This is a genomic window from Fulvimarina endophytica, assembly GCF_003403015.1.
In the GTDB taxonomy this organism is placed as follows: Bacteria; Pseudomonadota; Alphaproteobacteria; order Rhizobiales; family Rhizobiaceae; genus Fulvimarina; species Fulvimarina endophytica.
The window spans coordinates 168,882-225,289 of record NZ_QURL01000003.1 but is presented as its reverse complement, the minus strand read 5'-3'; the positions used below and the strand labels follow the sequence as shown (position 1 = coordinate 225,289).

General features: G+C 68.1%; 51 protein-coding genes (1 of these 51 only partly in view). 23 read left to right on the top strand and 28 right to left on the bottom strand.

All coding sequences use genetic code 11. The annotated features are described in order from the left end of the window. Positions 1-622, top strand: partial view of an ATP-binding protein gene (locus tag DYI37_RS07560; RefSeq protein WP_116682612.1) — the end only. The gene continues 752 nt to the left of window position 1, outside the view; the window shows 622 of its 1,374 coding nt (coding positions 753-1,374); its start codon lies beyond the left edge, outside the window; the stop codon is at positions 620-622. On the opposite strand, the gene DYI37_RS07555 is transcribed toward DYI37_RS07560, so the two are convergent. The 13 genes from DYI37_RS07555 to DYI37_RS07500 all read right to left on the bottom strand — a co-directional run bounded on the left by DYI37_RS07555 (position 592) and on the right by DYI37_RS07500 (position 12,674). Then, entirely contained in the window at positions 592-753 is a 162-nt protein-coding gene (locus DYI37_RS07555) for a DUF2474 domain-containing protein (protein WP_245413825.1), read from the bottom strand. The genes DYI37_RS07560 and DYI37_RS07555 overlap by 31 nt on opposite strands. After that, positions 753-1,766: a cytochrome d ubiquinol oxidase subunit II gene (gene cydB, locus DYI37_RS07550; protein ID WP_116682958.1), complete on the bottom strand. Its 1,014-nt coding sequence runs from the start codon at positions 1,764-1,766 to the stop codon at positions 753-755. Before cydB ends, DYI37_RS07555 begins: the two co-directional genes overlap by 1 nt. Positions 1,767-1,771: 5 nt before the next feature. After that, positions 1,772-3,190, bottom strand: coding sequence for a cytochrome ubiquinol oxidase subunit I (locus tag DYI37_RS07545; protein WP_116682611.1), 1,419 nt, complete (start codon positions 3,188-3,190; stop codon positions 1,772-1,774). A 220-nt stretch (positions 3,191-3,410) separates the two neighbouring features. Further along, the gene (locus DYI37_RS07540) at positions 3,411-3,980 is read right to left on the bottom strand and encodes a GbsR/MarR family transcriptional regulator (RefSeq protein ID WP_116682610.1); all 570 of its coding nucleotides are present in this window, start codon (positions 3,978-3,980) and stop codon (positions 3,411-3,413) included. 150 nt (positions 3,981-4,130) lie between these two features. Beyond that, complete coding sequence (locus tag DYI37_RS07535) at positions 4,131-5,132, bottom strand: NAD-dependent epimerase/dehydratase family protein (protein ID WP_116682609.1); 1,002 nt, start codon at positions 5,130-5,132, stop codon at positions 4,131-4,133. A gap of 19 nt (positions 5,133-5,151) precedes the next feature. Continuing rightward, positions 5,152-6,480 carry a UDP-glucose dehydrogenase family protein gene (locus tag DYI37_RS07530; protein ID WP_116682608.1) on the bottom strand — a complete coding sequence of 443 codons (1,329 nt, stop codon included), beginning with the start codon at positions 6,478-6,480 and terminating at the stop codon, positions 5,152-5,154. Positions 6,481-6,716: 236 nt separating this feature from the next. Continuing rightward, a complete protein-coding gene (locus tag DYI37_RS19945; RefSeq protein WP_158555111.1) occupies positions 6,717-7,121 on the bottom strand; it encodes a hypothetical protein in 405 nt (134 codons plus the stop codon). A gap of 158 nt (positions 7,122-7,279) precedes the next feature. Continuing rightward, on the bottom strand, positions 7,280-8,182 hold the full coding sequence (locus DYI37_RS07520; protein WP_116682607.1) for a (2Fe-2S)-binding protein: 903 nt from the start codon (positions 8,180-8,182) through the stop codon (positions 7,280-7,282). Beyond that, positions 8,175-8,327: a hypothetical protein gene (locus tag DYI37_RS19940; RefSeq protein WP_158555110.1), complete on the bottom strand. Its 153-nt coding sequence runs from the start codon at positions 8,325-8,327 to the stop codon at positions 8,175-8,177. Before DYI37_RS19940 ends, DYI37_RS07520 begins: the two co-directional genes overlap by 8 nt. Before the next feature lie 374 nt (positions 8,328-8,701). Continuing rightward, positions 8,702-10,153: an aldehyde dehydrogenase family protein gene (locus DYI37_RS07515; RefSeq protein WP_116682606.1), complete on the bottom strand. Its 1,452-nt coding sequence runs from the start codon at positions 10,151-10,153 to the stop codon at positions 8,702-8,704. A gap of 46 nt (positions 10,154-10,199) precedes the next feature. Then, positions 10,200-10,805, bottom strand: coding sequence for a glutathione S-transferase family protein (locus tag DYI37_RS07510; protein WP_158555109.1), 606 nt, complete (start codon positions 10,803-10,805; stop codon positions 10,200-10,202). Between the two features lie 14 nt (positions 10,806-10,819). Beyond that, complete coding sequence (locus tag DYI37_RS07505) at positions 10,820-11,617, bottom strand: SDR family NAD(P)-dependent oxidoreductase (protein WP_116682604.1); 798 nt, start codon at positions 11,615-11,617, stop codon at positions 10,820-10,822. A 100-nt stretch (positions 11,618-11,717) separates the two neighbouring features. Continuing rightward, positions 11,718-12,674, bottom strand: a complete 957-nt coding sequence (locus DYI37_RS07500; protein WP_116682957.1) for a LysR family transcriptional regulator — start codon at positions 12,672-12,674, stop codon at positions 11,718-11,720. A gap of 361 nt (positions 12,675-13,035) precedes the next feature. Here DYI37_RS07500 and DYI37_RS07495 point away from each other — a divergent pair, with 361 nt between their 5' ends. From DYI37_RS07495 to DYI37_RS07465, 7 genes are all read left to right on the top strand, one after another. Continuing rightward, positions 13,036-13,971, top strand: coding sequence for a glutathione S-transferase family protein (locus DYI37_RS07495; RefSeq protein WP_116682603.1), 936 nt, complete (start codon positions 13,036-13,038; stop codon positions 13,969-13,971). A 27-nt stretch (positions 13,972-13,998) separates the two neighbouring features. Beyond that, positions 13,999-14,415, top strand: a complete 417-nt coding sequence (locus DYI37_RS07490) for an ester cyclase (protein ID WP_245413824.1) — start codon at positions 13,999-14,001, stop codon at positions 14,413-14,415. Positions 14,416-14,427: 12 nt separating this feature from the next. Next, positions 14,428-15,177 carry a glucose 1-dehydrogenase gene (locus DYI37_RS07485; RefSeq protein ID WP_116682601.1) on the top strand — a complete coding sequence of 250 codons (750 nt, stop codon included), beginning with the start codon at positions 14,428-14,430 and terminating at the stop codon, positions 15,175-15,177. A gap of 27 nt (positions 15,178-15,204) precedes the next feature. After that, the gene (locus DYI37_RS07480; RefSeq protein WP_245413823.1) at positions 15,205-16,071 is read left to right on the top strand and encodes an HpcH/HpaI aldolase/citrate lyase family protein; all 867 of its coding nucleotides are present in this window, start codon (positions 15,205-15,207) and stop codon (positions 16,069-16,071) included. Beyond that, entirely contained in the window at positions 16,046-17,533 is a 1,488-nt protein-coding gene (gene citF, locus DYI37_RS07475) for a citrate lyase subunit alpha (RefSeq protein WP_116682600.1), read from the top strand. The genes DYI37_RS07480 and citF overlap by 26 nt, the downstream gene beginning before the upstream one ends. Next, entirely contained in the window at positions 17,530-19,056 is a 1,527-nt protein-coding gene (locus DYI37_RS07470) for a fumarate hydratase (RefSeq protein ID WP_245413822.1), read from the top strand. The genes citF and DYI37_RS07470 overlap by 4 nt, the downstream gene beginning before the upstream one ends. 166 nt (positions 19,057-19,222) lie before the next feature. After that, entirely contained in the window at positions 19,223-19,474 is a 252-nt protein-coding gene (locus DYI37_RS07465) for an excalibur calcium-binding domain-containing protein (RefSeq protein ID WP_116682598.1), read from the top strand. Positions 19,475-19,580: 106 nt separating this feature from the next. Here the strand turns inward: DYI37_RS07465 and DYI37_RS07460 are convergent, their stop codons facing one another. From DYI37_RS07460 to DYI37_RS07430, 7 genes are all read right to left on the bottom strand, one after another. After that, positions 19,581-20,531, bottom strand: coding sequence for a ParB/RepB/Spo0J family partition protein (locus DYI37_RS07460; protein ID WP_116682955.1), 951 nt, complete (start codon positions 20,529-20,531; stop codon positions 19,581-19,583). 73 nt (positions 20,532-20,604) lie between these two features. After that, positions 20,605-21,390 carry a ParA family protein gene (locus DYI37_RS07455; protein ID WP_116682597.1) on the bottom strand — a complete coding sequence of 262 codons (786 nt, stop codon included), beginning with the start codon at positions 21,388-21,390 and terminating at the stop codon, positions 20,605-20,607. 220 nt (positions 21,391-21,610) lie between these two features. Next, complete coding sequence (rsmG, locus tag DYI37_RS07450; RefSeq protein WP_116682954.1) at positions 21,611-22,273, bottom strand: 16S rRNA (guanine(527)-N(7))-methyltransferase RsmG; 663 nt, start codon at positions 22,271-22,273, stop codon at positions 21,611-21,613. Positions 22,274-22,430: 157 nt separating this feature from the next. Further along, complete coding sequence (gene mnmG / locus DYI37_RS07445) at positions 22,431-24,338, bottom strand: tRNA uridine-5-carboxymethylaminomethyl(34) synthesis enzyme MnmG (RefSeq protein ID WP_245413821.1); 1,908 nt, start codon at positions 24,336-24,338, stop codon at positions 22,431-22,433. 401 nt (positions 24,339-24,739) lie between these two features. Further along, positions 24,740-25,912 carry an ABC transporter substrate-binding protein gene (locus tag DYI37_RS07440; protein WP_116682596.1) on the bottom strand — a complete coding sequence of 391 codons (1,173 nt, stop codon included), beginning with the start codon at positions 25,910-25,912 and terminating at the stop codon, positions 24,740-24,742. Further along, entirely contained in the window at positions 25,909-27,387 is a 1,479-nt protein-coding gene (locus tag DYI37_RS07435; protein ID WP_116682595.1) for a sensor histidine kinase, read from the bottom strand. Before DYI37_RS07435 ends, DYI37_RS07440 begins: the two co-directional genes overlap by 4 nt. Beyond that, entirely contained in the window at positions 27,380-28,051 is a 672-nt protein-coding gene (locus tag DYI37_RS07430) for a response regulator transcription factor (protein WP_116682594.1), read from the bottom strand. The genes DYI37_RS07435 and DYI37_RS07430 overlap by 8 nt, the downstream gene beginning before the upstream one ends. Positions 28,052-28,303: 252 nt before the next feature. Between DYI37_RS07430 and DYI37_RS07425 the strand changes: the two genes are divergently transcribed. From DYI37_RS07425 to DYI37_RS19935, 4 genes are all read left to right on the top strand, one after another. Then, a complete protein-coding gene (locus DYI37_RS07425) occupies positions 28,304-29,287 on the top strand; it encodes a Bug family tripartite tricarboxylate transporter substrate binding protein (RefSeq protein ID WP_116682593.1) in 984 nt (327 codons plus the stop codon). Positions 29,288-29,706: 419 nt separating this feature from the next. Beyond that, entirely contained in the window at positions 29,707-30,150 is a 444-nt protein-coding gene (locus DYI37_RS07420; protein ID WP_116682592.1) for a tripartite tricarboxylate transporter TctB family protein, read from the top strand. Between the two features lie 11 nt (positions 30,151-30,161). Beyond that, the gene (locus DYI37_RS07415) at positions 30,162-31,700 is read left to right on the top strand and encodes a tripartite tricarboxylate transporter permease (RefSeq protein ID WP_116682591.1); all 1,539 of its coding nucleotides are present in this window, start codon (positions 30,162-30,164) and stop codon (positions 31,698-31,700) included. Between the two features lie 2 nt (positions 31,701-31,702). Beyond that, entirely contained in the window at positions 31,703-32,767 is a 1,065-nt protein-coding gene (locus DYI37_RS19935) for an AbrB family transcriptional regulator (RefSeq protein WP_158555108.1), read from the top strand. Between the two features lie 277 nt (positions 32,768-33,044). On the opposite strand, the gene typA is transcribed toward DYI37_RS19935, so the two are convergent. From typA to DYI37_RS07390, 3 genes are all read right to left on the bottom strand, one after another. Further along, complete coding sequence (gene typA / locus DYI37_RS07405) at positions 33,045-34,871, bottom strand: translational GTPase TypA (RefSeq protein WP_116682590.1); 1,827 nt, start codon at positions 34,869-34,871, stop codon at positions 33,045-33,047. Between the two features lie 329 nt (positions 34,872-35,200). Further along, positions 35,201-35,854 (bottom strand): hypothetical protein, encoded by a 654-nt coding sequence (locus tag DYI37_RS19930; RefSeq protein ID WP_158555107.1) that lies wholly within the window; start codon positions 35,852-35,854, stop codon positions 35,201-35,203. A 154-nt stretch (positions 35,855-36,008) separates the two neighbouring features. Then, positions 36,009-36,563 (bottom strand): hypothetical protein, encoded by a 555-nt coding sequence (locus DYI37_RS07390; RefSeq protein ID WP_116682588.1) that lies wholly within the window; start codon positions 36,561-36,563, stop codon positions 36,009-36,011. A 484-nt stretch (positions 36,564-37,047) separates the two neighbouring features. Between DYI37_RS07390 and DYI37_RS07385 the strand changes: the two genes are divergently transcribed. Further along, on the top strand, positions 37,048-37,455 hold the full coding sequence (locus DYI37_RS07385; protein ID WP_116682587.1) for an MliC family protein: 408 nt from the start codon (positions 37,048-37,050) through the stop codon (positions 37,453-37,455). 71 nt (positions 37,456-37,526) lie between these two features. Here the strand turns inward: DYI37_RS07385 and DYI37_RS07380 are convergent, their stop codons facing one another. Next, positions 37,527-37,928 carry a rhodanese-like domain-containing protein gene (locus tag DYI37_RS07380; RefSeq protein ID WP_116682951.1) on the bottom strand — a complete coding sequence of 134 codons (402 nt, stop codon included), beginning with the start codon at positions 37,926-37,928 and terminating at the stop codon, positions 37,527-37,529. Positions 37,929-38,208: 280 nt separating this feature from the next. On the opposite strand from DYI37_RS07380, the gene DYI37_RS07375 reads away from it, so the two are divergent. Then, positions 38,209-40,296, top strand: coding sequence for a putative bifunctional diguanylate cyclase/phosphodiesterase (locus DYI37_RS07375; RefSeq protein WP_158555106.1), 2,088 nt, complete (start codon positions 38,209-38,211; stop codon positions 40,294-40,296). A 44-nt stretch (positions 40,297-40,340) separates the two neighbouring features. Here the strand turns inward: DYI37_RS07375 and DYI37_RS07370 are convergent, their stop codons facing one another. Continuing rightward, positions 40,341-41,243: a LysR family transcriptional regulator gene (locus DYI37_RS07370; protein WP_116682585.1), complete on the bottom strand. Its 903-nt coding sequence runs from the start codon at positions 41,241-41,243 to the stop codon at positions 40,341-40,343. Positions 41,244-41,312: 69 nt separating this feature from the next. On the opposite strand from DYI37_RS07370, the gene DYI37_RS07365 reads away from it, so the two are divergent. Further along, on the top strand, positions 41,313-42,242 hold the full coding sequence (locus DYI37_RS07365; RefSeq protein ID WP_116682584.1) for a DMT family transporter: 930 nt from the start codon (positions 41,313-41,315) through the stop codon (positions 42,240-42,242). A gap of 56 nt (positions 42,243-42,298) precedes the next feature. On the opposite strand, the gene DYI37_RS07360 is transcribed toward DYI37_RS07365, so the two are convergent. Together DYI37_RS07360 and DYI37_RS07355 are read right to left on the bottom strand one after the other, a co-directional pair. Continuing rightward, positions 42,299-43,852 carry a gamma-glutamyltransferase gene (locus DYI37_RS07360; RefSeq protein WP_116682583.1) on the bottom strand — a complete coding sequence of 518 codons (1,554 nt, stop codon included), beginning with the start codon at positions 43,850-43,852 and terminating at the stop codon, positions 42,299-42,301. A gap of 65 nt (positions 43,853-43,917) precedes the next feature. Then, complete coding sequence (locus DYI37_RS07355; RefSeq protein ID WP_116682582.1) at positions 43,918-44,682, bottom strand: IclR family transcriptional regulator; 765 nt, start codon at positions 44,680-44,682, stop codon at positions 43,918-43,920. Between the two features lie 153 nt (positions 44,683-44,835). On the opposite strand from DYI37_RS07355, the gene DYI37_RS07350 reads away from it, so the two are divergent. The 8 genes from DYI37_RS07350 (at position 44,836) to DYI37_RS07315 (ending at position 55,647) form a co-directional block, all read left to right on the top strand. Further along, a complete protein-coding gene (locus tag DYI37_RS07350; RefSeq protein WP_116682581.1) occupies positions 44,836-46,449 on the top strand; it encodes an ABC transporter substrate-binding protein in 1,614 nt (537 codons plus the stop codon). A 187-nt stretch (positions 46,450-46,636) separates the two neighbouring features. Continuing rightward, positions 46,637-47,578, top strand: a complete 942-nt coding sequence (locus DYI37_RS07345) for an ABC transporter permease (RefSeq protein WP_116682580.1) — start codon at positions 46,637-46,639, stop codon at positions 47,576-47,578. Next, positions 47,578-48,480: an ABC transporter permease gene (locus DYI37_RS07340; RefSeq protein ID WP_116682579.1), complete on the top strand. Its 903-nt coding sequence runs from the start codon at positions 47,578-47,580 to the stop codon at positions 48,478-48,480. Before DYI37_RS07345 ends, DYI37_RS07340 begins: the two co-directional genes overlap by 1 nt. Further along, positions 48,480-50,201, top strand: coding sequence for an ABC transporter ATP-binding protein (locus DYI37_RS07335; RefSeq protein ID WP_116682578.1), 1,722 nt, complete (start codon positions 48,480-48,482; stop codon positions 50,199-50,201). The genes DYI37_RS07340 and DYI37_RS07335 overlap by 1 nt, the downstream gene beginning before the upstream one ends. Continuing rightward, on the top strand, positions 50,198-51,766 hold the full coding sequence (locus tag DYI37_RS07330) for a M81 family metallopeptidase (RefSeq protein WP_245413820.1): 1,569 nt from the start codon (positions 50,198-50,200) through the stop codon (positions 51,764-51,766). The genes DYI37_RS07335 and DYI37_RS07330 overlap by 4 nt, the downstream gene beginning before the upstream one ends. Before the next feature lie 55 nt (positions 51,767-51,821). Then, positions 51,822-53,012 carry a M20 aminoacylase family protein gene (locus DYI37_RS07325; protein ID WP_116682577.1) on the top strand — a complete coding sequence of 397 codons (1,191 nt, stop codon included), beginning with the start codon at positions 51,822-51,824 and terminating at the stop codon, positions 53,010-53,012. 11 nt (positions 53,013-53,023) lie between these two features. Beyond that, positions 53,024-54,160, top strand: coding sequence for a M20/M25/M40 family metallo-hydrolase (locus DYI37_RS07320; RefSeq protein WP_116682576.1), 1,137 nt, complete (start codon positions 53,024-53,026; stop codon positions 54,158-54,160). Next, positions 54,157-55,647, top strand: coding sequence for an amidase (locus DYI37_RS07315; RefSeq protein ID WP_245413819.1), 1,491 nt, complete (start codon positions 54,157-54,159; stop codon positions 55,645-55,647). The genes DYI37_RS07320 and DYI37_RS07315 overlap by 4 nt, the downstream gene beginning before the upstream one ends. Positions 55,648-55,722: 75 nt before the next feature. Here DYI37_RS07315 and DYI37_RS07310 read toward each other — a convergent pair whose 3' ends face one another. Next, positions 55,723-56,373 (bottom strand): LysE family translocator, encoded by a 651-nt coding sequence (locus tag DYI37_RS07310; protein WP_116682575.1) that lies wholly within the window; start codon positions 56,371-56,373, stop codon positions 55,723-55,725. Positions 56,374-56,408: the final 35 nt, after the last annotated feature.

The window sequence follows — 56,408 nt, the reverse complement described above, 5'->3', positions numbered from 1 at the left end:
GAAAACCCAGGCCGAGATCGCCGAACGGGCACCAGATCCCGCCATGCGCGCGGCGGCCCTTGCCCGCATGAAGACGGCCGTCGACCGGTCCTCGCGCCTCGTCACCCAGCTTCTCGCAATGGCCGAGGCCGAGGCCAGCGAGCCGCGCCTTGCGCCCATCGAGGAGCCCGAACGCTTCCTGCGCGAGCTTCTCGCCGACCAGCGGGACGCGATCGAGCGGCGCGGCGGCAGGCTTCTCGTCGCGGTCGAGGACGGGGCGCGCCCGCGCGCGGACGCAGCGCTTCTCGCGCTTGCCCTGCGCAATCTCGTCGAGAACGCCGTCGCCCATTCGCCCCAGGGCGGCACGGTGCGGGTTCTGGCTTCGAATGAGGGCTTCGACGTCGAGGACGAGGGGGCCGGTCTATCGGAAGAAGAAATCGGCCGGGCGACCGACCGTTTCTTCCGGGGCCGCAACAAAGTCGGGATCGGCAGCGGGCTCGGCCTTGCCATCGCCGATCTCGCCGCCTCGCGAATGGGCGCGACCCTCGCTTTGTCGCGGCGCGACCCGAACGGGCTGAGGGCCGAGATCCGCCTCGCCCCCTCGCCCGAGCCTCAAGGCACGATCATCCAGCGGATGGCATAGGCGACGACGGCGATCACCGCGACGCTGGCCAGCCAGTAGAGGGCGAACCATCCGAGCCGCCGGCCGAGGCCCGTGGCCGGCACCTCGTCTCGCGGCGCCATCCGGCCGCCCTGTCCATCACGCCCGCCCATCAGTGATATCCCTCTTCCGGATCGATCTTCCCCCGGAAGACCCAGTAGGCATAGGCCGTGTAGCCGACGATCAGCGGCAGGAGGACGGCGGCGCCGAACAGCATGAAGATCTGGCTCGCCTCGGGCGCGGCCGCGTCCCAGATCGTCACCGAAGGCGGCACGACATAGGGGTAGAGCGAGACGCCGAGCCCCACGAAGGAGAGGACGAAGAGGCCGAGGGAGAGGAAGAACGGCCGGTAGTCGTGGTGGTTCACATGCAGCGAACGGAAGAGGAGCACCACGGTCGCGGCCACCGCGAGCGGCACGATCCCTGCGAAGAGGATCGAGGGGAAGGTGAACCAGCGCGCGAAATAGGCAGGCTCCAGATAGGGCGTGAACAGGCTGACCACGAGGATGGAGGCGACGGTGCCGACCGCCATCACCCAGGACCAGAACCGGGCCCGCGCCTGAAGATCGCCCTCGGTCTTCATGACGAGCCATGTCGCCCCGAGCAGCATGTAGCCGATCATCACCGAAAGCCCGGTCAGCACCGAAAAGGGCGTCAGGAAATCGAAGGCGCCGCCGGCATAGCTGCGGGTGGCGAGATCGACCTCGATCCCCTGGATGAGACCGCCGAGGGTCACCCCTTGCGCGAAGGCCGCGAGCGCCGATCCGCCGATGAAGGAGAGGTCCCAGACCCCGCGCCAGCGCTCGGTCTTCCAGCGGAACTCGAAGGCGACGCCCCGGAAGACGAGGGCGAGCAGCATCGCGATGATCGGAATGTAGAGCGCCGGCAGGATCAGCGCGTAGGCGAAGGGGAAGGCGGCGAAGAGGCCGCCGCCGCCCATCACCAGCCATGTCTCGTTGCCGTCCCAGACCGGGGCGACGGAGTTCATCATCACGTCCCGGTCGCGCCGCTTGGGAAAGACGGCAAACAGCATTCCGAGCCCGAGATCGAAGCCGTCGAGGACGACATAGCCGATGATCGCGAGCGAGATGATGCCCGCCCAGACGAGGGTGAGATCCATGGCGATGCCTCCTATTCGGCCGGGATGAACTTGTCGTCGATCGAGGGAGCCGGCGTGATGCCGGCCGTGCGGATCGGCCCGTCGGGACGATCGTCCTCGATCGGTTTCGGCCCGGTCTTCATCAGCCGCAGGATGTAGAACGTGCCCGCGCCGAAGACGGCGAAGTAGATGACGATGAAGGCGAGGAGCGTCGCCCCGACCGTCGCAGCCGAAAGGGGCGAGACGCTCTCGGCCGTGCGCATCAGGCCATAGACCGTATAGGGCTGGCGGCCGACCTCGGTGGTGATCCAGCCGGCGATCACCGCGACGAGGCCCGAGGGCGCGGCGAGGAAGGCCGTCCAGTGCAGCTTGCGATCGGAGAACAGCGTGCCGCGCCACCTCGCATAGAGGCTCCAGAAGCCGATGCCGACCATCAGGAAGCCGAGGGCGACCATCACGCGGAACGACCAGAAGACGATGCCCACCGGCGGCTGCTCGTCCTCGGGAATCGTGTCGAGCCCGGCGAGCGGGGCATCGAGATCGTGCTTTAGGATCAGCGAGGAGAGCTTCGGGATCTCCACCGCATAGTCGATGCGCTTCTCGGCCGAGTTCGGAATGCCGAACAGGATCAGCGGCGCGCCGTCCGGATGGCTGTCGAAATGACCCTCCATCGCCATCACCTTCTGGGGCTGGTGCTCCAGCGTGTTGAGGCCGTGGGCATCGCCCAGAAACACCTGGATCGGAGCGACGATGGCGGCCATCCACATGGCCATGGAGAACATGGTCCGGGCGCCCGGCCGGTCCTCGCGCCGCTTCTTGCGCAGGAGCTGATAGGCCCCGACGCCGCCGACAATGAAGGCGGTGGTGAGGTAAGCGGCGGTCACCGTATGGGCGAGCCTGTAGGGGAAGGAGGGATTGAAGATCACCTGCCAGAAATCGGTCGGCACGAACTGGCCGTTCGGGGCGATCTCGAAGCCCGCCGGCGTCTGCATCCAGCTGTTCACCGACAGGATCCAGAAGGCCGACAGGAAGGTGCCGAAGGCGACGACGCCGGTCGCGACGAGATGAAGGCGCGGGCCGACGCGCGAGCGCCCGAACAGCATGATGCCGAGGAAGCCGGCTTCGAGGAAGAAGGCCGACAAGACCTCATAGGCCATGGGCGCGCCGATCACCGGGCCGGCCCGGTCGGAGAAGACCGACCAGTTGGTGCCGAACTGGTAGCTCATGGTGATGCCCGAGACGACGCCCATGGCGAAGGCGAGGGCGAAGATCTTCTTCCAGAACTGGAACAGCGTCAGATAGACCGGCTTGCCGGTCGAATAATGCAGCGCGTTGAGGACGAAGAGATAGCTGGCGAGGCCGATCGAGAAGGCCGGGAAGAGAAAGTGGAAGCTGACGGTGAAGGCGAACTGGATTCGCGCCAGCATCAGCGCGTCGAAGGCTTCGAACATGCCGTCTGTCCTGTTTCGAGGTTGACTGTCGCCACCCGGCGGCAGGGATCATGCGCGAGGACGCAAGTCCTCGTTTCCGCGTGATCTCTTCGATCGCGCGCGAAAGGGTCGTCGCAGGCGCTCGCCCCGCCTCCGCAGGGTCGATCGCGTCTGTCGGGTCATGGTCTCGAAGACCGTCCGCGCGGCCTCAAGACCTCGCGAAGGCGGCCTTAAACGGTCTTCAGCCGCCGGCCTCCTCGGCCTCGTCGCTTCTCTGCCGGCCGAAGGGGATGATCTGGCCGGTCTTGCCGACGAGCCGGCCGATCCGGTTGCCGGCCTTCATGAGCGCCACGAGACGCTTGGTCTCGATGCGGTTCATCTCCTCGTAGAACTCGGTCATCGTCTCGATCATCTCGCGCAGCTCGGTGAGCCGGCGGGCCGAATAGCTCTCGGACCGGGTGCTGAGTTCGAGCTCGCGCAGCTTCGACAGGGTCGGGTCGATCTCCCGCTTCTTGCGCTCGGCGATCAGCGTGCGCACGATCTTCCACATGTCCTCGGGCGTTGCGAAATAGTCGCGCCGGTCGCCCTCGATGCGGCGGATCGAGACGAGATTCCAGCCCTGCAGCTCCTTCAGCCCCATGGAGACATTGGAGCGCGAGAAGCCGGTCACCGTCACCAGATCGTCGGCGCAGAGCGGCGCCTCGGAGAGGAACAGGACGGCGTAGATCTGCCCGACGGTGCGGTTGATCCCCCATCGCGAGCCCATCTCGCCGAAATGCAGCATGAATTCGCGGATGAGATGGTCCTGCATGGCGCTTTCGCAGTTTTCAGTAATTTCTGAAATTCATGTAACGCCTGAAAGACAGGAAAGCAATCGGTTTTTCTTGTCGCAGGGGGAAGGCGCACCACGCCTGGCGAAGACGTTGAGTGGGCCGGGGAGACGCCCCTCGCCTCGCAGCCTCTACCCCGCCCGGCCCGCTCTCCACTCGCGATACCATGCGACGAAGCGCGCCATTCCGTCCTCGATGGAGGTCTTCGGCGCAAAGCCGGTCAGGGCGCCGAGCTTTGCGATATCGGCATAGGTCTCGGTCACGTCGCCCGGCTGCATCGCCTCGAAGCGCCGCTCGGCGCGGCATCCCGTCGCCGTCTCGATCGCGGTGACGAAGCGGGCGAGTTCCACCGGCTCGTTGTTGCCGATATTGTAGATCTGGTGCGGCGCCCCGCCCGCGTCGACGTCGTGGCTGCCCGGCGGCCGGTCGATCAGCCCGCAGATCCCGTCCAGCACATCGCCGACATAGGTGAAGTCGCGGCGCATCCGTCCCCCGTTGAAGAGGGTGATCGGGCGCCCTTCGAGGATCGCCTCGGTGAAACCGTAATAGGCCATGTCCGGCCGTCCCCAGGGTCCGTAGACCGTGAAGAAGCGTAAGCCCGAGCAGGGAATCGCGTAGAGATGGGCATAGGAGCGCGCCATCACCTCGTTCGCCCGCTTGGTCGCCGCATAGAAGGAGACCGGCAGGTCCACCGGATCGCTCTCGGCGAACGGCACCTTGGTGTTGGCGCCGTAGACCGAACTCGAGGAGGCATAGAGGAGATGGGACGGCGGATGGCGCCGGCAGGCCTCCAGCACCGAGAGGAAACCGTCGAGATTGGAGGCAGCATAGGCACGCGGCGCCTCGATCGAATGGCGCACCCCGGCCTGGGCGGCCAGATGCACCACCACGTCCGGACGGTGGCGCGCCACCGCGTCCATCACGCCCTCGTGGTCGGCAAGGTCCAGCCTTTCGAAGCGGAAAGCCGGGATCTCCTCCAAAAGACGCAGCCGGGCCGATTTGAGCGCCGGATCGTAATAGGCGTTGAGATTGTCGATCCCGACCACCCTCGCGCCGCCCTCCGTCAGGTGGCGGACGAGATGGAAGCCGACGAAGCCGGCGGCTCCCGTGACGAGGATGGTGCGCTGTGCCATGCCCCTGCCCTTACCGCCCTCAGGCGAACGGGTCCACGCGCCCGATGGGCGTATAGGCGAAGCCGCGCTCGCGCATCACCTCCGGCTCGTAGACATTGCGCAGGTCGACCAGCACGGGCCGGGCCAGCGCCGCCTTCAGCCGGTCGAGATCGAGCGCGCGCAACACGTCCCATTCGGTCACGATCACCGCCGCATCGGCGCCTCTGGCGCATTCATAGGGGTCGCGCGCGAAGCGGACGTTCTCCATCACGTCGCGGGCGTTCGCCTCGCCCTCCGGGTCGAAGGCGACGATCCTCGCGCCCGCGTCCTGAAGGCCCCGCACGATGGCGATCGAGGGGGCGTCGCGCATGTCGTCGGTGTTCGGCTTGAAGGTGAGGCCGAGGATCGCGACCGTGCGCTCGCGCACCTCGCCGCCCATGGCGCGCACCACCTTGCGGGCCATGGCCCGCTTGCGCTGCTCGTTGACGCTCGCCACCGTCTCCACGATCCGCGTCGGCGTGCCGTGGTCCTGGGCGGTCTTGATGAGCGCGACCGTGTCCTTGGGAAAGCAGGAGCCGCCATAGCCGGGCCCGGCATTCAGGAATTTCGGGCCGATCCGCCGGTCGAGGCCGATGCCGCGGGCGACATCCTGCACGTTCGCCCCGGTCGCCTCGCACAGGTCCGCCATCTCGTTGATGAAGGTGATCTTGGTGGCGAGAAAGGCGTTGGCGGCGTATTTCGTCAGCTCCGCAGAGCGCCGGTCGGTGTAGAAGACCGGCGCCTGGTTGAGCGAGAGCGGCCGGTAGACCCGCGCCATGGTCTGGCGCGTGCGCTCGTCCTCGGTGCCGACCACCACCCGGTCCGGCCGCTTGAAGTCCTCGATCGCCGCGCCCTCGCGCAGGAATTCTGGATTGGAGGCGACGCCGAAGCGCTCGCGCGAGAGGGTCCGCGACAGGATGCGCTCCACCTCGTCACCGGTGCCGACGGGAACCGTCGACTTCACCACCACCGTCCTGTGGCCCTCGCTGGAAGCGCCGATCGCCCGGCCGATCTCCTCGGCCGCGCTGTAGACATAGGTGAGATCGGCATAGCCGTCGCCGCGCCGCGAGGGGGTTCCGACGGCGATGAAGATCACCTCGGCCCCGGCCACCGCCCCGGCGAGGTCGGACGTGAAGCGGATGAGCCCGCGCCGGACGGAGCGATCGAGAAGCTCGGCAAGCCCCGGCTCGTAGATCGGCACCTTGCCGGCCTCCAGCGCGGCGATCTTGTCCGGATTGGCATCGACGCAGGTCACCTCGAAGCCGAAATCGGCGAAACAGGCCCCCGAGACGAGCCCGACATAGCCGGCGCCGACGATCGCGATCTTCATGAGTCAGGCCCCGCCTTCCAGTCGTCCCATCCCGTCATCTTTACCCCGATAGTCGATCCCGATGACAGATTGGCGACGATGTCGCAGGCGCGGCCTTTGCCCGAAGACCTGCCTTGCGAGCCGGGTCTCCGACGAAAAAGCCGCAGGCGGAGCGTGGCCCGCCTGCGGCTCGAGCCGGCAGCCTGTCACCGCCGGCCACTCGTCGGGATCGGTCTTCGCCCGGGCTCCTGCCCGCCTCAGCGCGGCGCGCCGCGACGCGGCGGCGGCGGGGCGGCCGGCTCCATTTCGAGAACCCTGTCGATATAGGGGCGCAGCGGCTCCACGCATTCGGCCATCGGCTGGTCGCCGCAGTCGACGCGCATGCCCATGTCCTTGCCCATGCGGATGTCGAAGCCCGCGCGCGGCGGCGGCGGCGGCATCCGGCCGGGACGCGGCCCCATCTGGCCGTGATGGGGCCCGGGTCCTCCCATCTGATGGGGCGGCGGCGGCGGGGGAGCTTCACCCTCTCCGGGCGGCGGCGGCGGCGTCTGGCTCGCGCCCGGGGGCGGCGTCGGGCCATCGACGGGGGGCGGAGGCTGCTGGGCGGAAACCGCGAGCGTCGAGGTCATCAGAACGGCGAGGGTCAGGAGCGTCCTGCGCATGATGAAGTGTCTCCGGGCATGATTGCCTTGCATGACAATGCATGCCGCCGCCTTTGGTTCGCGCACTTCCCCAAGATCCGGCCGAAACATCGCCGCCGGTCGTCGCGCCATCCGGGCGTGTGCGAAGAGCCCCGGGGCCAGAGGCCGGTTGGGCGGCGTCAGATCAGGCTGCGCAGGTCGCGGTCCCGGTCGGCGGGCCGCTTCAGAACGCAGGGCGCGCAATAGGAGCCGCCGGTCACGGTGTAGTAGCGGCAGCATCCGCCGCGCACGCGAAAGCGGCGGGGACAGGCCATCGCGCCCGCCTCCCCCTCGGGCAGAAGATCGACGAAGCCGGTCTGGCGGTTCGAAAGCGGCGAGCCCGCCTGCTTCACGACCGCAAGCGCGCATTCCGTCGCATAATCGATGCGCCCCACCCTCTCACCCGCATCGAGGAAGGCGAAGGCGACAGCATCGGCGACGAGGCGCCAGAAGGCCGAGCGCGCGAGACGAGACCGGCCGGACAACGTCTCGACGAGCGGGGCGACATGCGCTTCCACCGCCCGGCGATAGTGGTCGCAGAGCGATGGGGAGACGACCGGAACCGCCGGCTCAGCGAATGCCGCCTCGCTTGCGAACCGCAATTCGGCCCCGGGGTTCGCATCGCTCTCGACACCTCTTTCTCCACTTTCGCCTCCAAGGCCCGCATAACGCAGATGGACATTGCCGGGGATGAGATCGGGAACGAGGCCGAAGCCGACGAAGAGCGGCGCGGTGACCATGGTCAGGAGATAGGCGTAATCGGCGAGCACGAAGGCGGCGGCCGCCTTCAGGTCGGTGCCGGGATAGGAGCGGGCGCGAAAGGCGAGCCAGGCGGTGATCGCGTCCTCGTCCTCGAAGAGCGCCGCCACGTCCCGCCAGCCCTCGCCCGGCGCCCCGAGCGAGACCGGCAGAGCCGGCCAGTCGAGCCGTGCGGCCGCCAGCGCCTCCCCGAGCGTCCACGGAGCCTCGCGCGCCTCAGGCCCCGCAACGGGCGTCTCGCCTCGTCCATATCCGCCAGCGTGTGCGGCCCACGTCTCAGCCATGGACGAGCCCTTCGCCCGGCGCCCGGTTCATGCGCCCGAAGAGGAGAAACGCACCCCCGGTCGCCGGCCCAACGCCGATCGCGACGGTGTGCCCCGTGCCCGTTGCGGTCGGGGCCTCGTCGTCTTGCAGATGAGGATCGCGCATGTCGGGGTTCCGGTCATCGGCCCACGATTCAGCCAAAGGACCGTGGGACCCGATCCTGCCTTCGCGGCCGATCCTACAACCTCGCCGCGACGATCGTCAATAAAACAGGATATTGAACATCATATTATATTCGACGACGAGCCACTGATCCGCGCGCAGGGTTCAGATCCGGTCGGGGCTCGAAGCGAAGCGCCGACATCCGGCCGCACGAAGAGGCTGCACGTCCAGCGTGCCCGGATGCAGAGAGCCCGGCGACGGGCGCCGGGCTGCGGGATGTCGCCACGTCTAGGTCTCCCGTCGCCCAGGCACCCGCCGGAGCAACGGGAATTCCGGCGCCGCCACGGAGCGCTTCGCGCCCGCACCGGCGGCTCGTGTCAGAACTTCATCGTCACGGTCTTCAGCTGCGAATAGTGGTGGATCGCCTCGATCCCCTTCTCGCGGCCATAGCCGGAGTTCTTGTAGCCGCCGAACGGGGTCTGGACGCTCATCGTATTGCCGACATTGACGAAGATCTGCCCCGCCTCGATCAGGTCCGAGACGCGCATCGCGCGGCCGATATCCTTCGTCCAGAGCGTGCCGATCAGGCCGTATTCGGAATCGTTGGCGATCCTGATCGCCTCCTCCTCGGTCTCGAACGGGATCACCGTCAGCACCGGGCCGAAGATCTCCTCGCGGGCGATCCGCATCTCGTTGGTGACGTCGGCATAGATGGTGGGCTTCACCCAGAAGCCGCCCTGCCGGTCCGCGACCTCCGCCGTCTCGCCTCCGGTCAGGGTGCGCGCACCGTCTTCCTTGGCCACGTCGAAATAGCTCTTCACCCGCTCGTACTGGCCGGGCGTGATGATCGGGCCGAGATTGTCGCCCGGCGTCATCGTCTCGGCCTCGGCCCGGATCTTCTCCAGGAAGGCGTCGTAGACGGGCTTCTGGACGAGAAGCCGGGTCAGCGCCGAGCAGACCTGGCCCGCATTCAGCGTGAAGGCCTTCACCGAATCCTTGGCGGCGGCGTCCAGATCGGCATCCTCGAAGACGATGTTCGCCGACTTGCCGCCGAGTTCCAGCGTCAGCGGGATGATCCGCTCGGCCGCGATCTTTCCGATCGCCCGGCCGACCGGGACCGATCCCGTGAACGCAACCTTGCGCACCGCCTCGTTCTTCACGATCGCAGAGCCTACGGTCTCGCCATCGCCCAGGACCACGTTGAGGACGCCGTCCGGGAAGCCGACCTCGCTTGCGAGCTTCGCCATCTCCACCGTCGTCTGGGAGGTGATCTCGGAGGGCTTGCAGACCACCGTGTTGCCGGCGACGAGCGCGGGCGCGGCAGCCCTTGCCGCCTGGTTGATCGGCAGGTTCCACGGCGTGATGATGCCGATTACGCCGAAGGGCTCGCGCCGGGTGAACACGTGCTGGTCCGGCGCGACGTCGAGAACCTCGCCCACCGGCAGATAGACGAGGCTGCCATAGAAGGTGAAATAGTTGATCGCCCCCTCGATCTCCGTCTCGGCGAGGGCCTTCGGCTTGCCCGAATCCTGCATTTCCATCTCGGCGAGCCGCGCCTTGTTCTCGCGCAGCTTGGCGGCGAGCGCGAGAAGCAGCTTGCCGCGCTCGGCCGCAACGAAGAAGCGCCAGTCCTTCGCCGCGCCCTTGGCCGCATCCACCGCCTTCTGGACGTCCGAGGCGTCGCCCAGCGCGACCTTCAGCGCTTTCGTCCCCGTGCGCGGATCGACCGTCTCGAAGTAACCGCCGCCCGCAGGCGTCACGGATCGCCCGCCGATCCAGTGATCGAGCTTGGCGAGATCGGATGATGAGATCGACTGATGGGTGTTCATGGCGTCTGGCGTCCTCTTCGTGCCGGCTGTGTCCGGCCTTCGCGGTTCAACCCGCAATATAGGGCATGGTCTCGTCGATCGAGGCGCGACCCTTCTGGCGCTCGCGCCATTCGGCAAGGGTCGGCAGTTCGGCCAGCCAGTCCCGGTCCGTGTAGCGGAAGAGAATATAGTCGAGAGCCGTCACGGCGACGATATTGCCGATATCGACCCGGGTGGCGAAGTCGCATGGCGGGTTCGCGTCGAGCCGCTTCAGGCCCTCCGCCATGCTGCGCCAGCGCTTCTGGCCCACCATGCCGGTGTCGAAGTCCTCGGCCGACTTGCGCCCGATGATGATCGCGGTCGCCGCATCCATCGCGCCATAGGCGGGCGCTGCGGTCGCAAGGGCCTCGGCGAGCCCCTTCGCCGGATAGATCGCCGGCTCCGGCGCGATCTCGTCGAGATAGCGCAGGATGAAGTGGGATTCGGCGAGCGCCGTGCCGTTCTCGAGCGCGAGCGTCGGCACGCGCCCGGCCGGGTTGGCGGAAAGGAAATCCGCCGGATCGGCCCAGGGATCGACGATTTCGGTCCCGATGCGATCGCGGAGACCCTTCTCCGCGATCGCGATGCGCACGATCCGCACGAAGGGCGAGGTGGTGTTGACGAAGAGATGCATGGCGCCGGGCCCTCTCATTTCACCTTCAGCGTGATGCCGCCATCGACGACCAGTTCGATGCCGGTGATGTGCTTGGCTTCGTCGGAGGCGAGGAACACGCTCGCCCAGGCGACGTCCCAGCCGTCGCCCATCTTGCCGATCGGCACCAGCGCATCGCGCTGGCGAACCATCTCCTCGGTCGAACCATAGACCGAGGTCACGTTGCCGGCATGGATCAGCGGCGTGTTCATGAGCCCCGGCAGGATCGTGTTGCAGCGGATTCCCTTCGGTCCGTAATTCAGCGCGATGTCGCGGGTAAAGGCGTTCACCGCACCCTTGGAGGCCGAATAGCTGATGCAGGAATAGCCGAGCGAATGGGTGGATGCGATCGAGGAGACGTTGACGATCGCGCCGCCGCCCTGCTTCGTCATGATCGGCAGGATGTTGCGGCAGGTCAGATAGATCGACTTGACGTTGATCGCCATCAGCCGGTCCCACTGGGCCTCGGTGAGATCCTCGGGCCCGCCCGGATCGATGACGCCCACATTGTTGTCGAGGACGTCGATCCGGCCGAACGCCTCCATGCAGGCCTTGACGGCGGCCTCCACCTGATCGCCCTTCGAGACGTCGCAGACGAAGGTCTCGACCCTGTTGCCTTCCTCGCGGATGATCGAGGCGGTCTCCTCCACGGCGTCGGCGTTCACGTCGAGGGCGAAGATCCTCGCCCCCTCGCGCGCCATGGCGACGGCCGCCGCCTTGCCGTTGCCCCAGCCGGGCCCGATCGACCCCGCACCCGAAAAGAAGACGACCTTGTCTTTCAGCCTCTCGCCCATGGCGGACCAGCCTCCCTGCCCAGATTCATGGGGCTCCATGTGTGCCGGCGGCAGGCAGAGCGCCAATAGAGTTGTGCTCTGGGCGCCATTCGCTTTTCGTCTAGCTCGCGTGAAGGGCGGTTCGGGACGTATCCAGCGCCTGCCAGATCCCGCGCGCGACGAGATCGTGGATCACGTCGAGGGTCAGCCGCTCCATCTCGCGGCTTGCCCGCGTCTCGGGCTTGGCAGGATTGCGCACGAGATAGACCGGCCGCACCATCGCCGGCTCGACGATCGGCGCCATGATCAGCTCGCCCCGCTCCACGAAGTCGATCGCGGCCGCCGGCGCGAGAACCGTGTAGCCGCTGCCGCGCGCGACCATGGTCTTGATCTGGCCGAGCCCATCCATTTCGGTCGTAACGTGGAGGGCGACGCCCTGGCCCCTGGCGATGCGGTCGATCATGCTGCGCAGGCCGTGATGGGGCGAGGGCAGCACCAGCTCCACCCCTTCCAGCGCCTTCAGGGGAACCGGCGAGCCCGGCGCGGTCTTAAACGGCCAGGCATCGGGGGCGGAGAAGAAGTGCAGTTCCTCCGTCATCAGCTCGCGATGGCTGAGATGGCGCACCGATCCCAGATCGTAGAGGATGCCGAGATCGATCGACTGGTCTTCCAGCCAGGTCTTGATGAAGCCGCTCATGGCGTCGATCGCCCGGAACTTCACCTTCGGAAGCTCGAGCCGCACGGTCTCGGCAAGCGGCACAGACAGCACCATGGCGATCGAACTCGGCAGGCCGAAGGCCACCTCGCCCCGGGGCGCCTCGTCCGACTGGCGAACCGCCTCGCGCGCCCGCTCGAGGGCCGCGATCACCTCGCGGGCATGGGTCAGCAGCACCTCGCCCGGCTGGGTCAGCGAGACCCCGCGCGGCGAGCGTTCGAGAAGCTTCACGTCGAGTTCCTGTTCGAGCGCGATCACGTGCTGGGAAAGGGAGGGCTGGGCGACGTTCACCCTCTGGGCGGCGGCCGTGAGCGAGCCCTCCTCGGCGATCGCCACGAAATATCTCAGCTGACGAATATCCACGCCGCGCGACCCTCCCCGTCCTGATCTAACGCGCATGCGCGCGATGAGAATGCTTAAGGCGCCGCAGTTCGGAACGGCCCTGCCCCGATCGCAGACGGCATCCGGCATCCCGTTCCGGCCGGTGCCAGAGGGCTTTCCTATGGCCCCGCCATGAAATGGGTCTTACGCGAGCGCCCGCTCCGGCTGATAGGGTGCGCTCCGGGAGGGCGCTGAGGGAAAACGGCGCGGGCCCGGCAAGGCATCGGCCCCCGAGGGTGAGGATCTGTTTGCGGGCGATCCGATGCGAAGACAGGACAGCGGACCATGAGGCCCCGATCGTCGGATCGGGTCTCATGGTCCTTCGCGGAGGAGCGCGAGACCCATGACCGACATCATCCTTCATCACTACGACCTGTCGCCCTTTTCCGAGAAGATCCGGCTGGCGCTCGGCCTCAAGCGGCTCGACTGGTCCTCGGTCAAGGTCGAGGCCGTGCCGCCCCGTCCGCTTCTCGACGCGCTGACCGGCGGCTATCGCCGCCTTCCGGTGCTGCAGGTCGGCGCCGACATCTATTGCGACACCGAGATGATCCTGCGCGCTCTCGAGCGCATCGCACCCGAGCCGAGCCTCTATCCCGATGGCGAGGGCCTCGCCAAGGCGCTGTCCCTGTGGTGGGACCGCTCCACCTGGCGCCCGGCCGTCGGCCTCCTCGTCGGCCATATCGGCGAGCATCTGCCCGAGGCCTTCCTCAAGGACCGCAAGGACAACTATCTCGGCTACGACATCTCCAAGCCCGCCATGGACCCGCTGCAGCCGATCTTCGTGCAGCAGCTCGCAGCCTTCGGCGAATGGCTGACCTCGATGCTCGGCACCCGCAATGCCTGCCTGACCGGCGATGCCGTCAGCGCCGCCGATCTCACCTGCTACCATTCGCTCTGGCTGCTGCGCGCCAATGCCGGGGCCGAGGTGATCGACCGGCAGCTGAACCTGTCCCCCGCCGTCACCGCCTGGATGGACCGGATCGCCGCCCTGAAGCGCGAGCCCACCCGCGAGATCGATCCGCAGGCGGCGGTGGATGCGGCCCGCGATGGCGAGCCGGGCGACGGCTTTTCCGCCGATGCCGATCCCTCGGGCCTTGCGCTCGGAACGCGGGTCTCGGTCACCCCCGACGACAATGCGAAGGTGCCGGTCTTCGGCGAGATCGTCGCCGCCGACGCCCAGGAGATCGTGATCGCGCGCGAGACGCCCGAGACGGGCCGCGTCCACGTCCACTTCCCGCGCGCCGGCTTCGAAACGCTCGCCGCCGGCGATGCGGCCTGACCGACAGACCTTATGGGAGACCCGATGATGAGCGAGACGATCGAAGCCAACCGCCAGCGGGCGAAGGACTATTTCAAGGCTTTCGCCTCCAAGGACCGGGACTGGCTGGAAGCCAATGTCCGGCCCGACTATGTGCGGCACGACGAAACCCTGCCCTTCGACGTGGTCGGGCCGGAGGGCGTCCTGAAGCTCGGCGACCTGCTTCTCGGCGCGTTCTCCGACATCGAGCTCGACGTTCAGGATACGGTCGCCGAGAACGACAAGGTGCTGATCCGGCTTCGGTTCCGGGGCGTCCATTCCGGTCCCTTCGGCGATCTCGATCCCACCGGCAGGCGTTTCGACGTCGCCGTCCTCGACCTCTTCCGCATGGAGGACGGCATGATCGCCGAGCAGTGGCCGGCCATCGACAATGCCACACTTCAGAAGCAGCTCGGCGCGCAATAGGGAGACTTCGCGATGAGACTTCAGGACAAGACGGCCCTCGTCACCGGCGCGGGATCGGGTTTCGGGGCCGAGATCGCGACGGTCTTCGCGCGCGAAGGCGCCAAGGTGGTCCTCATGGACATCAACCGCGAGGGCGCCGAACGGGTCGCAGCCGGGATCGGCGAGGCGGCGAAAGTGGTCGCCGGCGACGTGACCTCCAAGGAGGCTGTCGAGGGCGCCGTCGAGACCACGCGCGCCTTCGGCGGCGGGCTCGACATCGTCGTCAACAATGCCGGATGGACCCATCGCAACAAGCCCATGCTCGACGTCGGCGAAGACGAGTTCGACAAGATCTACGCGATCAACGTCAAGGCGATCTTCCACATGGCCAATGCCTGCGTGCCCGTCATGCGGCAGGCCGGCGGCGGCGTCATCGTCAATATCGGCTCCACCGCCGGCATCAGGCCGCGTCCGGGCCTTACCTGGTACAATTCGAGCAAGGGCGCGGTGAACCTCCTGTCGCGCTCCATGGCGGTCGAGCTCGCCCCCGACAGGATTCGCGTGAACTGCGTCGCCCCGGTCGTCGGCGCGACCGCCATGCTGGAAAGCTTCATGGGCGCCCCGGACACGCCGGAGAACCGGGAGAAGTTCATCGGCACCATCCCGCTCGGCCGCATGTCGGAGCCGCGCGACGTCGCGAACGCCTGTCTCTATCTCGTCTCCGACGAGGCCGAATTCATCACCGGTGTCGTCCTCGAGGTCGATGGCGGGCGCACGATCTGAGGCGTTCCCCACACGCAGAGCATGGGCATGAGCATGAGCATGACCGATCCCGTCACCTTCCTCTTCGTGCCGGCCGACCGGCCCGACCGCTTCGCCAAGGCGATCGCCTCGGGGGCGGACCGGGTGATCCTCGATCTGGAAGACGCGGTGCGCCCGGCGGCCAAGGCCGCGGCGCGGGAGGCGGTGCGCGGGGCCGATATCGACTGGCACCGGATCGTGATCCGGGTCAATCCGGCCGTCGATGGGCCCGATTCGAGCGAGGCCTTCGCGGCCGATTGCGCGCTTCTTGCAGAGGTTCCGGTCCGGGCGGTTCTCCTGCCCAAGGCCGAGCGGGCCGAGGACGTCGCGGCGCTGCGATCGGCGGCGGGCCGCGATCTCGACGTTCTCGTCCAGATCGAGACCGCGCTCGGCCTCGATCGGATCGACCATCTTCTCGCCGCACCCGGCGCCGTGCGGGCCGTCTTCGGCCATCTCGACTACGCGCTCGATATCGGCGCCGAGCCTAGCTTCGAGGCCCTGTCGCTTGCCCGCCAGCACCTCGTCTGGCGCTCGCGGCTCGCCGGCAAGCCCGCCCCCGTCGACAGCGTCACCCCGGATCTCGACGCGGAAAAGACGCGGGAAGAGGCCGCGAAGGCCCGCGCCTTCGGCTTCGGGGGCAAGCTCCTGATTCACCCCGCGCAGGTCGAGCCGTGCCGCGCCGGTTTCGCGCCGAGCGAGGAAGACCTCGAATGGGCCCGCCGCGTTCTCGCGGCAAGCGCGGGCGCGGGCGCGGGTGCCGTCGCCCTCGACGGACGGATGATCGACAAGCCGGTCGAGGACGCCGCACGGCGCATCCTCTCGCGCGCACGAGACAAGCAAGGAGGCGGTGATGCTTCACCAGACCGAGACCACTGACCGCGCCGCCCGGCAAGGGGCCGGCTCCATCCGCAAGGGCGCTGCCCGCCGCACCAAGCTCCTGCCGAGCCTCGATGCGGCGATTGCGGCCTGCGAGCTTCGGGACGGGGCGACGGTCTCCTTCCACCATCACCTGCGCAATGGCGACGCGGTCCTCAACATGGTCCTCGACGCGCTGGCGGCGCGGGGCCTTAAGAACCTTCACGTCGCCGCGACCTCGATCTTCCCGGTCCATGCGCCGCTCGTCGATCACATCCGCGCAGGCGTCGTCTCGACGCTTTCGGCAAGCTTCATCTCGGGCCCCGTCGGCGAGGCGGTGAGCCGGGGGCTCGTCCCCGAACCCGTCGTCATGCGCACCCATGGCGGCCGGGCACGGGCGCTCGATATGGGCGAGCTCGTCGTCGACGCCGCCTTCGTCGCGGCCCCCGCCGCCGACGATCTCGGCAATATCTCGGGCCGGGCCGGCAAGACCGCCTGCGGAACCCTCGGCTATCCCCAGACCGATGTGGAGGTCGCCCGTCACGTGGTCGCGGTCACCGACAGCCTCGTGCCCTTCCCGGTCCAGCCCATCGACATCTCGCAAGGCAAGGTCGATTTCGTCGTCGCGGTGGAGAGCATCGGCGATCCCTCCGGCATCGCCTCGGGCACCACGCGGCCTGCGACGGAACCCGTCAGCCTCGGCATCGGCGAACAGGCCGCCGCCGTCATCGCCGCGAGCGGGCTCCTCGTCGACGGCTTCTCCTTTCAGACCGGAGCCGGCGGCATTTCGCTCGCCACCGCCGCCGCCGTCGGGCGCGAGATGACCCGGCGCGGCGTGACGGGGAGCTTCGCCTCGGGCGGCATCACCGGCTTTCACGTGGAGATGCTGAAGGCCGGTCTCTTCCGCACCCTCATGGACGTCCAGTGCTTCGATCTCGACGCCGTCCGCTCCTATCAGAGCGATCCGCGCCATCAGGCGATGTCGGCCGCGACCTATGCCGCGCCCCATCTCGGCGGCGCCGTGGTCGACCGGGTGGACGCGGTGGTCCTCGGCGCCGCCGAGATCGATCTCGCCTTCAACGTCAACGTCACCACCAAGGCCGGCGGCATCCTCATCGGCGGCTCGGGCGGCCACGCGGACACGGCGGCGGGGGCGCAGCTTTCGATCATCACCACGCGGCTGACGGCGGCCGGTTTCGCCAAACTGGTTCCCGAGGTCACGACGCTGACGACGCCCGGCACCACCATCGACGTTCTCGTCACCGATCAGGGCATCGCGGTCAATCCGGCGCGCGCCGACCTTGCCGAACGGCTGCGCGCGGCCGATCTGAACGTCAGGTCCATCGAGGATCTCGCGGCCGAGGCGACGAAGGCAGCGAGCCAGCCGACCCCGCCGCGCGCCACCGGGCGCGTCGTCGCGACCTGCGAATATCGCGACGGCTCGATCACCGATACCGTTCGCCAGATGGAAGACGCCCCATGAGCCCGCAGACCCCCATGACCATGATCGCAGAGACGGACCTGATCGACTCGATCGCCGAGGCCTTCCAGTATATCAGCTACTATCATCCACCCGATTTCGTACGGGCGATGGCGGCGGCATGGGAGCGTGAGGAAAGCCAGGGCGCCAGGGACGCCATGGCCCAGATCCTCGTCAATTCGCGCATGGCCGCCATGGGCCGCCGGCCGATCTGCCAGGATACCGGAACCGCCAATGTCTTCCTCGCCATCGGCCAGGACGTGCGCCTCGATCTGTCGCGCCCGCTCCAGGAGGTGGTGGACGAGGCCGTCGCCCGCGCCTACCGCTTCGACGCCAATCCGCTTCGCGCCTCGATCGTTCTCGATCCGCTGGGTGCGCGGAAGAACTCCGGCGACAACACGCCCGCAATGCTCTCGGTCGAGATCGTTCCCGGCGACCGGCTGGACGTCCACGTCTCGGCCAAGGGCGGCGGCTCGGAGAACAAGGCGAAATTCGCCGTCCTCAATCCCTCCGCCAGTATCGCCGACTGGGTGGTGGAGACGGTGGAAAGCCTCGGCGCCGGCTGGTGCCCGCCCGGCATCCTCGGCATCGGCGTCGGCGGTTCGGCCGACAAGGCGATGGCCCTCGCCAAGAAGGCGATGAACGATCCCATCGACATGGCCGATCTTCGCCGCCGAGGGCCCGCCAACCGCACCGAGGAGCTGCGCCTCGAAATCTACGAGCGGGTCAACGCCCTCGGCATCGGCGCCCAGGGGCTCGGCGGCGTCACCACCGTGCTGGACGTGAAGATCAGGTCCTTCCCCACCCATGCCGCCTCGCTTCCCGTCGGCCTCATCCCCAATTGCGCAGCGACGCGCCATCTGCACTTCACCCTCGACGGGTCCGGCCCCGCCCGGTTCACCCCGCCGGATATGGGCGACTGGCCGGAGATCCTTCTGGAACGGGCCAATGCCAACGCTCGCCATCTCGATCTCGACGCGCTGGACGACGAGGTGATCGCATCGCTCACCCCCGGCGAGACGCTGCTCCTGTCGGGCACGCTCTATACCGGCCGGGACGCCGCCCATAAGCGCATGGTCGAGATGCTGGATGCCGGCACTCCCCTCCCCGTCGATCTGAAGGGCCGCGCCATCTACTATGTCGGCCCCGTGGATGCCGTCGGCGACGAAGTGATCGGCCCGGCCGGTCCCACCACGGCCACGCGCATGGACAAGTTCACGGACCGGGTGCTCGCCGCGACAGGGCTCAAGCTCATGATCGGCAAGGCGGAGCGGGGACCTGCCGCCATCGAGGCGATCCGCCACCACCGCGCCGCTTATCTCATCGCGGTCGGGGGCGCGGCCTATCTCGTCTCCAAGGCGATCGAGGCGGCAAAGCCCGTCGCCTTCGAGGATCTCGGAATGGAGGCGATCTACGAGCTTCGCGTCAAGGACATGCCGGTGACGGTGGCGGTGGATGTGGAGGGGAATTCGGTCCACGCGATCGGCCCGAAGCGCTGGCGCCGCGCGGTCACGGAACCGGCCTGACGGAACCCGCCCGACGGCCGGTCTTCGGATCGGCCGCAGGTCCGGCGGAAACCCACGAGCCGCGCGGCAATCGGTCCGGCCGTCAGCCGGACACGGACAATAAGCTTGGCTTGCCAAATAACTCGTCTAGGTTGTAACGAAAATCGCAACAACCTATGAGTTTCACGTGTCCCGTTCGTCCCTGCCCCGCACCGGCGCCCGCACCGCCGTCCTCGCCGTGGTGATTCTCGCCAATGCCGCGCCGGCCTTCGCCGCGCGATGCACCGACTACGCCAATTGCCGCCAGGCGGTCACCGCCTGGTGCGCCGGCCAGCACAACCGTGCCGATGGCGACAATGACGGTATTCCGTGCGAGAATGTCTGCTCCTCGCGCCAGCAGGTGGTCGAGATCATGCAGGAGATCGGCTGCGACCGCTGATCGCGATACCGGCCGCCCTTCCGGTCCCGCCGCGTCTTCCCCGGCGCCGAGCTTGCGTGGGTGCCCGGTTACCCAGGTACGCAAGTGCCCGGGTGCATCCCGCGCCTCAGGACAGGCCGAGGCGGGAGAGGATGTCGTCGAGTTCTTCGGGCGAGCGGTAATCGATCTTCAGGCTTCCCTTGGACCGCTTGCCCTTGAGGCTCACCCGCATGGCGAGATGGGCGGCGAGCCGCTCCTCGATCGCGCCGATCTCGGCATCGCCCGTCCGGCTCGCCGATGCGCCAGCCGGGGACCCCGCCTCCGCCGCGCCACTCGCAAACTCGTCCGCCGCCTCGTTCTGGTTCGCCGCGCTGCGGGCGATCTCCTCGGCCTCGCGCACGCTGAGCCCATCCTTGACGATGAGCCGCGCCACCGTTTCCGGGTCGTCCGAGCCGATCAGCGTGCGGGCGGCGCTCGGCGACAGGGTGCCGGCGACGATCATCTCGCGCACGCTCGTCGGCAGCTTCAGGAGCCGCAGCATGTTCGCCACATGGCTGCGGCTCTTGGCCAGCGTCTCGGCGAGATCGGCCTGGGTATAGCCGTGCTCCTCGATCAGGAGCTCATAGGCCTGCGCCTCTTCCACCGCATTGAGATCGGTGCGCTGGACGTTCTCGATCAGCGCGATCTCGATGGACTGGCGATTGCCGATATCGCGCACCACCACGGGCACCGTCTCGAGGCCCGCCGCCCGGGCGGCCCGGAAGCGGCGCTCGCCGGCGACGATCTCGTAGCCGCCTTCGAGATCCGGATTGGGCCGGACCAGAAGCGGCTGCACGATGCCGTGCTTCTTCACCGACTGGGCGAGATCGGCGATATCCTCCTCGCCGAAGGTGCGGCGCGGATTGTTCGGATTGGCGGTGATGCGGTCGAGGGCGACCACGTGGTCGGGCCGCACCGTCTCCTCGGGCTTCGGCTCCTTCGCCGCCTGGCCCGCAGGCGCGAATCCCGAATGGTTCTGCGCACCGATGAGGGCCGCGAGCCCCCGTCCCAGTCTCTGGCGTGATCGATCGTCGCTCATCGCACCCATCCCGTCTTCGCAGCCCTCGGCGCCCGGTTCTCGCCGTCCCGTGAAACCCATATCGCCGCGCGCCTCATGCCGCCACCAGCCGCTTCTCGCGCTGGATCACCTCGGAGGCGAGCGCGATATAGGCCTGGCTGCCGGGGCATTTCATGTCGTAGAGGATCGCCGGCTTGCCGAAGGACGGCGCCTCGGAGACGCGCACATTGCGCGGAATCACCGTCTCGTAGACGCTGTCGCCCATGAAGGAGCGCACATCGCGCACAACCTGCGCGGCGAGATTGTTGCGTCCGTCGAACATGGTCAAGACGATGCCGTGGAGATCGAGGCTCGGATTGAGGCTGTTGCGCACCTCTTCCACCGTCTGGAGCAGCTGGCTGAGGCCTTCGAGGGCGAAGAACTCGCACTGGAGCGGCACCAGAACCGAATCGGCCGCCGCCATGGCGTTGATCGTCAACAGGTTGAGCGAAGGCGGGCAGTCCATCAGCACGAAATCGAAGGCGTTCTCCGTCTCGGCATGACGCAACAGGGCGTCCCGCAAGCGATAGGCGCGCCTCTCGGCGCCCGAAATCTCCATTTCGAGCCCGAGAAGATCGAGCGTCGAAGGCACCAGATAAAGCTCCGGCACCACCGTCGCGATCGCGGCCTCGGCGACGTTCGCGCGCTCGGTCAACACGTCGTAGGACGAGACGTCGCGCTCGTCCTTCTCGACGCCGAGACCCGTGGAGGCATTGCCCTGGGGATCGAGATCCACGAGCAGCACGCGCTTGCCGATGGCGGCGAGCGCTGTTGCGAGATTGATGGCGGTCGTGGTCTTGCCGACGCCGCCTTTCTGATTGGCTATGGTGATGACGCGCATGGCGTTTCCATCATCCTCATTGATCGAGGGTCCGGCGCACCGTCCGTTCGAGGCGCAGGTCTCAGCCGAGACGCCGGGAGGGGCCGGATCGATTAACGGTTTCGAAATCGGTCTACAGCATCGCTCGCGCCGATGCCATGGCGCAGACACCATGGCGGAAAAAACATCGGCAAGGCGCCGCGCACCGGCCTTTCTGCCGGCGCGGACCGATCGTTTTCCTTCAGCGCAGCCCCTGTTTCCTGCGCGGGCGGATGCCCGAAAGCTCGAGAATCACCGATCCCTCCTTAAGGCGGGAGGGGTGATGTTTCACGTGAAACACGAAGTTCGCCTTCGCCTCCTCGATCTCCTCGCCATGCCGCGCCCCCTTGGCGAAGAAGCAGCGCGCATCGGGTTTCAGATGGGGCTCGACGAGGCTGCAGAGCTTGTCGAGGGAGGCGAGCGCCCGCGCCGTGACGAGATCGGAGCGCGCGAGAACCTGGCCGCAGGCCTCGATCCGGCGGGCATGGACATGGGTGGAGAGGCCAAGATCCTCGGCCACCGCCCTCAGGAAGCCCGCCTTCTTGCCGACGCTTTCCACCAGATGAACCCGCGCTTCGGGCCGCATGATGGCGATGACGATCCCCGGAAAGCCGCCGCCCGAGCCGAGATCGGTCAGGGTCTCGAAGGCCGGAAGCAAGTCGGTCACCTGGAGGCTGTCGGCCACATGCCGTTCCCAGACCTCGGCAAGGCTTGCCGGCGCAACGAGGTTCATCCGCGTCTGCCATTCCGTCAGAAGCGCGACATAACGATCGAGCCGCTCCCATGTTTCACGTGAAACATCGATCGTGCCGGCGACGCGCTCCCGGCTTTCGCTCTGCGCCTTCGCCAGGGCCTCCGGCGACATGCCGAGATCCTTCGGCGCACGGTGGCCCGTATCGGCACCCGGCCGAAGCCCGGCCGGTCTCTCGTTTCCGGCGACGCGCGCTTCGATGCCCCCCTCGGCAGAGCCCGTGCGCCGGGGCTTTGCGGGTCGCTTCGTGCCCTGCGGGGTCTTCGATCCCTCAGGCGGCACGGGCGATCTCCCCGCGGCGGATCGCCAGGAGAATGATCGCGAGCGCCGCCGGCGTCATGCCGTCGATGCGCTCGGCCTCGGCAAGGCTTGCGGGCCGCCGCGCGGCGAGCTTCTGGCGCAGTTCGTTGGAAAGCCCCGGCATCGCATCGAAATCGAGACCTTCGGGGATCGCCCGGTTCTCGTCCCGCCGCAGCCGGTCCTGATCCTTGCGCTGGCGGTCGAGATAGACGTCGTAGGCCGCCTCGATCTCGGTGCGCTCGGCGCAGGGCCCGGTGATTTCGGCAAGCTCCGGCCAGATCGCGGCAAGGCGCGCAAGATCGACCTCGGGCTGGGAGAGAAGCTGCCAGCCGGTGCGCCGCCGCCCGTCCCTGTTCAGCGACAATCCATGACGCGCCGCTTCGTTCGGCGTCAGCGTCCGCTCCTCCAGCATGGCACGTGCGCGGGCAAGTTCCTCCTCGCTCTTGAGGAACGCATCCGTGCGGGCCTTGCCGGCGATGCCGAGCCGGATGGCGAGCGGCGTCAGGCGGCGATCGGCATTGTCGGCGCGCAAGGAGAGCCGGAATTCGGCCCGCGAGGTGAACATGCGATAGGGCTCGCTGACGCCCGTCCGGGTCAGGTCGTCCACCATGACACCCAGATAGGCATCCGCGCGGCCGATGGCGACGGGTTCGGCTTTGCCGGCAAACAAGGCAGCGTTCAAGCCGGCTAACAAGCCTTGCGCCGCCGCCTCCTCGTAGCCAGTCGTCCCGTTGATCTGGCCTGCCAGATAAAGCCCTGCGGCCCGGCGCACCGAGAGATGGCGGTCGAGTTCGCGCGGGTCGACATGGTCGTATTCGATCGCATAGCCCGCCTTCAGGATCTCCACCCGCTCGAGCCCCGGAATGGAGCGCAGGAAGGCGAGCTGCACATCCTCGGGCAGAGAGGTTGAAAGACCGTTCGGATAGACCGTGTCGTCGTCGAGGCCTTCCGGCTCCAGGAAGACCTGATGCCCGTCGCGATCGCCGAACTTGACGATCTTGTCCTCGATCGACGGGCAGTAGCGCGGGCCCACCCCCTCGATCTGCCCGGAATAGAGCGCCGAGCGGCCGATATTGTCGCGGATGATGCGATGGGTCTCGGGCGTCGTGCGCGTCACGCCGCATTCGATCTGGCGCACGGTGATGCGGTCGGTGAGATAGGAGAAGGGAACCGGCACCTCGTCGGCGGCCTGGGCGTCGATCGAGGCCCAGTCGATCGTGCGCCCGTCGAGCCGTGCGGGTGTGCCGGTCTTGAGGCGCCCCAGGGCAAGACCCAGGCGGCGCAGCGTGCCAGAGAGGCCGAGCGAGGCATCCTCGCCCATGCGCCCCGCCGGAATGCGCCGGTCGCCGATATGGATGAGGCCGGAGAGGAAGGTGCCGGTGGTCAGCACGACGGCGCCGCAGGCGATGCGCCGGCCGTCGCCGAGAACCACCCCGGTCACCCGGTTCGCCTCGCCCAGATCGAGATCGAAGACGTCGCCCTCGACGACGCTCAGGCCCTCGCATGTACCGATGCGCGCCTGCATGGCGGCCGCATAGAGCTTGCGGTCGGCCTGGGTGCGCGGGCCGCGTACGGCTGGGCCCTTGCTGCGGTTGAGAAGGCGGAACTGGATGCCGCTCGCATCGGCCACCTCGCCCATCAGCCCGCCGAGCGCATCGATCTCGCGCACGAGATGGCCCTTGCCGATGCCGCCGATCGCCGGATTGCAGCTCATCGCGCCGATCGTGTCGAAGCGGTGGGTTACGAGAACGGTGCGCGCGCCGCAGCGCGCCGCCGCATGGGCCGCCTCGCAGCCCGCATGGCCGCCGCCGATGACGATCACGTCGGCGCTCGAGGGAGCGGTGCCGTCTGCGCCCAAAAGGGTCCGGGAATGGGTCAAGGGGTCGTCCTCAGGTCTTTCAATTCGTGCTCACGCCCGGCGGTGAACCTGCCCCCGCCACGCAGCCGTCGTGCCGCAGGGCCGCAGCACAGTGCCACGGTGCCACGCGCTGGTCGCCAGCCCGGCACCGGGCCCGCCGCCGCCGCATGTCCCCGCCCCGCAGGTCCGCCGGATGGGGGAAGGGCGCGGAGCCGGACGCGGCCAGGACGCGCCGCAGGCCCTGCCGGCAGAGGCCGCCGACGCGGGGCCCGGCTAGGCGTCATCCTGCAAATCTCCCCCGTCTATAGGCGTTTCGCGCCCTCGCGACAATGTTCAACGGTTCCCCCGCGAGCCCCCGCCGCCGGCCCGTCACGCCGGCACCTGCCTCCGGCCCATTCTGCCCGCCTTGAGCCCCGGCCGCCTCAGCGCGGGTCCCGCGAGCCCCCGACGCCGGCCTCCTCGGGCGCGCCTGTCGGGAGAGCGCGGATTGCCCCCGAACCCTCCTCCCCGTCATCGGCCGCCGGCTCCATCGAGGATTGCCAGTCGTTGAGGAAGGCGCGCTGCTTGCTCCGGTCGAGCCATGTCAGGAGGCCGGGCCGCAGGCGGATCGGCAGCAGCGCCGTGCTTCCCTCGAAACGGTCCTGCGCAAAGCCGGCATCGGCAGGCCCGGTGAGGGGGAACAGGGAGGAGCTCTCCGCCATCTCCGCCTGGCCCGCCGGCGACAGGAGAAAGCGCACGAAGCGGGCGGCCTCCTCTCGGTTGTCCGAGGCCTGCGTCACGAAGATCGAGCGGGTGAAGACGAGGGCATAGTCGCTGAGAAGAAGCAGCCCGAGATCCGGGTTCGCCGCCACCATCCCGGCGGCATAGGAGGCGATGACGTTGTAGGCGAGAACGAGCCGCCCGGCCGAAACGTCGGCGATCATGTCGAAGGTGCAGCAATAGGTGCGCACATGGGCGCGCCCGAGGGATTCCACCAGCCGCGTCGCCTGATAGCCGCGCTGGGCATCCTGGGTCGCGAACATGTAGCCGACGCCCGACAGGGCGATATCGTAGGTGCCGACCCGCCCGTCGAAGAAGGCCGGATCGTCGCGCAGCATGGTCGCGAGCTCCGAACGGGTGCGCGGCAGGGCGCGGCCTTCGAAGGCCCGCCGGTCGTAGACGAGCGCCACGGGCTCGCGGGTGAAGCCGAACAGCTCGTCGCGCCAGCGCGACCATTCGGGCGTCTCGGGCACGGCGTCGATGGGCGCCGCAAAGCCGTCGTTGACGAGGGCGACCTGCAGGTCCATCGCCGAGGACATCACGAGATCGGGCAGCCGCCCGCCCGTGCTTCCGGCCACCGCCCGGAAAAGTTCGGCGGTGTTGAACTCCGTATAGGCGATCTCGACCCCCGGCTCCTCGGCCTCGAACCGCGCGATCAGGGGGGCAATCGCCTCCCCGTCCGTCGCGCCCCACAGGTCGAGCACCGTCTTCGTGCCGGCAGCGGAAGGCCCGTCCTCGCGACCGCCGGACGACAATAGAACCCAGAGACCGGCGGCAAAAGCGAGAGCTGCGAGGAGACCGCCGCCTGCAAGCATGATCGGGTTTCGCATCGTCATGCCCCCTCCCCCGCGCTTCGGCCCCGGCCTTCGCCGCCGTCCCTGCTCTGGACGACGGGCAGGCGCATGACGCAGACGAGGCCGTGCGGCTCGGCGTCGCGAAGCTCGAACCGTCCGCCATGGCTTGCCGCCACCGCCGCGACGATGGCGAGCCCGACGCCCGATCCGCCCTTCTCGCCGCTCGAATAGAAGCGTTCGACGACCCGCGCCTTCTCGCCCTCCGGCACGCCCGGCCCGCGATCCTCCACCCTGAGATCATAGGCCGCGGGCCTGTCGCCCGAGCCGGCCCCGGCTCCCACCGGCGACAGGCCGATGGTGATCTCGTTGTCGGCGGGCCCGTGGCGCAAGGCGTTGTCGACGAGATTGCGCAGGGCCTCCCGGATCGCGATCGCATCGCCCTCGACCACCGGAACGGGCCCGCCCGCCGGCAGGTCGACGCCGAATTCAATCCGTTCCGCCCGGTCGTTGCGCACGATCTCCTCCAGAAGCCGCAGGATCAGCGGCTTCAGCTCCACCTTCTCGAACATCTCCCGGTCGCCGCGATGGATGACCATGGCATGGCTGAGAAGCTGGTTGGTCATGCGCACCGTTCGCCCCACCTGCTCGCGCGCCTTTGCGAGATTCTCGGCGTCGAGCTGGCCGCCTCGGTCGGCGGCCTCCAGATGGGCCTGCAGCATGGAGAGCGAGGTCCGCGTCTGGTGGGCGACGTCGGCGATGAAGGTCTCGGCCTGCTTGCGCGACTGGACGAGCCGTCGCATGAAGCCGTTGATCGCGGCGATCAGCGCCTCGATCTCGCGCGGCGGCTCGGCCTTCAGGGGTTCGAGGTCGAGGGGCTGGCGCTCGCGGATATCGCGCTCGATACCGGCGAGCGGGCGCATGGCGAGCGAGATGCCGGCGCGCCCGAGCGCGATGCCGGCGAGCGAAAGCGCGGCGAGCGGCACGATCCCCTTCAGCATCAGGTCCGCCTGCATGGTCTGGCGCGCCTCGCGCGTATGGCCGATCTCGACGCCCACCCAACGCGGCTCGGCCTCGCCCGGCAAAAGGCGGCCGTTGACGACGAACCGCACCGGCTCGCCGCTATAGTCGGCATCGAAGAAGAACGGCTCCTGCACCGGCCGCAAGCCCTCCTTTAGCCACCCGCCCGGCAAGGTCTCGCGCCCGGTCAGCGTGCGGCCCTCCTCGTCGATCACCCGGTAGAACACCCGGTCCCGGTCGTCGAGGGCGAGGATCTCGAAGGCGGAAGTCGGCAGGTCGACGGCGATCCCCTCGGGCGTCATCGTCACCCGTTCCAGCATGGTGATCGCAGCCCCGCGCAACAGGAGGTCGTAGGTCTCGTTGGCGGCGGTGCGCGCATAGGTCCAGATGCCGATCGCAAGCAGCGCGATCAGCACGAGAAAGGCGCCGAGCGAGACGGCGAGGAGCCGCCGGCGCAGGGAATAGCGGCGCTCGAACAGGCGACCGACGAGATCAGGCATCGCGCACGCTCGCGATATAGCCGAGGCCCCTTATGGTGCGGATGTGGAAGGGCGCGCCCTCCAGCTTGCGGCGCAGGCGCGTCAGGATCTGTTCCACCGCGTTGAGGCTCGGCGCCTCGGAAAAGCTGTAGATGCCGTCGGCCACCTGTTCCTTGGTCAGCACCCGGTCGAGATTGGCGAGGAAGAGCTCCAGCACCTGCACCTCGCGCGAGCGCAGTTCGAGGTCGAGCCCGGCAAGGCTCGCGCGCCGCGCCGCCCGGTCGAAGACGAACTCGCCTTGGGTGAAGATGTTTGAGGCCTCCCCGCTCTTCCTGCGGATCAGCGCCCGGCAGCGGGCCGAGAGTTCGCGGAAGTCGAAGGGCTTGACCATGAAGTCGTCGGCGCCCTGGTCGAGGCCGATCACCCGGTCCTCGATCTCCGAACGGGCGGTGAGGACGAGAACCGGCGTGCGGTCGCCGCGCCGGCGCATCGCGCCGAGGATCTCGTAGCCGCTGCGGTTCGGCAGGTTGATGTCGAGGATCAGGAGGTCGAAGGAGGCATGGGCGAGGAGCCCGTCCGCCTCCGCGCCGTCGCCCTCCCGGTCCACGGCATAGCCTTCCCCCTCCAGCCGCTCGACCATGGCGGCGGCCAGATCGTCATTGTCCTCGACGACCAGAATACGCATGAGACCATCCTTCCGATCGGCTTCTCGCAGACGGGGACCATAGACCCGCGTCAGCTTCGAGTCAGTCTCGCGTCAGATCGTCGTCAGTCAGCCTTGCTAACGATCGCGGCGGGAGTGAGGAATTTGCGGAGCCCCGCGAAGAGCGCCGAAGACGCGCATGTCGCCGGCCGCAGCGTCCGCCATGCCGGCGAGAGCCGGCCCGGCCACGCATGACCGGATCTCCCATCGAATGTTCACGGGAGAGACTTCAACATGAAAATCCATCTTGCAGCGGCCGCCGTTCTGTCGGCCACCATGGCGCTTCCGGCATCGGCCCAGGATCAGACCGTCGAGATCCAGCGCCCCGAATGCGTCGCGCCCGCCCAGCCCGGCGGCGGCTTCGACCTCACCTGCCGCATCGCCCAGCGCGGCCTTCAGGACGTGGTGTCGAACCCGATCCAGGTCACCTTCATGCCCGGCGGCATCGGCGCCGTAGCGATCAACATGTTCAACACCGTCCGCACCGACGATCCGAACGCGATCGTCGCCTTCTCCTCCGGCTCACTCCTCAACATGGTGACGGGCAAATACGGCGAATGGGGTGCGGAGGACGTGAAGTTCACGGCGACGGCGGGCACCGATTACGGCGCCGTCATCGTGCGCGACGACTCCAGGTTCCAGAGCCTCGCCGACCTGATGTCGGCCCTCAAGGAAGACGTCTCGAGCGTGGTTCTGGGCGCCGGCGGCTCGGTCGGGTCCCAGGACTGGATGAAAGCCGCGCTTCTGGTGCGCGCCGAACAGCTCGATCCGCGCCAGATGCGCTACGTCGCCTTCGATGGCGGCGGTGATGCGATGAGCGGCCTCCTTGGCGGCTCGATCGACGTCTATACCGGCGATGTGGGCGAAGTCCTCAGCCAGCTCGAGGCCGGCTCCGTCCGCGTTCTCGCCGTCATGACCAAGGAGCGGCTCGGCGAGCCCTTCGCCGACATCCCGACCACCAACGAACTCGGCTATCCCGATGCCGACTGGGCCATCCTGCGTGGCTACTACATGGGCAAGAACGTCTCCGACGAGGCCTATAACGCCTGGGTGAAGGCCTTCCAGGACGCCTATGGCACAGAAAAGTGGAAAGAGGTCGTCGAGGCCCAGGGCCTGCAGGTCTACGACAAGGCCGGCGAGGAGCTTCATGACGACATCATGAGCCGCGTCGAGACCATGCGCCAGATCGCCCAGGAAGCCGGTCTCATCCAGCAGTAAGACCAGCGGACGGACGAAAGCATCGCTTTCGAGTGTCCGCCATCAGCCCAAGCGGCGTCTGAAGCCCTCGCCGGACGTTAATTGACCCGAAGGGTCGATCCACTCGCCCGGCGGCACCAGTCGCCGATCGAACGGCCTCTCCCCCCGAGAGGGCCGTTCGCCGCAGGGTCCCTCCCGGGCCGCCGCACCGCACCGTCTCCCCTTCGATGGTCCCGTCACGGGGCATCTCGATCCGGCGGCGGTGCGGCCCGGTCGCAGGGATCGTCCGCCGCCTTCCGGCCCGGCGCGTCCCATGCCCCCACGGCCCGGCACGCCCGATACTCCGGAAAGCCCGAGCCGCCCGGCGATGCCGGCCCCGGCCGGTGCACCCGGCGCCACCCGACCCTTCTTCCCGAAACCCTTTGTCCAGGACCCCTTCCATGGCCGACCGGATCTTCGCCGGCATCCTCTTCGTTGTCGCGCTCGGTTACACCTATATCGCCTTCTTCATCCTCCAGGCGCCGTTCCAGTACGATCCGCTCGGCCCCGAAAGCTGGCCGCAGATCCTCGGCGTCGTCGCGCTTCTGTGCCTCGCCTACATTCTCGTGAGGCCCGACCGCGACCGGTTCGACCTGCCGCTGCGCACGGGCGGCCGCCTCCTCGCCCTCTTCGTCTTCCTGATGGGCTACGGCTATCTCTACCAGCCCCTCGGCTTCATCATCTCCACCTTCCTGTTCTGCCTCGCCCTGTCGCTGATGCTCGGGGCCCGGCCGCTCGCCGCCCTCGCCTTCTCGGCGGCCACGGGTGTCGTCGGCTACGTCGTCTGCACCGTCCTTCTCGAACTCAACCTGCCGGCCGGACCCATCGTCCGGGCGCTGTCCTAAGGAGCTATCCGATGGATGCTGTCTTTTCGGGCCTGGCCTCCGGTTTCGCGACCGCGCTCCAGCCCTTCAACCTCATGCTGGTGCTCGCGGGCTGCTTCGCCGGCACCCTCATCGGCGCGCTGCCGGGCATCGGCCCGATCAACGGCGTCGCCATCCTGCTCCCCATCGCCTACAGCCTGGGCTTCCCGGCCGAATCGGCGATCATCCTCCTCGCCGGCATCTATTACGGCGCGGAATATGGCGGACGCATCTCCTCGATCCTCCTCAACGTGCCCGGTGACGCCGGCGCGGTGATGACGACGCTCGACGGCAATCCGATGGCCAGAAACGGCGAGGCCGGCAAGGCGCTCTCGCTCTCGGCCATCGCATCCTTCGTCGGCGGCACCTTCGCGGTGGTGCTGATGAGCCTGTTCGGGCCCCTCCTCGCCTCCTACGCGGTCACCTTCTCGCCGTCCGACTACGTGGCGCTGATGGTCTTCGCCTTCGCCTCCCTCGCCTCCCTCGTCGGCGCGAACCCGGTCAAGACGCTGCTCGGCGCCGTCATCGGCCTGATCCTCGCCTCGGTCGGCATCGACGCCAATACCGGCGTCGCACGCTACACCTTCGGCATTCCGGACATCCTGGCGGGCATCGACTTCCTCGTCGTCGTCATCGGCCTGTTCGGCATGGCCGAGCTGATCCACCTCGTCGAGCAGCAGGCGCGCGGCCAGCTGAAGACGCTGAAGATCGACAAGAGCTTCGTCACCATGGCCGATCTCGCCAGGACGAAGTGGACGATCCTGCGCGCCTCGATGATCGGCTTCTTCATCGGCATCCTGCCCGGCACCGGCGCCTCGGTCGCCTCGGCCGTTGCCTACGGCTCGGAGAAGCGGGCCTGCAACAACGCGCCGAGCTTCGGCAAGGGCGACATCCGGGGCCTTGCGGCGCCGGAAGCGGCCAACAACGCGGCCGCGGGCGGCGCCATGGTGCCGATGCTGACCCTCGGCATTCCGGGCTCCGGCACCACGGCGATCCTGCTCGGTGCCCTGCTCCTCTTCAACGTCCAGCCGGGTCCGTTGATGTTCGAGCAGCGCCCGGAAGTCGCCTGGGGCCTCATCGCCTCCATGTATATCGGCAATATCGCGCTTCTCGTCATCAACCTGCCGCTGGTGGGCCTCTTCGCCCGCATGCTGACGATCCCGCAGCAATATCTGACGCCGCTGATCGCCGTCCTCGCCTTCGTCGGCGTCTACTCGATCGTCGGCAATGCGCACGACCTCTACATGATCACCCTTCTCGGCGTGTTCGGCTGGGTCATGCGCAAGCTCGGCTTCTCGCTGGCGCCGGTCATCTTGGGCTTCGTGCTCGGCGGCCTCTTCGAGAACAATCTGCGCCGGGCGCTCTCGATCTCGGGCGGCGACTGGACGATCCTCGTCACCTCCTGGAACGCGATCGGCCTCTACGTCCTCACCGTCGCGATCATCGTCGTGCCGCTGGTCTACAGCCGATATCGCACGCGGGCTCTCGCCGAAGGCGATGCCGACGCCACGACAGACGCGCCGAGGTCCTGATCTTGCGGTCCACTGCCATAGCCCTGGGGGCCGCGCTGACAGGCGCGGCCCTCTTCTCGTTCCTCGGCGTGCCGGCAGGCGCGCTGGTGGGCTCCACCATCTTCGTCACCATCGCATCGGCCTTCCGGCTGAACCCGTCCGTTCCCTCGTTCCTGCGCGATCTCGGCTTCACCACGATCGGCGTGACGCTCGGGGCCGGCATCTCGCCGACCTTCCTGTCCGATCTCGCCCGCTTCCCATTGAGCCTTGCCGCCCTCACCCTCACCATCCTCGCGGTGATGATCGTCTCGAGCTTCGTCCTGCGGCGCATGTTCGGGGCCGGCCATGCGACCTCGGTGCTCGCCACCTCGCCGGGCGCCCTCTCCTATGCGCTGTCGCTTGCGACCGGCAGCGGCGGCGGCGCGGCGAGCGTCGACACGAAGATGGTGATGGTGCTCCAGAGCCTGCGGCTCCTCCTGATCACCATCTGCCTGCCGCCGGTGATCGCGCTCGTCGACGGCGCGGCGGATCATCATGCCGCCGCCGGCGCTGCCATGCCCCACGCCCTCGGCCTGCCGGTCAGCGTCGCGCTCATCGCGGCCTCCGCATTGCTGGGAACGCTTGCCTCGAAGCTCCGCCTTCCGGCCGCCCATCTCCTTGCGGGCGTCCTTCTCAGCGGACTCGGCCACGGCGCCGGGCTCATGGAGGGCCGCCCCGCCTTCGCGCTCACCTTCATCGGCTTTTCGCTCGCGGGCGCGGTCATCGGCTCGCGCTTTGCAAAGATCACCCTTGCCGAGATCCGCAGCCTCGGCCTGTCGGGGCTCGTCGCAACCGGCATCGCCCTCGCTTTGTCCGGCGCGATCAGCTTCGTGATGGCCTATGTGCTGGCCCTGCCCTTCGGCCAGGTCTGGGTCTCCTATGCGCCCGGCGGCGTCGAGGGCATGAGCGCCATGGCCCTCTCGCTCGGCTACGATCCGGCCTATGTGGCGACCCACCACATCTATCGGCTACTCCTGATCATCGCGATCGTCCCCTTCTTCCTGCGGCCTGCAAAGGCCGAGGCGAAGGACGAAGGCGACGGAGCCTGACGGACCGGCGGCCCGGAGTAACAACGCAGGACTTGCGGCGGCACGCCTTTCGGGTTGCCGCCGCCTCCGCGCCCGTCCGTTCCCTATAGCGGATCGACCTGACGACCGCCCTCCGATGCGATGTTTCACGTGAAACATGCAGGGCGATCCCGCCAAAATTCCGCAAACGAAAAAAGCCCGGCCCCGCCGCATCCCTTTGAGGACAAGCGGCGGAGCCGGGCTTTTCGTCGTTCACGGACAGGGCCTGCGCCCTGCCCTCATCTATTGGCTCGACCGATCAGGCCGCCTTGCGGGACTTCTCGAAGCGCTTGCGCTCGTGCGGGTCGAGATAGAGCTTGCGAAGACGGATGTTCTTCGGCGTCACCTCGACCAACTCGTCGTCCTGGATCCAGGACAGGGCGCGGTCCAGCGTCATGCGGATCGGCGGCGTCAGCTTCACGGCCTCGTCCTTGCCGGAGGCGCGCATATTGGTGAGCTTCTTGCCCTTGAGGACGTTCACCTCGAGATCGTTCTCGCGGCTGTGGATGCCGATGATCATGCCGGCATAGACCTTCACGCCCGCATCGATCACCATCGGACCGCGATCTTCCAGGTTGAACATCGCATAGGCGACGCTCTCGCCGTCTTCCGAGGAGATCAGGACGCCGTTGGTGCGGCCCGGAAGCTCGCCCTTGAACGGGGCATAGGAGTGGAACAGGCGGTTCATGATCGCCGTGCCGCGCGTATCGGTCAGAAGCTCCGACTGATAGCCGATGAGACCGCGGGTCGGGGCGTGGAAGACCAGACGCTGGCGGTCGCCGCCCGAGGGGCGCAGCTCGATCATCTCGGCCTTGCGCTCGCTCATCTTCTGGACGACGATGCCCGAATGCTCCTCGTCGACGTCGATCACGACCTCTTCGAGCGGCTCCAGAACCTCACCGTTCTCGCCTTCCTTCATGACGACGCGCGGACGCGAAATGCCGAGCTCGAAGCCCTCGCGGCGCATGGTCTCGATGAGGACGGCGAGCTGCAGCTCACCGCGTCCCGACACGAAGAAGGAGTCCTTGTCCGGCGATTCCGTGATCTCCAGGGCCACATTGCCCTCGGCCTCCTTCATCAGGCGGTCGCGGATCATGCGGCTCGTCACCTTGTCGCCCTCGGTGCCGGCGAGCGGGGAATCGTTGACGATGAAGCTCATCGTCACCGTCGGCGGATCGATCGGCTGGGCGTCGAGGGGCTGGGTGACGGAGGGATCGCAGAAGGTGTCGGCGACGGTGCCCTTGGACAGGCCCGCGATCGCGACGATGTCGCCCGACTGCGCCGAGTCCAGCGGCACGCGCTCCAGGCCCCGGAAGGCGAGAATGCGCGTGATCCGGCCGTTCTCGATGAGATTGCCGTCACGGCCGAGGACCTTCACGGCCTGGTTCGGCTTGATCGTGCCCGACTGGATGCGGCCCGTGATGAGGCGGCCGAGGAACGGGTTGGCCTCGAGGATCGTGCCGATCATCTTGAACGGCTCGTTGACATTGGCCGTGTCGGGCTCGGGCACGTGCTCGATGATCTTCTCGAAGAGCGGCGTCAGGCCCTGGTCCTGCGGACCGTCGGGTTCGCTGGCGAGCCAGCCGGCGCGGCCCGAACCGTAGAGAACCGGGAAGTCGAGCTGCTCTTCCGTCGCATCGAGGGCGACGAAGAGGTCGAAGATCTCGTCGAGAACTTCCTTGTGGCGCTCGTCGGAGCGGTCGATCTTGTTGATCGCCACGATCGGCTTGAGGCCGACCTTCAGCGCCTTGCCGAGCACGAACTTGGTCTGGGGCATCGGGCCCTCGGCGGCGTCGACGAGGATGACCGCGCCGTCCACCATGTTGAGGATGCGCTCCACCTCACCGCCGAAATCGGCGTGGCCGGGGGTGTCGACGATGTTGATGCGGGTGTCGTTCCACTCGACCGAGGTCGCCTTGGCCAGGATCGTGATGCCGCGCTCGCGCTCCAGATCGTTGGAGTCCATCGCCCGTTCCTCGGTGCGCTGGTTCTCGCGGAACGTGCCCGACTGGGCGAGCAGCTTGTCGACGAGGGTCGTCTTGCCATGGTCGACGTGCGCGATGATCGCGATATTGCGGAGCTTCATGAAGTCTCACCGGTTTGGGTGCGGAAAAAGGCCGAACGCGCAAAAACCGCCGACGGGCGGGTGGAACGCTCCTGACGGCTGCCATTCGTTGTTCGATTGGCCGGTGTCATACAGGATTTTTCGCAACCGCGAAAGGGCTCGGCCCCGTCGTCACGAAAACTTCGCGAAAACGCCCGAAATCCGCCCCCTGCCGCCCGAACAGGAAAGGCCCCCTGCCCTTTCTCGGCGCAAGCTCCGCGGGCTATGCCCGGGACCTTCGAGCGGCCATCGCCCGGCAGATCCCGCCTTGAATGCCTCGACGGCGGATGCCGGTCGAAGCGGGCGCGGGATCAGTCGCCGTTCGGCTTCGGCGTCGCGCTCGGGGTGTTGCGAAGCCCCGCGAGGATCGCGCCGAGATCGATGCCGACTGGCGGGGACGGAATGCGGTAATCGGCATCCGATCCCGCGCCGGGGGTATAGGAGTAGGTGCCGCCCGCGCCCGAGACCGTGTTGGAGGTCAGCCCGCCCTCGCTCTCGCCGATGCCGGTCACCGAGGAGGTTCCGGCATTGCCCGAGCGCGAGAATTCGCCGGCATTGATGGTTCCGATATTGGAGGAGCCCTCGGTCGCGCGCTGGATGGTGGTGCTGCCCGAGGCGTCGGAATTCATGCCCGCATCGATCCCCGAGCCGATGGAGGAAGAGGAGCCGGAGCCACCGATGCCCGTATCCGTGCCGGTACCGATGCCCGAAGAGCCGATGCCCGAGCTGCCCATGGAGGAGCCGCTGCCGATGCCGGAGCCGGTGCCGAAGCTGCCCGTGGTCGACCCCGAACCGACGCCGCCGCCGCCGATGCCGCCCGAGCCACCGCCGATCGAGCCGCCGCCCACGGACCCGCCACCGATCCCGCCGCCGCCACCCCCGACCGACTGGGCGCCGGCACTCGTGGCGAGACCCAGGCCGAGACAGACGGCGAGGAGCGGTGTCGTGATCTGGTGAATGCGCATGGGTCCGGTCTTCCCGCTCGCCGTCGTTCGATCCCCTTAAGGTCGGTCTTCGCGCGCGAAGATCAAGCGATCACGGGGCGGGAGCGGCATTTTGCACCGGAAGTGTTGCCGATCATGGTGAAGAGCGTGGTGAAGAGCATGATGCTTTGCCGGCTCAGGGCCGAATGATCGCCCGGCCGCCGAGGGCCGGATGGCGGGGGGCCGAGCCGGCCGGGGCAGGGGGCGCCGCCCGCCGCAGGACCCGTCCCTGGCTCTGCCCGCGCGTAATCGCGCTGCCGCCGATCGCCGCCGGTCCCTCGCGGGCATAGAGATCGGCCGCGACACCGCCGAGGGCCGAGCGCCCTTCGATCGCCTGCCTTGAGGCCGAATTGCCGACATCGGGGCGGATCACCTTCGGCGTCAGATAGCTGTCATCGAAGGGCTTGCCGTAGAGCCGCTCCTCGTTCGTGTCGCCGAAGATCCTCGCGCCCGGAATGCCCGGAACGCGCTGGGGCGCGCCGACGATGGGCAGATCGGCCATGGAGGTGCCGGGCAGGTCGCCGGCCGGACCCGGCCCGTAGGGCTGGGCCGTCGCGGCGGAGGCGAGCGTCAGGGCGATCGTGAAACCGGATGCCGCGGCGAGACACCGGAGGGCCCCACCAAGGGCCGCCGCGCCTCGCACCGGGACCTTCGGGGGGACGGGGGAGGCGGCATCGGATCGAAGGCGCATGGGTCTTCCTTTGCATACGAGACGTGCCGGGGCGGCAAGGCCCGGTCCCGGCCGGAAGCGCCGCGGGTCGCCGCCGTCGAGAAGGCCCGAAGATCGCCGTCCCGTGGTCGGCGCGAACGGGCCGCAAGGCGCCGACATCCGCCCGCCAACATCCTCTCACCATTCGCTTTTACGCGATGGCGCGATGCCTGTCATATGGGGGCATGCGCCCGGCGATCCATGCTTCGCACGGTGCGAACGGCGCAAAGCCTGTAGCCGGGGAGGGGCGCAGGCCCCAGGTCTCGCGCGCCCCGCCCCTCGCGCCCGTGTCCCAATCGGCTAAAGCATCGGACCGAAAAGTGGACCCGGTTTTCGGACCATCCGATGCGTCAGGGAAAAGCGGGAGCCTCGGACACGATTCTTAAATCGGGTCCGAGGCTCTATCGTGCGCCCGACGCCATATGGGAGGGTACACGCCCTCGATCCCTTCGCAAAAGGACCTTCGATGCCGAAATCGCCCTCGCGCCTGCCGCAGCGTCTCCTGCCGGCGGCAAGCCTCCTCGCCCTCTGCCTCTGCGGCCCCGCTTCCGCCGCGACGAGCGAGGACGTGACCGTGACGCTCACCGGCCCGGTGGACCGCCAGCTTATCACCTACGAGTGCCGCAGGAATCTCGAAGAGGAGCCGGTCCGGATCGAGGTCGACTTTCTCAACATGCCCAACGCCAATCTCGCCATCGTCCCGGTGGACGGCGAGCCGATCCCCTTCGCCCTCACGGTCTCGGCCTCGGGCTCGAAATACGTCTCGCGCTCGCTTGTCTGGTGGACCCGCGGCAATCGCGGCGATCTCTACGACGAGTTCAAGGGCGGCATCGGCGAGGCCCAGGTCTGCCGCGTGGTCAGGAACGCCGGCTGAACCGGCCGGGCGCGAGGCCATCGGAGGGGAGGGCGTTCCCGAACCATAGGCGAGAGAGAACAGGGCGGCGGTTACTCGGCCGTGACTGTCGCAAGCTCGAATCCTTCGTCGAGCCAGCCGGTGATCCCGCCAGCCATGATCTTCACGGGCCGCCCGAGTTCGGCAAGCCGAAGGGCACCTCGCGCCGCGCCATTGCAATGCGGACCCGCGCAATAGGTGACGAAGACGGTCTCCTGCGGCCAGCGTTCCAGCTTGGAGCGGACGATCTTGCCGTGGGGGAGGCTGATCGCGCCCGGAACGTGACCTGCAGCGAAAAGGGCTGGGCTTCGCACGTCGAGAAGCACGAAATCGGCCTCACCCGAGAGCGCTTCGTGGACATCCCAGCAATCGGTCTCAAAGCTGAACTCTGCGGCGAAATGCTCACGGGCGATCTGACTGGGCGCGGCAGAAATGGCAGTGACGGCGCTGGGCATGGCAAACTCCTGGTCGCTTGATACGAGACCACCTCGCCATCTTCTCCCAATCCTTGCAACTGGCAGGCGTGGTCAGGCACGGGGAAATCGTCGCGGCCTCGGCATGTCTCCTTCTCGTCGCGCTTCCCAGCGACGGCTTTCGCTCTTTCGCGTTCGCGATCGTTCCCGCCGGCTTCGGCTTTGCGCGGCCGGTCATCGGAGAGGGTTAGCACAACCCATTCGGAAGGTTTGCGTAATAATTTTACGTTACGAAAATCTACCACCAATGCAGGTCCGCCGCATGAGCGATGCTTCCGTCATGACCGCATGCCCCGCTTTGCGCTCGCTCGCCGTCCCGCGCAGCCTCGCCGAGGACCTCGACCGGGTCGCCCATTTCGCATTCGAGGTTCTCGCGGCAGACGCCGTGCGCGTGCAGATCGGGCACATCGACGGGACGACATCCGTTCACACCGCCGGCGAGATGCCGGCCGGATCGGCCGCAAAAGCGACGGACGAAGGCTCGCGGATGCTACGGACGCCCGTCCGCGGCCCCGACGGGGCCTCGATCGGCTCCATCGAGGTTCATCGTCCCTCGTCGCAGGCGCTTCTGCCCGTCGAAGCCCGGATGCTTTCGGAACTCGCCCACGTCGTGAGCGACCGCGTCGAAGCGGCGCGCCTTGCCGATCTGGAAGCCTCGCAACGCTTCGAAAGCATCGCGACCTCCTCGCCCGACGCGATCGTCATCGCCAATGCGCGCAACGAAATCGTCGCCTGGAATGCGGGCGCCGAACGCCTGTTCGGATATCGCGCGGCCGAAGTGCTCGGGCAGAGCCTGACGCTGATCGTACCGCCGGCGCTGCGGGCGGCCCATAGCGAAGGCTTCAGGCGGCTCGTCGACGGGGGCGGGGCGAGACTCATCGGCCAGTCCATAAAGGTGCCGGCCTGCCGGCGCGATGGCAGCGAATTTCCCATCGAACTCTCGCTCTCCCGGTGGCTGGAGCGGGGCGAGCAGCGGTTCGGCGCCATCATGCGCGACATGAGCGAGCGCGTGGAGACCGAGGCGCGGCTCATGGAAGCGGCGCTCACGGACCCCCTGACGGGGCTTGCCAACCGGGGCGCCTTCGACAGGCGGCTGAACGCCCTCTTCTCGGCCGAGCGCCGCGCGACCCTCCTTCTGATCGATCTCGACGGCTTCAAGGAGATCAACGACACCCTCGGCCATCCGGTCGGGGACGCCGTGCTCGTCGAGGTCGCGCGCCGCATCCGGGACGCAACCGGCGGGTCCGGCTTTTGCGCGCGCATGGGCGGCGACGAATTCGTCGTCATCATGGAGGACACGGCCAATCCGATCGACGGCCACTGGCTGGGCGAGACGGTGATCGATGCGATCGAAGTCGCGATTCCCGCTTCCGGGGCCCTCGTCACCATCAGCGCCAGCGTCGGGGTCGCCTGCACCGGAAGCGATGTCGCGGACGCCGCGGCGCTCGTTGCGAACGCCGATCTCGCGCTCTACCGGGCCAAGCGCGACGGGCGCGGACGCACGCGCCTGTTCACGCCCGATCTTCGTCACAAGGTCGCCGAGAGGGGGCTTGCCCGTCAGGAGCTCGCCCGGGTGCTCTCGACCGGAGGCTACGAGCTCTACTACCAGCCGCAGATTCTCCTCGGCGACGGCTCGATCCGGGGTGCCGAGGCGCTTCTTCGCTGGAACCATCCCGAACGGGGCCTTTTGGCCCCCGGCGCGTTCCTGACCTTGCTGGAAAGCGACGCGACCGCCGTCGCGGTCGGCAACTGGATCATCGCGACCGCCTGCCGCCAGGCCGCGCACTGGCGGCGGGCGATCCGGCCGGATTTCCGGGTCGCGGTCAATCTGTTCCCGATCCAGTTCAAGTCCGGCGATCTCCTGCGCCATGTCGAGCAGGCCCTGAAGGCGGCCGATCTCGCCCCGGACGGGCTCGAGATCGAGATCACCGAAACCACGATCCTGAAGAACGACGAGCGCATCCTGTCCCAGCTCAAGCGGCTGAGGGCCCTCGGCGTCTCCCTCGCCTTCGACGATTTCGGCACGGGGTTCGCCTCGCTCAGCATGCTGCGCAAGTATCCGGTCACGAAGATCAAGATCGACCGCTCCTTCGTCTCGGGACCCGATGTCACCGAGAGGGACAGGTCGATCACCCGCGCCATGATCCAGATGGCCGACGGGCTGGGCATGGCGACGGTGGCGGAGGGCATCGAGACGCCGGCCCAGCACAGCGTCCTCAGCGCACAAGGCTGCGCCTGGGGGCAGGGCTATCTCTACGGCCGCCCCATGTCCGCCCGCGACTTCGAGCGCTACGACGGGGCCGGAGCCGGAAAACCGGCGATGAGCGAAGGCGCGAGGAGAGCCGGCTGAGCCGCTAGCCCTCGATCAGACGCCGGGCAGGGACACGGCCCGCCTCATCCGGCTTCGAATTCTGCGCGAAGCCAGGAAAGAACGGCGTCCGTCTGGCGATGGGAGCCGCCGCGCAGGCCCCTGAAAACCGAAATCTCGGCGGGACGCGCAAGCGCCTCAGCGCACAGACGCACCAGCTTGCCTTCCCCGATCAGACCCTCGACCGTGCGCCGCCAGCCGAGCGCGACGCCGCGTCCGGCGATCGCGGCCTGAAGGACGAGCGGAACGCTGTCGAACATGACGAGACGGCTGCCCGCCGGCAGGCTCGCGCCGAAGGCCTCGAACCAGTCCGGCCAGTCCAGCCAGTCCTGGGGGACGACCCGGTGGGAGAGGAGCGGGAGCCGCGAAAGATCCGGCAACGGGCAGGGCAGGGGTGCGGCGCCGGCGAGCGCGGGCGAGGCGACGGGAAAGATCTCGTCACCGGCAGTGAAGGCGAGGCGCGCCGATCCCGATGGCCGGCCGCTCGTCTGAATGGCGATATCGAACGGCTCGGAAGCCCGGGTGATCGGATCGAGCGAGGTCACGAGGCGAAGCTCGATCTCGGGATGGGTCTCGTGAAGTCGCGGCAGGCGCGGCATCAGCCAGTAGAACGCCTCGCAATGCTGGCAATGGAGAACCACGCCGCCCGGCAGGCGCGCGCCGCGAAGCCGCGCGGCCTCGCCGGCAATCTCGCTCAGCGCCCGGCCAACGACGCAGCCGAAGGCGCGCCCTTCCTCGGTGGGGAAGACCGCCCGGTTGCGGCGCTCGAAGAGCGCGACCCCGAGATCGGCCTCGAGCGCCGCGATCTGCTTCGTCACCGCGGTCTGGGTCAGGCCCAGTTCGGCGGCGGCCGCCGTGAAGCTCTCATGCCTGATCGCCGCCTCGAAGGGGCGCAGCCGCGACAAAGGCGGCAGGGCGCGTGCATCCATTCCCTGACCTCATGGATAAGCGACGAAAACTCGTTTTATAAAGCGGCCCGGATCGTTCTTCCATGAACCATGGCATGGATACGCACAGGTCTCGAACAGCTGACGCCACGCGCAAGAGGGATCGCGGCCATCCTTCTCGCCGTCACCCTTCTGTCGCTTTCGGATGCGCTGGTGAAGCTTTCCGGCGATCGATTCTCTCTCGCGCAGATCGTTCTCCTGCGCTCGCTCGTTGCTGGGGCTCTGATCGCGGCCGGGCTTCTGGCGATGGGAGGCCCGAGCGCCTTGCGATCGCGGCGAACGGCATGGGTCCGGGCCCGAAGCCTCAGCCTCGCGGCCATGTGGCTGTGCTATTATGCCGGCCTGCCGAGCCTTTCCTTCGCGCTTGCAGCCGCCTGCTACTATACCGCGCCGATCTGGATGGCGCTGATCGCACGGTTCGCCCTCGGCACCCCGATCGGTGGCACGGGCTGGATCGCGATCGGCCTGTCGAGCCTCGGCGTTCTCCTCGTGGTCGACCCGTTCTCGGGAAAGCCGGCCCTCGCGCTCGTCCTGCCGCTCGCCGCCGCGATGTTCTATGCCGTTTCGGGAACGATCACGTGGAGCCGGAGCCGGGAGGAGAGCGCCGGCGCCATGGCGCTCGACCTCAATCTCTGCCTCGTCGCCGTCTCGGGCCTCGGCCTCCTCGTTCTTTGGGTCTTCGAGCCGGGCGGCGGGCAGGGGTTCGTCACGGCGCTCTGGCCGACGCTCGAACCGGCGGATATCGGCCTCGCCGCGCTCCTCGGCCTGTTTCTCGCGATCATCACGACCCTCGTCGCCTCGGCCTACCGGCTGGCTCCGACACCGGTCGTGGGTGTCTTCGACACGTCCTATCTCGGCTTCGCGGCGTTCTGGTCGGCAATTCTCTTCCACGATCCGCCGGGACCGATCGAGGCCGCCGGGATCGCCCTCATCGCACTCGCCGGCATTCTCATGACCCGGCGCGGCGCCATGGGTGGTTGAGGGACCCGCCGACAGGAGCGCGCGCCATGCGTCGAGGCCGGGTCCGGGGCCACGCCTCAGGCCGAACCGGCTGCCTCGGCGACGGCATCGGCCCAGGGGGCGGCGATTTCGGTCGCGCCGGAGTTCTCGGAGCCCTCCCGCATGACGGCCGAGGGGCAGGCGAAGGCGTAGGGAAAGACGGTGCGCGGCGCGGTGCGCACCTCGTGGCGCTTGCGAAGGGCTGCGAGATCCCCCTCGGCCAGCATCTCGTCGGCGATGATCGTCCCGCCGCCCGAGACGTCGATGCGCGGGGCGTGGAAGGCCGTGTCGAGATCGGCGCCGCCAAGAAGCATGCGGGATAGCTGGGCGACGGCGGGCAGGATCTTGCGCCCGCCCGAGGCGCCGAGGGCGAAGCGCGCGCCGTCGCTGCGCTCGCCGAGGACCGGGCAGACATTCATCAGGCATCGTTTGCCGCCGGCAAGCGAGTTCGGCCGCCCCTGTTCGGGGTCGAACCACATGATGCCGTTGTTGAGGAGGAGGCCGGTCGAGGGCGAGACGATCTTCGAGCCGAAGACGGAGAGAAGCGTCTGGGTCATGGCGACCATGTTGCCGTGCTTGTCGACCACGCTGAAATGGGAGGTGGAGCCGGGCGCTTTCGGGCTCTCATGGTCGCCCATGGTGGAAAGCCGCGTCTCGTAGGCCGCCGACAAGGCGTCGGCGAGGCCCGCGAGCCCGCCCGCTTCGGCCGAAAAGCCGGCAAAGGTGTCGCGCAGCGTCGGGCCCGCCGTCAGCTCCGGCGTCGCATGCAAGCGCCCGCCGAGCGCCGCGAAACTCAACGGGGTCTGAAGCGCCGCACGGTAGGTGGCGAGATCCTCGAAGCGCAGCGAGCCACCCTTGGCCTCCACATCCCGTGCCAGTTCCCGGCCGACATCGCCCTCGTGAAACTCGCGCGGGCCTCCCGCCGCGATCGCCTCCAGCGTATCGGCCATGCGGTGGAAGGGCAGGCGGATATCGCTCAGCGCCGTCCAGCTTCCGATGGGAGGAAAGACGCCGTCTTCCAGAAACAGCGCGGCGGCGTCCGCGTCGCGGGAGAGCGCCCGTGCCGAGGAGGCGATGATCAGCGCCGCGTACCAGTCGACCGAGAGGCCCTCGCGCGCAAGGCTCGCCGCCGGGCGCACGAGATCGGCCCAGCTCATCCGGCCCCAGCGGCCATGGGCAAGGCCGATGCCGTCGACGGTTCCGGGCACGGCGACCGCGCTCGCCCCTTCGAGATTGCGGTCGTCCGCCACGCGCTTCCAGGCGAAGAGATCGCTCGCGACGCCCTCGCCGCTCAAGGGAAAATCGCGCGGATCGAGACCTGCCGGCGAGCGCATGCCGTAGTCGACGGCATAGGCGCGGCCCTCGTCTGCCCGAAAGACCATCATCGCGCCGCCGCCCGCAGGCCCGCTCATCCAGGGCTCCACGACCCCCAATGCGAAGGAGACGGCGGTCGCCGCATCCACCGCATCGCCGCCCTCGGCGAGGATCTGGGCCCCGATCTCGGCGGCGCGCCGGCTCTGGGCGGCGACGATGCCGCCCGCCGAGCGGCATGCGGGCTTGCGGGTCCGGGTGGAGCGGGACAGGTTCGACATGGCTTCGGGTCTCCGGGGCGTTCGGTGTTCGGTGCTCGGTGGTCGAAAGAGCGGGGTGAGGCGCGTCAGCCGATGGCGTTCGCGGTGTCGATGAGGCTCGGCACGATCGCCTCGCGCACCCGTTCGGGCGGCCAGTCGGAGGCGCTCAGCGCACAGTGGATGGCCCCCTCGAAGCCGGGGGCGCCGCGAATGGCGACGGCGACCGCGCGCTCGTTCATCTGCAGTTCGTTGGTCGCGACGGCGTAGCCGGTTCGGGCCGCGGTCTCGACCTGCCGCGCGATCTCGTCGCGGTCCATGAGGGTTTCGGGCGTGAACCGCTTCAGCGGCCATTCGGCGACGAGACGGCGCCGGGTTTCCGGGTCCTTGCGGGCCAGCATCGCCCGTCCGCTGCTGGTGTTGAGCGCCGGCACGCGCCGTCCGATGATCGTCGCGGCATAGCTCGTGCGCACATTCGGCAGGCGCGCGACATAGACGATGTCCGATCCGTCGAGCCGCGCGAAGTTCACCGTCTCGCCGAGGCTGCGGTGAAGATCGATGAGGCGCGGCATCACCGTCTGCATCAGGGGATCGGCCCACAGGAAGGCGTTCGCGAGTTCGGTCATGCGCAGGGACGGGCTGAAGCGGCGCGTGGCCGGGTCCTTGGTCAGGTAGCCGAGATCGAAGAGGGTGGTCGTGATCCGCTGGACGCTGGAGCGGTCGAGACCGGTCATGCGCGACAGCTCGGTAAGGCCGAGGCGAGGGGTCTCGGCGCCGAAGGCCTCCAGGATCCGCATGGCCTTGCCCAGGGAGCCGACGAAACCGGCACTGCGCATCAGGGGCTCGTCACTCATCGCACCTGCACAATTTTTTCTCAAAACATTCGGTTGACTAAAGACTAACCCTGTTCGTAGGCTATCACAATCCGCAAAGTGTTATCGCATTGCGATACATGCGGCAGCCGAATTCCCGCGGCCGACAGCGCCGCCCTCAGCGGAGACGACAGCATGTCCTTCATCGCGAAAGCATCCGCCTTCCACCCCCGGCACCTGTTGCGCGCGACGCTTCTCGCCTCGACGCTTCTGGGGGCGGGTCTTGCCGCCTCGCCGCTTCAGGCCCAGGAGATCCGCGCCGTCATGCATTCGGGCATCCGCGTGCTCGACCCGGTCATCACGACGGCGCACATCACCCGCAATCACGGCTACATGATCTACGACACGCTGCTCGGCATGGACGAGAACCTGGAGCCGCAGCCGCAGATGGCCGACTGGCAGGTCTCCGACGACGGGCTGACCTACACCTTCACCCTGCGCGACGGGCTCGTCTTCCACGACGGCGCCCCGGTGACGGCGGCCGACGCGGTCGCCTCGCTGAAGCGCTGGGGCGAGCGCGACGGCGGCGCCCAGATGATGTTCCGCTCGATCGAAAGCCTGGAGGCGACCGGCGACAAGACCTTCGAGCTGAAGCTCTCCGAGCCGTTCTCCACCGTGCTGCAGCTTCTGGCCAAGCCCTCGGGCCTGCCGACCTTCATCATGCCCGCCCGCGTCGCCGAGACGCCGTCCAGCGAGAGCATCACCGATTATACCGGCTCGGGCCCGTTCGTCTTCGACGAGAGCCAGTTCGAGCCGGGCGTGCGGGCCGTCTACACCAAGAACGAGGCCTATGTGCCGCGCGACGAGCCGCCGAGCTGGACCGCCGGCGGCAAGGTGGTCAATGTCGATCAGGTGACATGGGTCGTGATGCCCGACGCCATGACCGCCGTGAACGCGGTCGGCTCCGGCGAGATCGATTTCATGGAGCAGACGCCCTACGATCTCCTGCCGCTTCTGGAGGCCAATCCCGAGCTGACCGTCGAGGTCCTCAGCCCCCTCGGCTACCAGACCATGGCGCGCCTCAACTGGCTCAATCCGCCCTTCGACAAGGTCGAGATCCGCAGGGCCGCCATGGCCGCCCTCGGCCAGGACCCGATCCTCGCCGCCCTCGTCGGCAATCCGCAATATCAGGAAAAATGCGGCTCCATGTATGGCTGCGGCACGCCGCTTGCGACCGATGCGGGCTCCGAGCTCATCATGAACGGGCCCCAGCCGGAGGAGGCCAAGCGCATGCTGGAGGAGGCCGGCTATGACGGCACGCCCATCGTCCTCATGCAGCCGACCGACGTTCCGAGCATCGCACCGCAGCCGGTCGTCGCGGCCCAGCTCCTGCGCCAGGCCGGCTTCACCGTCGATCTCCAACCCATGGACTGGCAGACCCTCGTCACGCGGCGCGCGAGCCAGGCCCCGGTCTCCGAAGGCGGCTGGAACATGTTCTTCACCAACTGGATCATTCCGGAGGTGTGGAGCCCGATCAACAATCCGATGCTGAACGGCGGCGGCAAGGAGGGCGCCTGGTTCGGCTGGCCCGACGATCCGAAGCTCGACGAGATGCGCGCGAATTTCGCGGCCGCCGAAAGCGAGGAGGAGCGCAAGACGATCGCCGCCGACATCCAGGCCCATGCCTACGAGGTCGTCAACTACATCCCGGTCGGCGAGTACAAGATCCCCTCGGCGCTCTCCAACAAGCTCACCGGCATGCTCGAAATGCCGGTCCCGGTCTTCTGGGCCGTCGAAAAGGCCGAGTAGCACCGTCCCGGAGCGAAACGCGACGATACCCGTGTCGCCGTTTCGCTCCGGACCTTCGTCTCGGCGCATGATGAGACCCCCGAAAGATCATGCGATCTTTCGGCACCATGCTCCAGCGCGCGGCCCTGCTTCGACATGGCCGCGCGCGCGTCCGGCACCCGAGCCGTCAGCAGCGAGGCCCCGCTCCATGCTCGCCTACATCCTGAGGCGCATTCTGGCGTCCATTCCGGTGATGATCGTCGTCGCCCTCTTCATCTTCCTCCTTTTGCGGCTGACGCCGGGCGATCCGGCCGCGATTATTGCGGGCGACATGGCAACGCCCGCCCAGCTTGCGGAGATCCGCCGCAATCTCGGCCTCGACCAGCCCCTCCTCACCCAGTTCGTCACCTGGAGCGGCCAGCTCCTCACGGGCGATTTCGGACAGTCGCTGATCTCGCGCACCCCGGTCCTCACCCTCATCGGCCAGCGCCTCGAGCCGACCCTGAGCCTTGCGATCGTCTCCATGATCATGACGCTGATCCTGTCGATCCCGATGGGCGTCCTCGCCGCCTGGCGGCACAGGAGCCTCACCGACAGCGCGGTCATGGCGATCTCGGTGCTCGGCTTCTCGATCCCGATCTTCGTGACCGGCTACATCCTGATCCAGGTCTTCGCCATCGATCTGAAGCTCTTCCCGGTGCAGGGCTTCACCAGCATTTCCGAAGGGATCGGCCCCTTCCTCCAGCGCATCTTCCTGCCGGCGCTGGCGCTCGCCACCATCTACATCGCCCTCATCGCGAGGATGACGCGGGCGGCCATGCTGAACGTCCTCGGCGAGGACTATATCCGCACCGCCCGCGCCAAGGGGCTGTCCGAGCGCATCGTCCTCTTCCGCCATGCCCTGCGCAACGCCGCCGTGCCGATCCTCACCGTCATCGGAACCGGCTTCGCCCTGATGATCTCCGGCGTCGTCGTCACCGAGAGCGTCTTCAACGTGCCCGGCCTCGGGCGCCTCACCGTCGATGCGATTCTTGCCCGCGACTATCCCGTCATCCAGGCGCTGATCCTCCTGACCAGCGGCATCTACGTCGCCGTCAATCTCCTGATCGACGTCTCCTATGCCTTCATGGACCCGAGGATCCGCTACTGATGGCCGAACATCCGAGCACCGCCGCGACGGGGCCGGGCGCAAAGCCCGTCGTCAGGCGCAATTTCCTGCCGAGGATCGGCGTCCGCGGTCTGGGCCTCGCCGCCTGGATCGCCGCGTTCGCCCTCGCGCTCGTCGTCCTGATGGCGCTCTTCGCGCCGCTGCTCTCGCCCTATGATCCGATCGCCATGAACCCCATGGAGCGGCTGGCGGACTGGAGCCTCGCACATCCCTTCGGCACCGACGCCTATGGCCGCGACGTCTTCTCGCGCACCCTCTACGGGGCGCGGACCTCGCTGATCGTGGGTCTCGGCGCCGCGCTCGTCGCCGTGCTCATCGGCCTGCCCCTCGGCCTTCTCTCGGGTTTCTTCCGGACCCTCGACGCGATCCTGATGCGCATCATGGACGGGCTGATGGCGATCCCGGCGATCCTTCTGGCCATCGCCATCGTCGCCCTCGTCGGATCGAGCCTGTGGACGGTCCTCGTCGCGATCACCATTCCGGAGATCCCGCGCGTCGTGCGCCTGGTGCGCTCGGTCGTGCTGTCGGCGCGCGAGGAGCCTTATGTTGAGGCGGCGATCACCGTCGGCTCCTCCCTGCCGAAGATCATGTGGAAGCATCTGGCGCCCAACACCGTCGCCCCGCTCATCGTCCAGGCGACCTATGTCTGCGCCTCCGCGATCCTCACCGAGGCGATCCTCTCCTTCCTCGGCGCCGGCATCGGTACCGAGACGCCCTCCTGGGGCAATATCATGAGCGAGGGGCGCATCTACTTCCAGCTGAAGCCGAGCCTCATCTTCTGGCCCGGCCTCTTCCTGTCGATCACCATCCTCGCGATCAACATCCTCGGCGACACGGCGCGCGACGCCCTCGATCCCAAGCTCGGAAAGAGGAGGCAGGACTGATGGCCGGCGACACCCGAAACGGCACTCCGCAAGCCGCTCCCGACGGCGCCCCCGCGCACACCCTCGTCATCTCCGATCTCGTGGTGGAGACGCGCGGCCGCGAGCCCAGGCGCATTCTCGACGGCGTCAGCCTCCACGTCGCGCCCGGCGAGACCGTCTGCCTCGTCGGCGAGAGCGGATCGGGCAAGTCGGTCTCCTCGCTCGCGACCATGGGGCTCCTTCCCAAGGACGCCCTCACCGTGCGCTCGGGGGTGATCGAGGTGGAGGGCGAGGACGTCCTTTCCGCCTCGCCCAAGCGCCTGCGCCAGTTGCGCGCGACGCGCATGTCGATGATCTTCCAGGAGCCGATGACGGCGCTCAACCCGGTCCTGTCGATCGAAAAGCAGCTCGACGAGGTGCTCGACGCCCATTCGGCCGCGACCGGCACCGAGAGGCGCAAGCGCATCCGCGACATCCTCGAACTCGTCCGCCTGCCCGATATCGAGCGCATGTGCCGCTCCTTTCCCCACCAGCTCTCCGGCGGCCAGCGCCAGCGGGTGATGATCGCCATGGCGCTGATCCTCGAGCCCAAGCTCCTCATCGCCGACGAGCCGACCACCGCCCTCGACGTGACCACCCAGAAGGCGATCCTCGAACTCGTCGCCGACATCCAGAAGCGGCTCGGCACCTCCGTCCTCTTCATCACCCACGACATGGGCGTCGTCGCCGACATCGCCGACCGGGTCTATGTCATGCGCCATGGCCGGATCGTGGAGGACGGGCCGATCGGGTCGATCCTCCGCGAGCCGAAGAAGGACTACACCCGCGATCTCCTCGCCTCGGTGCCCGCCCTGAGCCCCCGCCCGGCCCGGCCCGCGACCTCGGCCGAGATCGTCCTTCAGACGAGCCAGCTGACGATGGTCTACGGGCGCCCCTCGTTCTTCAGGAAAGGTGAGGGGACGGTCGCCGCCAAGGATATCGATCTCGTCCTCAAGCGCGGGCGCACCCTCGGCATCGTCGGCGAGAGCGGCTCGGGCAAGTCGACGGTCGCGCGCTGCGTCATGCGCCTCCTCGATCCAACGGGCGGCAGCATCCGGCTGCGCAACCGGGAGATCGCGGATGTCTCGCGCCGTGCCCTGCGCCCCCATCGCAAGCGAATGCAGATGATCTTCCAGGACCCGAACCGCTCGCTCAATCCGCGCCTGACGGTGGGCGAGAGCATCATCGAGGGACCGATCAATTACGGCGTCGATCCCGATAGCGCGCGGAACAAGGCCCGCAGCCTCCTCGAAACGGTCGGCCTGCCGGCCGATGCCATCGACCGCCATCCCCACCAGTTCTCCGGCGGCCAGCGCCAGCGCATCGCCATCGCCCGCGCGCTCGCCCTCGAACCGGACCTTCTCGTCGCCGACGAGGCGGTGTCCGCCCTCGACGTCTCGGTGCAGGCCCAGGTCCTCGATCTTCTCGACGATCTCCAGGCGCGGCTCGGCGTCGCCCTTCTCTTCATCACCCATGATCTGAGGGTCGCCGCCCAGATCTGCGACGAGGTCGCCGTCATGCAGAAGGGCCGGATCGTGGAATGCGGGCCGACCGGAGAGGTGCTCGGCAATCCGGCCGAGGCCTATACCCGCCAGCTGATCGATGCCGCCCCCGGCAGGTTTTGGGATTTCCCGAACTTCCGTCCCCTTGCAGGCGCGCATGAGCCGTCCCGGCAGGATGTCATGGTGGAGCCGGCCCGATGAACCCGATGAACCCGATGAACCCCGGATCGCCCCCGTCCCCGCGCATCGCCATCGGCGGTTTCATGCACGAGACCAACACCTTCGCCCCGACCAAGGCGGACCTCGCCGCCTTCGAACACGGCGGCGGCTGGCCGGCGCTCGCCGAGGGCGAGGCCCTGTTCGAGGCGACCGCCGGCGTCAATCTGGGGCTCGCCGGTTTCATCGAGGCGGGAAGGGCGAGAGACTGGACCCTCGTCCCCACGATATGGTGCGCGGCGAGCCCCTCGGCCCATGTGACGGAGCATGCCTTCGAGACCCTCGCGGGCCGCCTCCTCGCGGCGATCGAACGGGCCCTGCCGCTCGACGCGGTCTTTCTCGATCTTCACGGCGCCATGGTCACCGAGCATCTCGACGACGGGGAGGGGGAACTTCTCGCCCGCGTGCGGGCCCTCGTCGGCGACAATGTGCCGATCGCCGCAAGCCTCGATCTCCATGGCAATGTGAGCGCGCGCATGGTGGAGGCGGCCGACTGCCTCGTCGCCTATCGCACCTATCCCCATGTCGACATGGCAAGGACCGGCGCGCGCGCGGCGGACCGCATGTCCGAGCTTCTCGCCGGCGAGCGCTACGGGAAGGCGTTCCGCCAGATCCCGTTCCTCATCCCCATCGCCTGGCAATGCACCGAGATGGAGCCGAACGCCTCGCTCTATCGCGCGGTCGCCGAGGCCGAGACCGGCCCCGTCGTCTCGACCTCCTTCCTCTGCGGCTTTCCGGCGGCCGACATTCCCGATTGCGGACCCTCGGTCCTCGCCTATGCCCGCACGGCAGAGGCGGCGAAGGCTGCCGCGGACGATCTCGCCATGCGGATCGAGGCCGCGCGGGCCGGCTTCATGGGAGAGGCCTTCGAACCGCTCGACGCCGTCGAACGGGCAATGGCGATCAGCAGGGAAGCCATCGCGAAGGGAGCGGCGCGCCCCGTCGTGATCGCAGACACCCAGGACAATCCGGGGGCAGGGGGCGATTCCGACACCACCGGCATGCTGAGTGCCCTCGTCGAGGCCGGCGCGCAAGACGCGGCGATCGGCGTGATCGTCGATCCGCAAGCCGCGCTCCGTGCCCACGAGGCGGGGATCGGGGCGAAAATCGAGATCGCGCTCGGCGGCTCGCCGAAGGTTGCGGGCGATGCGCCCTTCCTGGGCCGCTTCACCGTGGAGGCCCTGTCCGACGGGCAATTGCGCACCAAAGGCCCCTATTACGGCGACGCCCGGATGGATCTCGGCCCCTCCGCCTGCCTCAGGATCGGCGGCGTGCGCGTGATCGTCGCCTCGAAGAAGGCCCAGCTCGCCGACCGCGAGATGTTCCGCTTTCTCGGCATCGTGCCGGAGGAGGCGGCGATCCTCGTCGTGAAGAGCTCCGTCCATTTCCGCGCGGACTTCTCGCCGATCGCGGAGGCGATCCTCACCGCGACCGCGCCGGGGCCGATGCCGCTCTCGCCCGCCTCGCTCCCCTTCACCAGACTGAGGCCAGGCATCGCCCTTGCGCCGGAGGCACCGGCCGAACAAACCGCAAGCGACGCTGCCCGATGACAGACGCCACGGCCATGCGGGTGCGCCCGCGCTGGGGCCTGAAAGGAAACGAACCATGACCATCATTCCCGAGATCGAGAGCTTCAAGGCCGATCTGACGGCGATCCGCCACGATCTCCACGCCCATCCCGAAATCGGCTTCGAGGAGACGCGCACCTCGGCCATCGTCGCCGAGGCGCTGAGATCCTACGGTCTCGACGAGGTTCATACCGGCATCGGCGGCACCGGCGTCGTCGGCATCTTGAAGGGCACGGGCGGGCGGGAAGGCGAGGGGGGCCGGCGCATCGGCCTTCGCGCCGACATGGACGCCCTGCCCATGGACGAGCTGACCAACCTGTCCTATCGCTCCACAAGGCCCGGCCGCTTCCACGGCTGCGGCCATGACGGGCACACGACCATGCTGCTCGGCGCCGCGCGCTATCTCGCCGCGCACCGGGAGTTTTCCGGCACGGTGGTCTTCGTCTTCCAGCCGGCCGAAGAGGGTCTGGGCGGGGCGCGGGCGATGCTCGCCGACGGGCTGTTCGAGCGCTTTCCCTGCGACGAGATCTACGGGCTTCACAACATGCCGGATCTCGATATCGGCCAGGTCGCCGTGTTTCCCGGCAAGGCGATGGCGGGCGCGAGCTTCTTCGACATCGCGATCAGGGCGCGCGGCAGCCATGCGGCCATGCCGCACAATTCGAGGGACGCCGTCGTCATCGCCATGGCGCTCGCCCAGAACCTCCAGACCATCGTCAGCCGAAATGTCGATCCCCTGAAGCCGGCCGTCCTGTCGATCACGAAGATCGCTTCGGGCTCGGCCTATAACGTGATCCCGGAGGAGGCCTCGCTTTCCGGCACGATCCGCTTCTTCCACGACGAGGTGGGCGACCTCGTGCGCACCCGCATGCGCGAGATCGCGGCGGGCGTCGCCCTCACCTTCGGCTGCCAGATCGATGTCGACATCCGCGACGTCTTCACGGTCCTGGAAAACGACGAGGCGGCGACCGAGGCCCTGCGGGAAGCGGCGAGCGAGATCGTCGGCCCCGAGGGCGTCATCACCGAGCCGCGCCCCACAATGGGCAGCGAGGACTTCGCCGACATGCTGCGGACCGTTCCGGGGTCCTATTGCTGGGTCGGCCATGGCGGCACCATGCCGCTGCACAATCCGGGCTTCGTGCTCGACGACGAGATCCTGCCGATCGGGGCGAGCCTCCTTGCCCGCATCGCCGAGCGCCGGCTCGCCGGACAGACCGCCGAAATCTGAAGGAAGACGCCATGTTCGACGTGAAAACCGTTCCGCTCGACGCGGACGTGATGCTGGCGAGGCTCAGGCCCTGGATCGAGCTCGAAAGCCCGACCTACGACAAGCCCGCCGTGGACGCCATGACCGCGATGGCGGCGGCCGACATGGAAAAGATGGGCTTTTCCGTGGAGGTGATCCCCGGCCCCGAAGGCCTCGGCGACTGCGCCCGCGCGAGCTTTCCCCATCCGAAGGCCGGCGAGCCCGGCATTCTCATCATCGGCCATCTCGACACGGTCCATCCCATCGGAACCCTCGAAAAGCTCCCCTTCCGGCGCGAGGGCGACAAATGCTGGGGCCCCGGCATCTGCGACATGAAGGGCGGCAATTACGCCGCGATCTCGGCAGTGAAGGCCCTCGCCGAGATGGGCCATGAGACGAAGCTGCCGGTCCATGTGCTCCTCACCTCCGACGAGGAGATCGGAACGCCGGGCACACGCGCGCTCATCGAGGCGGAGGCCGCCAGGCACAAATACGTCCTCGTTCCCGAACCCGCCTGGGGCCGCAACACCCTCGTCACCGGCCGCTACGCCATCGCCCGCTACCACCTCACCGCGAACGGACGGCCGAGCCATGCAGGCGCGGCGCTCTCGCGCGGCCAGTCGGCGGTGAAGATGATGGCGCGCGAGCTTCTCGCCATCGAGGAGATGACGGGCGAGGACTGCACCTTCTCGGTCTCCGTCGTCCATGGCGGCCAGTGGGTGAACTGCGTGCCGACCGTCTGCCGGGCCGAATGCCTCTCCATGGCCAAGCGCCAGGAGGATCTCGATCGCGGCACCGAGCGCATCCTCGCCTTCAACCGGCAGAACGACGACGGCACCGGCTTCGTCGTGGAGAGAAGCGTCGTGCGCCCGGTCTGGGAGGCGAGCGCCGGCACCATGGATCTCTTCGAGCGGGCGAAACGCATCGGCCTCGATCTCGGCTTCGAGCTCTCCCATGCCAGCGAAGGCGGCGGATCGGACGGCAATTTCACGGGCGCGATGGGCCTTCCGACCCTCGACGGGCTCGGCGTCGTCGGAGCGAACGTCCATACGCTGGACGAGCATATCGAGGTCTCGAGCCTCGTCTCGCGCGGGCGCCTGATCGCGGGCCTTCTGGCGGACCTCGATTGAGCGCGCCGGGCAGCACGGGGCGGGGCGATACCCCGCCACCCGCACCGGCCGAGCGGCTTTCCGCCTTCGACCGGCCCGGCCATCTGCGCGCGCCGATGGCGGCGATCCCGGAGCCCTGCGACGAGAGCGCCGTGTCTCTCGCCGCGAAGATCCGCACAGGCGCGCTCTCGGCCACCGAATGCGTGAGCGGTTTTCTCTCCCATATCGAGGCGGTCAATCCGGTCCATAACGCGATCGTCTCCCTGCGCCCGCGAGAGGAGATTCTCGCCGATGCGGCCCGGGCCGACGCGGCGAGGGCGAAGGGCGAGGCGCTCGGCCCGCTCCATGGCCTGCCGATCGCCATCAAGGATCTCTCGCCGACCGCCGGGCTCACCACCACCTTCGGCTCGCCGATCTATTGCGGTTTCGTGCCGGACGAGGACGGTCTGGCGACGGCCCGCGTGCGGGCGGCGGGCGCGATCGTCATCGGCAAGACCAACACCCCGGAATTCGGCCTCGGCTCCCACACCTTCAACGAGGTGTTCGGCGCGACCGGGAACGCCTTCGATCCGGCCCGAAGCGCCGGCGGATCGAGCGGCGGGGCGGCGGTCGCGCTTGCGACGCGAATGCTGCCGATCGCCGACGGCTCCGACATGGGCGGTTCGCTGCGCAATCCGGCGGCGTTCAACAACGTCTTCGGACTTCGTCCGAGTTTCGGGCGGGTGCCGGCGCATCCGTCGGGCAATGTCTTCGAAGCCTCGCTCGCGACGGACGGGCCGATGGCGCGCTCGGCGGAGGATCTCGCCCTCCTTCTCGGCATCCAGGCCGGTGCCGATCCGCGCCAGCCCCTGTCCTTCGGCCTGCCCTCCCTCGGCCAGACGAGGATCATCGAAGGCACCGGGATCCGCATCGGCTGGCTCGCCGATCTCGGCGGCCATCTGCCCTTCGAGGCCGGCATTCTGGAGAGTGTGGAGACCGCGCTCGACGCGATCCCCGGCGCGCGGATCGAACCGGTCTCGATCGGTCTCGATCCGGAACGGATCTGGCAGGCCTTCTCGGTGCTGCGCCAGATCGAGATCGCCGGGCGCTACGGCGCGCTCCTGGGCGATCCGCGAACCCGCGATCTCCTGAAGCCGGAATTCGTCTGGGAAATCGAGGGAGGCCGGAGGCGCACCGGGCTCGACGGCTTCCTCGCCCGCCAGACCCGGGCCGAACTCCACATCGAGATGGCCGCCCTGTTCGAGCGCTTCGACATGGTCTCGCTACCGGCCGCCCAGGTCTTTCCGTTCCCGGTCGGATGGCGCTGGCCCCGGTCGGTCGCCGGGCGGGAGATGGACAGCTATCACCGCTGGATGGAATGCGTCGCCCTCGGCACCCTTTCCGGCTGTCCGGTTCTCGCAGCGCCCGCCGGCTTCAGGGGCGGGCTCGCCTGCGGATTTCAGCTCATCGCGCCCCATGGACGGGAAGCCGATCTCCTGGCGGTCGCCCGGCGTATGGAACGAGGCTGACGGGGCTAGAGCCCCGGATCCGGTCGATGAACCCGGTTCGAGGCTCCGGTCGATCGCCGACGCATCGGGCGATCGTCAGGCCGCGGCCTTGCGCCATCCGGCGGCGAGAACCCCCGCGCCGATCATCAGCGATCCGGCGAGGCGGTTGACGGTGCGCTGGACGCCGGGCCTGCGGATCGAGCGCCGGGCCATCGCGGCGAGCATGGCGTAGAGGGCGGCATTGAGGGTCGCGAGCACGAGGAAGGTCGCCTCGAAGATCACCATCTGCCCGAGGACCGGCCGCGACAGGTCGAGAAATTGCGGCAGGAAGGCCACGAAGAAGATGATGCTTTTCGGGTTGAGGGCCGTCACGACATAGGTGTGGAGGAAGATGCGAAGCGGTCGCTCCCTCGGCACGTCGTTCGCCGCCTCGCCGATCGCCTCCTCGGCGGCAAGGGCCGAGACCGGCGCTCGCCAGAGCTTGATGCCGAGATAGACGAGATAGGCCGCGCCGATCCATTTCAGCACCGTGAACAGCGTGGCGGAGGCCGCGAGCAGCGCGCCGAGGCCCAGCATGGAGGCGGTCATCGCCGTGAAATCGCCGAGCGCGACACCGGCGACGGTGGACCCGGCGGCCCTTCGCCCATGGCCGAGCGCATAGGAGACGACGAGGAGGATCGTGGGTCCGGGGATCGCCAGAAGGACGGCGGATGCCGCGACGAAGGCCAGCCAGTGCTCGAACGCCATGAGATCTCTCCGATCGGTCGGCCCGATCGAGCCAC

What these genes read in the sequence shown, in the direction of transcription:
- DYI37_RS07555 (WP_245413825.1), bottom strand. Translation starts at nt 753, where the DNA reads ATGGGCGGGCGTGATGGACAGGGCGGCCGGATGGCGCCGCGAGACGAG.
- DYI37_RS07545 (WP_116682611.1), bottom strand. Translation starts at nt 3,190, where the DNA reads ATGTTCGAAGCCTTCGACGCGCTGATGCTGGCGCGAATCCAGTTCGCC.
- DYI37_RS07540 (WP_116682610.1), bottom strand. Translation starts at nt 3,980, where the DNA reads ATGCAGGACCATCTCATCCGCGAATTCATGCTGCATTTCGGCGAGATG.
- DYI37_RS07535 (WP_116682609.1), bottom strand. Translation starts at nt 5,132, where the DNA reads ATGGCACAGCGCACCATCCTCGTCACGGGAGCCGCCGGCTTCGTCGGC.
- DYI37_RS07530 (WP_116682608.1), bottom strand. Translation starts at nt 6,480, where the DNA reads ATGAAGATCGCGATCGTCGGCGCCGGCTATGTCGGGCTCGTCTCGGGG.
- DYI37_RS19945 (WP_158555111.1), bottom strand. Translation starts at nt 7,121, where the DNA reads ATGCGCAGGACGCTCCTGACCCTCGCCGTTCTGATGACCTCGACGCTC.
- DYI37_RS07520 (WP_116682607.1), bottom strand. Translation starts at nt 8,182, where the DNA reads ATGGCTGAGACGTGGGCCGCACACGCTGGCGGATATGGACGAGGCGAG.
- DYI37_RS19940 (WP_158555110.1), bottom strand. Translation starts at nt 8,327, where the DNA reads ATGCGCGATCCTCATCTGCAAGACGACGAGGCCCCGACCGCAACGGGC.
- DYI37_RS07515 (WP_116682606.1), bottom strand. Translation starts at nt 10,153, where the DNA reads ATGAACACCCATCAGTCGATCTCATCATCCGATCTCGCCAAGCTCGAT.
- DYI37_RS07510 (WP_158555109.1), bottom strand. Translation starts at nt 10,805, where the DNA reads ATGCATCTCTTCGTCAACACCACCTCGCCCTTCGTGCGGATCGTGCGC.
- DYI37_RS07505 (WP_116682604.1), bottom strand. Translation starts at nt 11,617, where the DNA reads ATGGGCGAGAGGCTGAAAGACAAGGTCGTCTTCTTTTCGGGTGCGGGG.
- DYI37_RS07495 (WP_116682603.1), top strand. Translation starts at nt 13,036, where the DNA reads ATGACCGACATCATCCTTCATCACTACGACCTGTCGCCCTTTTCCGAG.
- DYI37_RS07490 (WP_245413824.1), top strand. Translation starts at nt 13,999, where the DNA reads ATGAGCGAGACGATCGAAGCCAACCGCCAGCGGGCGAAGGACTATTTC.
- DYI37_RS07485 (WP_116682601.1), top strand. Translation starts at nt 14,428, where the DNA reads ATGAGACTTCAGGACAAGACGGCCCTCGTCACCGGCGCGGGATCGGGT.
- DYI37_RS07480 (WP_245413823.1), top strand. Translation starts at nt 15,205, where the DNA reads ATGAGCATGAGCATGACCGATCCCGTCACCTTCCTCTTCGTGCCGGCC.
- citF (WP_116682600.1), top strand. Translation starts at nt 16,046, where the DNA reads ATGCTTCACCAGACCGAGACCACTGACCGCGCCGCCCGGCAAGGGGCC.
- DYI37_RS07470 (WP_245413822.1), top strand. Translation starts at nt 17,530, where the DNA reads ATGAGCCCGCAGACCCCCATGACCATGATCGCAGAGACGGACCTGATC.
- DYI37_RS07460 (WP_116682955.1), bottom strand. Translation starts at nt 20,531, where the DNA reads ATGAGCGACGATCGATCACGCCAGAGACTGGGACGGGGGCTCGCGGCC.
- DYI37_RS07455 (WP_116682597.1), bottom strand. Translation starts at nt 21,390, where the DNA reads ATGCGCGTCATCACCATAGCCAATCAGAAAGGCGGCGTCGGCAAGACC.
- rsmG (WP_116682954.1), bottom strand. Translation starts at nt 22,273, where the DNA reads ATGTCGCCGGAGGCCCTGGCGAAGGCGCAGAGCGAAAGCCGGGAGCGC.
- DYI37_RS07440 (WP_116682596.1), bottom strand. Translation starts at nt 25,912, where the DNA reads ATGACGATGCGAAACCCGATCATGCTTGCAGGCGGCGGTCTCCTCGCA.
- DYI37_RS07435 (WP_116682595.1), bottom strand. Translation starts at nt 27,387, where the DNA reads ATGCCTGATCTCGTCGGTCGCCTGTTCGAGCGCCGCTATTCCCTGCGC.
- DYI37_RS07430 (WP_116682594.1), bottom strand. Translation starts at nt 28,051, where the DNA reads ATGCGTATTCTGGTCGTCGAGGACAATGACGATCTGGCCGCCGCCATG.
- DYI37_RS07425 (WP_116682593.1), top strand. Translation starts at nt 28,304, where the DNA reads ATGAAAATCCATCTTGCAGCGGCCGCCGTTCTGTCGGCCACCATGGCG.
- DYI37_RS07420 (WP_116682592.1), top strand. Translation starts at nt 29,707, where the DNA reads ATGGCCGACCGGATCTTCGCCGGCATCCTCTTCGTTGTCGCGCTCGGT.
- DYI37_RS07415 (WP_116682591.1), top strand. Translation starts at nt 30,162, where the DNA reads ATGGATGCTGTCTTTTCGGGCCTGGCCTCCGGTTTCGCGACCGCGCTC.
- typA (WP_116682590.1), bottom strand. Translation starts at nt 34,871, where the DNA reads ATGAAGCTCCGCAATATCGCGATCATCGCGCACGTCGACCATGGCAAG.
- DYI37_RS19930 (WP_158555107.1), bottom strand. Translation starts at nt 35,854, where the DNA reads ATGCGCATTCACCAGATCACGACACCGCTCCTCGCCGTCTGTCTCGGC.
- DYI37_RS07390 (WP_116682588.1), bottom strand. Translation starts at nt 36,563, where the DNA reads ATGCGCCTTCGATCCGATGCCGCCTCCCCCGTCCCCCCGAAGGTCCCG.
- DYI37_RS07385 (WP_116682587.1), top strand. Translation starts at nt 37,048, where the DNA reads ATGCCGAAATCGCCCTCGCGCCTGCCGCAGCGTCTCCTGCCGGCGGCA.
- DYI37_RS07380 (WP_116682951.1), bottom strand. Translation starts at nt 37,928, where the DNA reads ATGCCCAGCGCCGTCACTGCCATTTCTGCCGCGCCCAGTCAGATCGCC.
- DYI37_RS07375 (WP_158555106.1), top strand. Translation starts at nt 38,209, where the DNA reads ATGAGCGATGCTTCCGTCATGACCGCATGCCCCGCTTTGCGCTCGCTC.
- DYI37_RS07370 (WP_116682585.1), bottom strand. Translation starts at nt 41,243, where the DNA reads ATGGATGCACGCGCCCTGCCGCCTTTGTCGCGGCTGCGCCCCTTCGAG.
- DYI37_RS07365 (WP_116682584.1), top strand. Translation starts at nt 41,313, where the DNA reads ATGGCATGGATACGCACAGGTCTCGAACAGCTGACGCCACGCGCAAGA.
- DYI37_RS07360 (WP_116682583.1), bottom strand. Translation starts at nt 43,852, where the DNA reads ATGTCGAACCTGTCCCGCTCCACCCGGACCCGCAAGCCCGCATGCCGC.
- DYI37_RS07355 (WP_116682582.1), bottom strand. Translation starts at nt 44,682, where the DNA reads ATGAGTGACGAGCCCCTGATGCGCAGTGCCGGTTTCGTCGGCTCCCTG.
- DYI37_RS07350 (WP_116682581.1), top strand. Translation starts at nt 44,836, where the DNA reads ATGTCCTTCATCGCGAAAGCATCCGCCTTCCACCCCCGGCACCTGTTG.
- DYI37_RS07345 (WP_116682580.1), top strand. Translation starts at nt 46,637, where the DNA reads ATGCTCGCCTACATCCTGAGGCGCATTCTGGCGTCCATTCCGGTGATG.
- DYI37_RS07340 (WP_116682579.1), top strand. Translation starts at nt 47,578, where the DNA reads ATGGCCGAACATCCGAGCACCGCCGCGACGGGGCCGGGCGCAAAGCCC.
- DYI37_RS07335 (WP_116682578.1), top strand. Translation starts at nt 48,480, where the DNA reads ATGGCCGGCGACACCCGAAACGGCACTCCGCAAGCCGCTCCCGACGGC.
- DYI37_RS07330 (WP_245413820.1), top strand. Translation starts at nt 50,198, where the DNA reads ATGAACCCGATGAACCCGATGAACCCCGGATCGCCCCCGTCCCCGCGC.
- DYI37_RS07325 (WP_116682577.1), top strand. Translation starts at nt 51,822, where the DNA reads ATGACCATCATTCCCGAGATCGAGAGCTTCAAGGCCGATCTGACGGCG.
- DYI37_RS07320 (WP_116682576.1), top strand. Translation starts at nt 53,024, where the DNA reads ATGTTCGACGTGAAAACCGTTCCGCTCGACGCGGACGTGATGCTGGCG.
- DYI37_RS07310 (WP_116682575.1), bottom strand. Translation starts at nt 56,373, where the DNA reads ATGGCGTTCGAGCACTGGCTGGCCTTCGTCGCGGCATCCGCCGTCCTT.